Origin of the sequence: Streptomyces sp. NPDC007901 (assembly GCF_042959465.1) — a bacterium.
Lineage (GTDB): Bacteria > Actinomycetota > Actinomycetes > Streptomycetales > Streptomycetaceae > Streptomyces.
Genome location: NZ_JBIBKW010000013.1, coordinates 1 through 56301 on the forward strand (window position 1 = coordinate 1; position 56301 = coordinate 56301).

General features: G+C 70.1%; 50 protein-coding genes (1 of these 50 only partly in view). 17 read left to right on the top strand and 33 right to left on the bottom strand.

Going from position 1 to position 56301, the window contains the following annotated elements; genetic code table 11:
• Window positions 1-579: 579 nt before the first annotated feature.
• From ACFZDK_RS34760 to ACFZDK_RS34775, 4 genes are all read left to right on the top strand, one after another.
• The gene (locus ACFZDK_RS34760; protein WP_390978110.1) at window positions 580-1278 is read left to right on the top strand and encodes a trypsin-like peptidase domain-containing protein; all 699 of its coding nucleotides are present in this window, start codon (window positions 580-582) and stop codon (window positions 1276-1278) included.
• Between the two features lie 1074 nt (window positions 1279-2352).
• Window positions 2353-5007: a glycosyl hydrolase family 28-related protein gene (locus tag ACFZDK_RS34765; protein WP_390978112.1), complete on the top strand. Its 2655-nt coding sequence runs from the start codon at window positions 2353-2355 to the stop codon at window positions 5005-5007.
• A 115-nt stretch (window positions 5008-5122) separates the two neighbouring features.
• Window positions 5123-5695: a hypothetical protein gene (locus tag ACFZDK_RS34770; protein WP_390978114.1), complete on the top strand. Its 573-nt coding sequence runs from the start codon at window positions 5123-5125 to the stop codon at window positions 5693-5695.
• A gap of 419 nt (window positions 5696-6114) precedes the next feature.
• Complete coding sequence (locus tag ACFZDK_RS34775) at window positions 6115-7320, top strand: IS256 family transposase (RefSeq protein ID WP_390978713.1); 1206 nt, start codon at window positions 6115-6117, stop codon at window positions 7318-7320.
• Between the two features lie 60 nt (window positions 7321-7380).
• Here ACFZDK_RS34775 and ACFZDK_RS34780 read toward each other — a convergent pair whose 3' ends face one another.
• From ACFZDK_RS34780 to ACFZDK_RS34790, 3 genes are read right to left on the bottom strand one after another with little or no spacing between them, the layout of a single operon-like run.
• Entirely contained in the window at window positions 7381-7866 is a 486-nt protein-coding gene (locus tag ACFZDK_RS34780) for a tyrosine-type recombinase/integrase (RefSeq protein WP_390978116.1), read from the bottom strand.
• Window positions 7860-8210 (bottom strand): hypothetical protein, encoded by a 351-nt coding sequence (locus ACFZDK_RS34785; RefSeq protein ID WP_390978118.1) that lies wholly within the window; start codon window positions 8208-8210, stop codon window positions 7860-7862. The genes ACFZDK_RS34780 and ACFZDK_RS34785 overlap by 7 nt, the downstream gene beginning before the upstream one ends.
• A gap of 14 nt (window positions 8211-8224) precedes the next feature.
• A complete protein-coding gene (locus tag ACFZDK_RS34790) occupies window positions 8225-8593 on the bottom strand; it encodes a MarR family transcriptional regulator (protein WP_390978120.1) in 369 nt (122 codons plus the stop codon).
• A 379-nt stretch (window positions 8594-8972) separates the two neighbouring features.
• Between ACFZDK_RS34790 and ACFZDK_RS34795 the strand changes: the two genes are divergently transcribed.
• Window positions 8973-11780, top strand: a complete 2808-nt coding sequence (locus ACFZDK_RS34795) for a multifunctional oxoglutarate decarboxylase/oxoglutarate dehydrogenase thiamine pyrophosphate-binding subunit/dihydrolipoyllysine-residue succinyltransferase subunit (RefSeq protein WP_390978122.1) — start codon at window positions 8973-8975, stop codon at window positions 11778-11780.
• Between the two features lie 395 nt (window positions 11781-12175).
• Window positions 12176-13639, top strand: coding sequence for a DUF488 family protein (locus ACFZDK_RS34800; RefSeq protein WP_390978124.1), 1464 nt, complete (start codon window positions 12176-12178; stop codon window positions 13637-13639).
• 32 nt (window positions 13640-13671) lie between these two features.
• On the opposite strand, the gene ACFZDK_RS34805 is transcribed toward ACFZDK_RS34800, so the two are convergent.
• Window positions 13672-14172, bottom strand: a complete 501-nt coding sequence (locus ACFZDK_RS34805) for a hypothetical protein (RefSeq protein ID WP_390978715.1) — start codon at window positions 14170-14172, stop codon at window positions 13672-13674.
• Between the two features lie 19 nt (window positions 14173-14191).
• Between ACFZDK_RS34805 and ACFZDK_RS34810 the strand changes: the two genes are divergently transcribed.
• Window positions 14192-15196, top strand: a complete 1005-nt coding sequence (locus ACFZDK_RS34810) for a DJ-1/PfpI family protein (protein WP_390978126.1) — start codon at window positions 14192-14194, stop codon at window positions 15194-15196.
• A gap of 72 nt (window positions 15197-15268) precedes the next feature.
• Here ACFZDK_RS34810 and ACFZDK_RS34815 read toward each other — a convergent pair whose 3' ends face one another.
• The 4 genes from ACFZDK_RS34815 to ACFZDK_RS34830 form a co-directional block, all read right to left on the bottom strand.
• Window positions 15269-15400, bottom strand: a complete 132-nt coding sequence (locus tag ACFZDK_RS34815; protein ID WP_390978128.1) for a hypothetical protein — start codon at window positions 15398-15400, stop codon at window positions 15269-15271.
• Window positions 15397-15828: a hypothetical protein gene (locus tag ACFZDK_RS34820; RefSeq protein ID WP_390978130.1), complete on the bottom strand. Its 432-nt coding sequence runs from the start codon at window positions 15826-15828 to the stop codon at window positions 15397-15399. Before ACFZDK_RS34820 ends, ACFZDK_RS34815 begins: the two co-directional genes overlap by 4 nt.
• A gap of 76 nt (window positions 15829-15904) precedes the next feature.
• Complete coding sequence (locus ACFZDK_RS34825; RefSeq protein ID WP_390978717.1) at window positions 15905-16594, bottom strand: DUF4142 domain-containing protein; 690 nt, start codon at window positions 16592-16594, stop codon at window positions 15905-15907.
• Window positions 16595-17314: 720 nt separating this feature from the next.
• Window positions 17315-17791 carry an Lrp/AsnC ligand binding domain-containing protein gene (locus ACFZDK_RS34830; RefSeq protein WP_390978132.1) on the bottom strand — a complete coding sequence of 159 codons (477 nt, stop codon included), beginning with the start codon at window positions 17789-17791 and terminating at the stop codon, window positions 17315-17317.
• Window positions 17792-17870: 79 nt separating this feature from the next.
• On the opposite strand from ACFZDK_RS34830, the gene ACFZDK_RS34835 reads away from it, so the two are divergent.
• On the top strand, window positions 17871-18914 hold the full coding sequence (locus tag ACFZDK_RS34835; protein ID WP_390978134.1) for a Glu/Leu/Phe/Val dehydrogenase dimerization domain-containing protein: 1044 nt from the start codon (window positions 17871-17873) through the stop codon (window positions 18912-18914).
• A gap of 83 nt (window positions 18915-18997) precedes the next feature.
• Here ACFZDK_RS34835 and ACFZDK_RS34840 read toward each other — a convergent pair whose 3' ends face one another.
• The 4 genes from ACFZDK_RS34840 to ACFZDK_RS34855 are packed head-to-tail and all read right to left on the bottom strand — an operon-like array spanning window position 18998 to window position 23701.
• Complete coding sequence (locus ACFZDK_RS34840) at window positions 18998-20380, bottom strand: acyl-CoA reductase (protein ID WP_390978136.1); 1383 nt, start codon at window positions 20378-20380, stop codon at window positions 18998-19000.
• Window positions 20377-21720, bottom strand: a complete 1344-nt coding sequence (locus tag ACFZDK_RS34845) for a hypothetical protein (RefSeq protein WP_390978138.1) — start codon at window positions 21718-21720, stop codon at window positions 20377-20379. The genes ACFZDK_RS34840 and ACFZDK_RS34845 overlap by 4 nt, the downstream gene beginning before the upstream one ends.
• 18 nt (window positions 21721-21738) lie before the next feature.
• Entirely contained in the window at window positions 21739-22443 is a 705-nt protein-coding gene (locus ACFZDK_RS34850; protein WP_390978140.1) for an ATP-binding cassette domain-containing protein, read from the bottom strand.
• Between the two features lie 13 nt (window positions 22444-22456).
• Complete coding sequence (locus ACFZDK_RS34855; protein ID WP_390978143.1) at window positions 22457-23701, bottom strand: ABC transporter substrate-binding protein; 1245 nt, start codon at window positions 23699-23701, stop codon at window positions 22457-22459.
• 121 nt (window positions 23702-23822) lie between these two features.
• Here ACFZDK_RS34855 and ACFZDK_RS34860 point away from each other — a divergent pair, with 121 nt between their 5' ends.
• A complete protein-coding gene (locus tag ACFZDK_RS34860) occupies window positions 23823-26522 on the top strand; it encodes an ATP-binding cassette domain-containing protein (RefSeq protein ID WP_390978145.1) in 2700 nt (899 codons plus the stop codon).
• Window positions 26523-26529: 7 nt separating this feature from the next.
• Here the strand turns inward: ACFZDK_RS34860 and ACFZDK_RS34865 are convergent, their stop codons facing one another.
• The 5 genes from ACFZDK_RS34865 to fabG form a co-directional block, all read right to left on the bottom strand.
• Complete coding sequence (locus tag ACFZDK_RS34865; RefSeq protein ID WP_390978146.1) at window positions 26530-27324, bottom strand: glucose 1-dehydrogenase; 795 nt, start codon at window positions 27322-27324, stop codon at window positions 26530-26532.
• A 17-nt stretch (window positions 27325-27341) separates the two neighbouring features.
• Window positions 27342-28550 (bottom strand): acetyl-CoA acetyltransferase, encoded by a 1209-nt coding sequence (locus ACFZDK_RS34870; RefSeq protein WP_390978148.1) that lies wholly within the window; start codon window positions 28548-28550, stop codon window positions 27342-27344.
• Complete coding sequence (locus tag ACFZDK_RS34875) at window positions 28550-29998, bottom strand: OB-fold domain-containing protein (protein WP_390978150.1); 1449 nt, start codon at window positions 29996-29998, stop codon at window positions 28550-28552. The genes ACFZDK_RS34870 and ACFZDK_RS34875 overlap by 1 nt, the downstream gene beginning before the upstream one ends.
• Window position 29999: 1 nt before the next feature.
• Window positions 30000-31223: an acetyl-CoA C-acetyltransferase gene (locus tag ACFZDK_RS34880; RefSeq protein ID WP_390978153.1), complete on the bottom strand. Its 1224-nt coding sequence runs from the start codon at window positions 31221-31223 to the stop codon at window positions 30000-30002.
• 61 nt (window positions 31224-31284) lie between these two features.
• Window positions 31285-32031 carry a 3-oxoacyl-ACP reductase FabG gene (gene fabG, locus ACFZDK_RS34885; protein WP_390978155.1) on the bottom strand — a complete coding sequence of 249 codons (747 nt, stop codon included), beginning with the start codon at window positions 32029-32031 and terminating at the stop codon, window positions 31285-31287.
• Window positions 32032-32132: 101 nt separating this feature from the next.
• On the opposite strand from fabG, the gene ACFZDK_RS34890 reads away from it, so the two are divergent.
• The gene (locus tag ACFZDK_RS34890) at window positions 32133-33359 is read left to right on the top strand and encodes an acyl-CoA dehydrogenase family protein (RefSeq protein WP_390978157.1); all 1227 of its coding nucleotides are present in this window, start codon (window positions 32133-32135) and stop codon (window positions 33357-33359) included.
• 130 nt (window positions 33360-33489) lie between these two features.
• On the opposite strand, the gene ACFZDK_RS34895 is transcribed toward ACFZDK_RS34890, so the two are convergent.
• Together ACFZDK_RS34895 and ACFZDK_RS34900 are read right to left on the bottom strand one after the other, a co-directional pair.
• Entirely contained in the window at window positions 33490-34050 is a 561-nt protein-coding gene (locus ACFZDK_RS34895) for a DUF2889 domain-containing protein (protein ID WP_390978160.1), read from the bottom strand.
• Window positions 34047-34865, bottom strand: coding sequence for an enoyl-CoA hydratase-related protein (locus ACFZDK_RS34900; RefSeq protein ID WP_390978162.1), 819 nt, complete (start codon window positions 34863-34865; stop codon window positions 34047-34049). The genes ACFZDK_RS34895 and ACFZDK_RS34900 overlap by 4 nt, the downstream gene beginning before the upstream one ends.
• Window positions 34866-35062: 197 nt before the next feature.
• Between ACFZDK_RS34900 and ACFZDK_RS34905 the strand changes: the two genes are divergently transcribed.
• On the top strand, window positions 35063-35863 hold the full coding sequence (locus tag ACFZDK_RS34905; protein ID WP_390978164.1) for a GntR family transcriptional regulator: 801 nt from the start codon (window positions 35063-35065) through the stop codon (window positions 35861-35863).
• Window positions 35864-35967: 104 nt separating this feature from the next.
• Entirely contained in the window at window positions 35968-37149 is a 1182-nt protein-coding gene (locus tag ACFZDK_RS34910) for an amidohydrolase family protein (protein WP_390978166.1), read from the top strand.
• A 39-nt stretch (window positions 37150-37188) separates the two neighbouring features.
• Here ACFZDK_RS34910 and ACFZDK_RS34915 read toward each other — a convergent pair whose 3' ends face one another.
• Genes ACFZDK_RS34915 through ACFZDK_RS34940 form a run of 6 tightly spaced genes read right to left on the bottom strand, consistent with a single transcriptional unit; the run spans window position 37189 to window position 41971 of the window.
• Window positions 37189-38286 carry a serine hydrolase gene (locus tag ACFZDK_RS34915; protein ID WP_390978168.1) on the bottom strand — a complete coding sequence of 366 codons (1098 nt, stop codon included), beginning with the start codon at window positions 38284-38286 and terminating at the stop codon, window positions 37189-37191.
• Window positions 38279-39730 (bottom strand): AMP-binding protein, encoded by a 1452-nt coding sequence (locus ACFZDK_RS34920; RefSeq protein WP_390978170.1) that lies wholly within the window; start codon window positions 39728-39730, stop codon window positions 38279-38281. Before ACFZDK_RS34920 ends, ACFZDK_RS34915 begins: the two co-directional genes overlap by 8 nt.
• A gap of 4 nt (window positions 39731-39734) precedes the next feature.
• Window positions 39735-40160 (bottom strand): MaoC/PaaZ C-terminal domain-containing protein, encoded by a 426-nt coding sequence (locus ACFZDK_RS34925; protein WP_390978172.1) that lies wholly within the window; start codon window positions 40158-40160, stop codon window positions 39735-39737.
• Complete coding sequence (locus ACFZDK_RS34930; protein WP_390978174.1) at window positions 40157-40609, bottom strand: MaoC family dehydratase N-terminal domain-containing protein; 453 nt, start codon at window positions 40607-40609, stop codon at window positions 40157-40159. Before ACFZDK_RS34930 ends, ACFZDK_RS34925 begins: the two co-directional genes overlap by 4 nt.
• Before the next feature lie 17 nt (window positions 40610-40626).
• Window positions 40627-41475, bottom strand: a complete 849-nt coding sequence (locus tag ACFZDK_RS34935; RefSeq protein WP_390978176.1) for an enoyl-CoA hydratase-related protein — start codon at window positions 41473-41475, stop codon at window positions 40627-40629.
• A gap of 4 nt (window positions 41476-41479) precedes the next feature.
• A complete protein-coding gene (locus tag ACFZDK_RS34940) occupies window positions 41480-41971 on the bottom strand; it encodes a hotdog fold thioesterase (protein WP_390978178.1) in 492 nt (163 codons plus the stop codon).
• Between the two features lie 142 nt (window positions 41972-42113).
• Here ACFZDK_RS34940 and ACFZDK_RS34945 point away from each other — a divergent pair, with 142 nt between their 5' ends.
• From ACFZDK_RS34945 to ACFZDK_RS34955, 3 genes are all read left to right on the top strand, one after another.
• Window positions 42114-43295: a CoA transferase gene (locus ACFZDK_RS34945; protein WP_390978180.1), complete on the top strand. Its 1182-nt coding sequence runs from the start codon at window positions 42114-42116 to the stop codon at window positions 43293-43295.
• Window positions 43296-43422: 127 nt separating this feature from the next.
• Window positions 43423-43833: a hypothetical protein gene (locus tag ACFZDK_RS34950; RefSeq protein ID WP_390978182.1), complete on the top strand. Its 411-nt coding sequence runs from the start codon at window positions 43423-43425 to the stop codon at window positions 43831-43833.
• A gap of 6 nt (window positions 43834-43839) precedes the next feature.
• On the top strand, window positions 43840-44784 hold the full coding sequence (locus ACFZDK_RS34955) for a hypothetical protein (RefSeq protein ID WP_390978184.1): 945 nt from the start codon (window positions 43840-43842) through the stop codon (window positions 44782-44784).
• A gap of 13 nt (window positions 44785-44797) precedes the next feature.
• Here the strand turns inward: ACFZDK_RS34955 and ACFZDK_RS34960 are convergent, their stop codons facing one another.
• The 6 genes from ACFZDK_RS34960 to ACFZDK_RS34985 all read right to left on the bottom strand — a co-directional run bounded on the left by ACFZDK_RS34960 (window position 44798) and on the right by ACFZDK_RS34985 (window position 52473).
• Window positions 44798-48169, bottom strand: a complete 3372-nt coding sequence (locus tag ACFZDK_RS34960) for a CHAT domain-containing protein (RefSeq protein WP_390978186.1) — start codon at window positions 48167-48169, stop codon at window positions 44798-44800.
• A 5-nt stretch (window positions 48170-48174) separates the two neighbouring features.
• Window positions 48175-48735 carry a hypothetical protein gene (locus tag ACFZDK_RS34965; RefSeq protein WP_390978188.1) on the bottom strand — a complete coding sequence of 187 codons (561 nt, stop codon included), beginning with the start codon at window positions 48733-48735 and terminating at the stop codon, window positions 48175-48177.
• A gap of 100 nt (window positions 48736-48835) precedes the next feature.
• Window positions 48836-49591 carry an SDR family oxidoreductase gene (locus tag ACFZDK_RS34970; RefSeq protein ID WP_390978190.1) on the bottom strand — a complete coding sequence of 252 codons (756 nt, stop codon included), beginning with the start codon at window positions 49589-49591 and terminating at the stop codon, window positions 48836-48838.
• Entirely contained in the window at window positions 49591-50103 is a 513-nt protein-coding gene (locus tag ACFZDK_RS34975) for a nuclear transport factor 2 family protein (RefSeq protein ID WP_390978192.1), read from the bottom strand. The genes ACFZDK_RS34970 and ACFZDK_RS34975 overlap by 1 nt, the downstream gene beginning before the upstream one ends.
• Window positions 50100-51278: an acyl-CoA dehydrogenase family protein gene (locus ACFZDK_RS34980; RefSeq protein ID WP_390978194.1), complete on the bottom strand. Its 1179-nt coding sequence runs from the start codon at window positions 51276-51278 to the stop codon at window positions 50100-50102. The genes ACFZDK_RS34975 and ACFZDK_RS34980 overlap by 4 nt, the downstream gene beginning before the upstream one ends.
• Before the next feature lie 76 nt (window positions 51279-51354).
• Complete coding sequence (locus ACFZDK_RS34985) at window positions 51355-52473, bottom strand: acyl-CoA dehydrogenase family protein (RefSeq protein ID WP_390978196.1); 1119 nt, start codon at window positions 52471-52473, stop codon at window positions 51355-51357.
• A 69-nt stretch (window positions 52474-52542) separates the two neighbouring features.
• Between ACFZDK_RS34985 and ACFZDK_RS34990 the strand changes: the two genes are divergently transcribed.
• Both ACFZDK_RS34990 and ACFZDK_RS34995 read left to right on the top strand, forming a co-directional pair.
• Window positions 52543-53364 carry an enoyl-CoA hydratase/isomerase family protein gene (locus tag ACFZDK_RS34990; RefSeq protein WP_390978198.1) on the top strand — a complete coding sequence of 274 codons (822 nt, stop codon included), beginning with the start codon at window positions 52543-52545 and terminating at the stop codon, window positions 53362-53364.
• A gap of 43 nt (window positions 53365-53407) precedes the next feature.
• Window positions 53408-53914 carry a MaoC/PaaZ C-terminal domain-containing protein gene (locus tag ACFZDK_RS34995; RefSeq protein WP_390978200.1) on the top strand — a complete coding sequence of 169 codons (507 nt, stop codon included), beginning with the start codon at window positions 53408-53410 and terminating at the stop codon, window positions 53912-53914.
• On the opposite strand, the gene ACFZDK_RS35000 is transcribed toward ACFZDK_RS34995, so the two are convergent.
• The gene (locus ACFZDK_RS35000) at window positions 53902-55314 is read right to left on the bottom strand and encodes a family 1 glycosylhydrolase (RefSeq protein WP_390978202.1); all 1413 of its coding nucleotides are present in this window, start codon (window positions 55312-55314) and stop codon (window positions 53902-53904) included. The two genes, ACFZDK_RS34995 and ACFZDK_RS35000, sit on opposite strands and share 13 nt — an antisense overlap.
• A gap of 235 nt (window positions 55315-55549) precedes the next feature.
• On the bottom strand, window positions 55550-56301 hold the 3' portion of the coding sequence (locus tag ACFZDK_RS35005; RefSeq protein ID WP_390978204.1) for an enoyl-CoA hydratase-related protein. 115 nt of this gene lie beyond the right edge of the window; the window shows 752 of its 867 coding nt (coding positions 116-867); its start codon lies beyond the right edge, outside the window; the stop codon is at window positions 55550-55552.

The window sequence follows — 56301 nt, forward strand, 5'->3', positions numbered from 1 at the left end:
GCACACACCCCGCAAGACACAACCCGCGAAACAGCGAACGAAGACGTCAACCGCCCCACGACCACGCCGCACAGGTTAAAGATCAAGCTAGGGCGCCAAAGCTCCCATGAACCCGAGAAGCACACGCCTGGCGTTCGTCGCTGTCGCCGCCACTCTCATCTTCGGATCGCTTGTAGCGGTGTTTCTTAGTGCCTCCTCTGATCGTGTGGATCCGAGTCGTGAGTCGGCGATCGCGCGCCCCGCAAGCCCGTCTCCGACATCGAGGCCGGAAGATCTTGCTCAAATTCGCCGCGACTTGGAGAACCTGAAGGGAGAACTAAAGGGTGACAAGAAGGACAACTGGGATCGCTTTTCTGCTTTTGCTCCATTGTTCTCTGGACTCATGATCGCATCGATTGGAGGTTGGGCCACATTTACGGTATCGAAGCACCAAAGGGGGAGCGAGGCTGCGCGCGCCGAGCGGGAACTCACCGTGCAGCGCAGCTCTGCAATCCCCCGCTAATTCCATACCTCGGCTCTAACAATGAGAGAGAAAAGAGAGCGGCGCTTCTCGCTATTGACGCACTAGGTGATCCCGATTTGGCGGCCAAGCTTGCGGAGATCTATGGCGGTGAGGGAAGTGCAGCTGCACTTTCTCATATTGCCGCACGGTCATCACGCGAAACAGCAGTTGCCGCAGAGAAGACGCTAGATTCTCTATTCTCTTCCTTGAAGGTGTCCATTGTGCGGTTGATCATCGAAGGACGACCATCCGCTTCGGGCTTTTTCGTAGCACCGGGGCGCGTTCTCACAACGGCACACGCACTGCGAGGTGAAGAGGTGCGGGCGACTCTTCAGCTTCATACCGGAGAAGAGTTGGATGCCACCGTGCTGGCCTGGGATTACGATGCTGATTTGGCATTGCTCGCAACCGACCGCCAGGATTTCCCCGCGCTCACGTTTCAAGAGTCAGCTGGCTACCCAGATATTGTGGCGATCTTCAGAGAGGAAATCACTGCCATTGGATACACGGGCTCGTCACCCGAGCCGCAAGTCCGTGTGGGACCTGTCACGGGAATTGAGATGCATCTTGCAGGGTTTTCAGGTGCCCCCATGATCGAGACGCGACTCCACACGGCTTATGGTTTTAGCGGTGCGCCCGGAGTGAACCCCAAGGGTCACGTAATCGGCATTGTTCGGGCGGCTCGCAAGGAGGGCGGATACAGCTACCTGATCCCATCCGATTCAGTGCTTAATTTCTTGCATCAGCATGAAGTCGCCGCGAGCCTGGCGGATTGATCCAGAGTGCTGGCGGAGAGCAATACTCGATTCTGCTCAAGGCGCCCACAGCGTGCATACGGACAGTGACCGCGTTCGGAACAGCCATCGGGTCTTGCCCGATCTGCGCAGGCTGACGGTCTGGCGTAGCGTGAATGTATAGCGGATAACGCAAGCTACCGGTATCTGATGGACCCGACTTTCGATGGAGCTGCTGGCCGCGTTGGCCGACGGTGTGGGTGGTGAAGTGGCCAAACAGGCATTCGGCGATCTCCTCTGGGGAAGCAGAGCTTGACGCCTTGAGCAGGCGCCGACGGACGTCGACCGTGCTCAGGCCCTCAGCACCACACTCGCGCATCGGGCGGCCACGAATCCCGATTTCCGGACTGAGCTGAAGCGGTGGCACCAACGGGTCCAGGTGAGAAACCGGGGCCGGGTATGTCCACAGCGAGATTACCGGTGGTTCCCAGCGGGGTCCGCTGCTTCGGGGGCCGGGACTTCTCCGCGGGAGTCTGCCTCTTGAGAAGGACATGCTACTGCTCGGGCATCGCACTGCAAGTTCTGCCGGTGCAACATCGCGAGGGATGGACGGTAGACGTGTGTAGAACCAGTGATATGCCAAGGTCACCGGTGTGCTTGTGAAAGCCGCTGGTCCGGAGTGCTTCTCTTGTCCGCTCACATCGACCCCTTTCACATCGACTTGTTTCGCGTTCTACAGAGGAAGAGATGGTCATGGCTACGTCGAAGGACCCTGTCAGGCTGGCTACCACGACGCATATACCGGACCTGCAAGCGGTCACGTTGATCGACGGTCTCCCCGTGGCGCCACAGGATCGTGTCCTGGTGAAGGACCAGAATGACCCCGCAGCCAATGGGATCTACGTCGCCAGCGCGCTGCCAACAGGGGTTCGAGCCAGGCTGAATCGGGCCCCTGACATGCCCCCCGGGCCCGCGCCATCGGACATGCACGAGGCAACGGTTCGTGTCTCGGAAGGCAACACCAACGCACACACGCAGTGGTCCCTTCGAACGCAGAGCACGATCACGGTGGGGACGACTCCCCTGCCTTGGATCGAAGAGAACAGGAACTACTCAGTGGCTTCCATCGCCGAGCTGAAACGGCTTGTAACCGCGCCTCAGGGCGGGACGGCTGCAGTCGCCGGCTACGCAAAGGCGGGTGACAACGGCGGGGGTGACTTCACCTTCATCGGTGTTCCTGCGACATCGCGCGTCACCAAGGCGACGGTCGTCACCATCGACATCACCGCGATGAGCGTGTCATCCGACCACGTCGCGACCTTCACCACGGCCCAGCCGCACAACTTCGTCTCGGGACAGAGCGTCTTTCTAAGCGATGTCGGTACTGCGACTGGTGCCTGGATCATCACACTCGACCCCAGCGCCCCAACGACACGCTTTTTGGTACAGGGGGCTCCTGCGACTGCAGCGATCGATGCACATACACATCCCCGCGCAAGTTGCGTACAACTCACAGTACCGGACCACGGCTTGCCTCCGGGCGCGCAACGGATCGCCGTCTCGGGTGTTTTGCCCGAGGGAACGGTAAAGGCGGCTCCGATCAATCAGATCTGGGACAAAAGTGCCGTCTACGACAGCAATACGCTCACGCTGCCAGTGCCGACGAATGGCGGGACGTACAAGCCAGGTTTGCGCGCGGTGGTCGGCGACGAAGCATTGCGCGTGACAGCTACTGACGAAGCGGGCACAACGGGCGGCCTGTGGCAGAGAACGGTAACGCAGCCGTTCAATGTGGCTTGGTGGGGTGCCACAGGAGATAGTTCGAACGACGAGAGTGCGGCGATCAACGCTGCGATCAATGCCGCCAAGCGTTTCCGCGACTACAGCGAAAAGGCCAATACGGGAACGATCCTCCATTTCGGACCCGGCGTGTACCGCTGCGCGTCGAAGATCCTGATCGATGGCTCTGTGTCGCTTCACGGAGCCAGTGGTATCGGTGACCAGGCCTCCACCATTCTCTTCTTCGCCAAGGATATGGGCGATGGCGACGCCCTCGTAGATATCCAACAAATAGCCACGGACGGGTCAGGGACGAGCGCGCAATTTTTGCGAATCTATAACCTTGCCGTCGTCCAGGACGATACGGCCCCGCTTGACGAGACGGTCCGTACGGTGGGAATCCGCGTGCGTAGTCATGGAGTTATTCTCGAGGACATTTTTGTCCACTCTATTCAGGGGTGCGGCATTCTCATTGAAGGAGATCCGGGTCGATACAACGCCGACAACTGGTGCTTGAAGGGAAGTATTCGCATCACCAATTGCCGTGAAAGCGGGGTCGTCACCCAAGGAGGCGACGCGAATGCGGGAGCACAGAGCGGAACCTTGAGCGTTTCCGGGTGCGGAGAATGGGGCGTGCATGAACATTCCTTCCTGGGTAATCGGTGGGATGCAATCCATGCTGAAGGCAATGGGTATGCAATCAATTCCGACGGGCTGTGGACTGGTCAGGGAAATTTGCTTGATCCTAAGTTCACATGGTCCCAAGGTGCGCACATAAGCCCCGGGCAGCTGATGCTGCCCACGGCGAAAAAGAGGACCGGATTCATATATCGAGCCACAGATATCGGAGCTTCACCACATCAGACTGCTTCAAGCCCGGACAGCCATGAGCCAAACTGGCCAACGAAGCTAGGTCTCGCAGTCCCGGACGGTGACATTACTTGGACCTGTTGGGCCCATGAAGGCGGAGCGCTATGGCATGAAGGGACTGAAAACTGCTCAACGTACGGATATATCTACGCCGAGCAGGGGCAAAACGCGCCCCACTTCGATAACGGCACGGCGAGCGTCGAATCAGTAACCGACCGGATGACCGCCGCATCGGAGGTAGCCACGGCAACGGTGCACACTATTCCCGTCCCCTTCCAGGTGTGGACACGCCGCTCCGAGGCGTGGGATCCGGGCCATCAGTCCAGCGGAAGTGTCAGGAATCCCGTTATTGTCGGCGTGGGTGACCAAAGAGAGTCGACGGTCGCGTGGCTCAAGCGCGCCGACTCCAACGATGACTGGGGGTATCCGCCAGCGGAGAATCCAGGCAAGACTGCTCCGAATGTTCCTGATCATTGGACGCATGATGTCGGCATCCTGTGGGACCGCTGGGACGGCGTTACCGGGCGAGAGCACCCAAATTTGCATTTTCCTCTCGACCTCGAACCCCCAACCCATCGGTGGCGCGTCGAATGGTGGGCACGGAGAACCGCGGTGTACCCGTTCCACTCGTATTCCCAGGTTGGAGGCCAGACTCTTCCGCAACCTGCCGCAATCTGCTTCCCTTCTCTCTGGCTTGGAAATAAGACGGGGTGTGAGCGGCGGCTCGGAGCTGTTCCAGCGCGTACCGATGCGCCGTACCTTCCCGACCTCTCAGACGTCGATGTGTCCGGAGGGAACGCGTTCGAGCAAGGCGATGTTCTCTTCAATGCACCGAAGGACGGGCAATTGAATTGGCCAGCGGCCTGGCGTGCGAAGGGCCGCAATGCAATAAAGACCAAATACTTCAATCCGCCTGGGTGGTTCCCTCAGATCTACCTCCCTGCCGGATACGTGTTCCGCGTCCCCGACGGCCATCCCAGCGGGGCCGGCGGTTCAATGTGGCGTGCTCGCAACTCGGGATACACGACCGCCACAACGCCCCCACCAACCCCACAGACTGAGCCAGCCTGGGTGGACAGGCCTGGCACACAGGTAAGCGACGGGGACATCATCTGGGACTGAAACGCAGACGCTAATCAACGTCGACGTCTCGGTGGGGGGAGAGATCGTTCTCACCAGCGAGCAGGCAGCACACGCCCGAGTTCGATTCACGGGCACGCTGGCACGGAACGCAACGGTGATCGTGGAGCCCGGCCCCGGGGCATCCTGGACGAAAACCTTCACAAACGCAACGAGCGGCCCGTTCAGTCTGAGGGTCCAGGCAGCCCCCGCGGGATCGGGGGTCTGGCTCCCCCAAGGAGGCTCCGCAAGCCTCTTCACGACAGGAACGACGGACGGGATGCCGGCAAGCGTCGAATCCCTGTCGTCTCCCCAGAGACACGGGGGACGAACCGTATCGGTAGACACGGCGTTCGGTACGACGACCACGACGAACGCCGAGCCAGTGACCACGAAGCTCTTCGATCTCGCCGCCCCGGAGGTAAGACGCGTCGACATCGTCCTCACGGTCACGAACAACACGTGCACGACGCGGGGGACATGGAAGTTCACCGCGCTCGTGACTCGCCGCGGCAACATAACGCAGCTCGAAGGCAGCGGAACGGACGCCTCTGCGATCAAAAACCCGCCCAGCCTCGACGCTCAAATCGGCGTCTCCGGAGGCGGCGTCCAACTGCAATGTACGGGCTTGGCAGCCACTGACCTCACCTGGGGCTGGGAAGTACGCAGCCAACAGCAAAGGACCGGGTAACCGCCGAGCCCTTCGCCCGCGAAGGCAGCAAGGCGCCGGAACGATCGATTCACCGCCCACGATGTCGGCTGAAGGCCAAGCCAAACCGAGCAGACGATCCCAGAGGCCTACGACCCTGCGGCCTCCCCACTCCCACGGGAGTTGCAGTTCGTGATCTCCGCGTTCCATGGTGTTCCTGCCGGAGGCGCGGGGATTCGGGTACGCCGCCAAGGCGTGCACAGCGGCACTCAACTGGTTCGCCGGCGTGCTTCCCAGCGAGCCGGGGGTGCTCTGCGGGAGTGTAAATCTAACGGCGGATCCGACGATCATGGGAGAGACGTCAAGTGACTGACACCGCCGTGGAGTTGGAAACCGTGGAGCCTGTCGAGAGTCCCCAGCCCGGGCAGCCTGCGCCCGTGTCAGACGAGCAACTGGTCGCGATGCTCGTGGAGCGGGCTCGGTCGGAGGGGCTGCAGTTGACCGGGCAGGGTGGGCTGCTGCAGCAGCTGACCAAGCGGGTCTTGGAATCGGCCCTGGAAGGTGAGATCACCGACCACGTCGGCTACGAGAAGCACGATCCGGCTGGGAAGAACAACGGCAACAGCCGCCATGGCACGCGGTCCAAGACTGTGCTCACCGATGTCGGGCCGGTCGAGGTGAAGGTGCCGCGTGATACCGCCGGCAGCTTCGAGCCGCAGATCGTCAAGAAGCGGCAGCGGCGGCTGACCGGAGTGGACGAGATGGTGCTTTCCTTGTCCGCGAAGGGACTCACACACGGCGAGATATCGGCTCATCTCGCCGAGGTGTATGGCGCCGAGGTGTCCAAGCAGACCATCTCCACCATCACCGACAAGGTGATGGACGGCATGGCCGAATGGCAGAACCGTCCCCTCGACCGCGTCTATCCGGTCCTGTTCGTGGACGCCATCAATGTCAAGATCAGGGACGGGCAGGTCGCGAACCGTCCGGTCTACGTCGTGATGGCGGTGACCGTGGACGGCACCCGCGACATACTCGGCATCTGGGCCGGGGACGGCGGCGAGGGGGCGAAGTACTGGCTGCACGTGTTCACCGAGCTCAAGAACCGCGGCCTGGACGACGTGCTCATGCCGGTCTGTGACGGCCTCAAAGGCCTTCCCGAGGCCGTGGAGACCGTCTGGCCTCGCACGATTGTCCAGGCGTGCGTGGTTCACCTGCTGCGGAACTCGTTCCGTTACGCCGCCCGTCAGGACTGGGACAAGGTCGCAAAGGCACTCAAGCCCGTCTACACCGCAGCCGGCGAGGACGCGGCGACGGAGCGGTTCCTGGAGTTCCAGGAGTCCTGGGGCCGGAAGTATCCGGCGATCGTGAAGCTGTGGTCCGACGCCTGGGCCGAGTTCGTGCCCTTCCTCTCCTTCGACGTCGAGATACGCAAGGTCATCTGCAGCACAAACGCGATCGAGAGCGTCAACGCCCGCATCCGCAGGGCCGTCCGCGCCCGCGGACACTTTCCCAACGAGGTCGCCGCCCTCAAGTGCATCTACATGGCACTGATGAGCCTGGACCCGACCGGCAAGGGCCGCAAGAGGTGGACCATGCGCTGGAAGGCACCCCTCAACGCCTTCCAGATCGCCTTCGAGGGCCGCCTGACGCCGAGCAACAACTGACCACTCAACAACCAAGATCAGCCGTTAAATTGACACACCCGCCAGCGGGAACCGCGGTCATCACATCTCCTTCGACCGACCAGCGCCGACAAGCTCGCCAGTTGCCTGATCACTGAAGTCGTCGTCCATCTCCGCCTCGGCATCCGCCCTGGCGAACGCGACCGCCAGCTGAGCCTCCTCGGCCGCGTCCAGGAACTCGCGGACCTTGAGGTTCTTGAAGTCGCTGCTGAGCGCGGTGTAGATCGCGGTGGTCGCCGCGTGGGAGTGGCCGACCTGCTCGGTCACGAACTGGCCGTCGTAGCCCGCCTCGATCAGCCGGGTCACATAGGTGTGCCGCAGGCAGTGCGGGCTCAGGCACTCCGGCAGCTCGGCGAGCTTGCGCCAGTGCTGGAACCGCTGGTTGAACGCACGCTCGGAGATCATCTCCGCGCGTTCGGTCGGGAACATCACCCCGTCATCCGGGCGGTCGAGGTAGAACTGCGGGCGGATGTGTTCCATGTAGAGCCGGACGGTCTGCACCGCCCAGGGCCAAACCGAGATCACCATCCGCCGCTTCGGCGGCTGCCCCGGACCAGCCGGTTTGCCCCAGCGGACAGCCAGCCCGCGTAGTCGCCGAACTCCGGCAACTTGGCCTGACGCCGCCAGTCGTGCGTCTCCAGCCGGGCAGCCTCCCGCCGTCGCAGACCCCAGCCATACGTCGTGGTGAACATCGCCAGGTCACGGGCCGCGGCCAAGGCGCCCTTGGCCACCAGTGGCGGGCCGGTGGGATCACCGGCGGAGACTCGTGTCCGGGGGGCGGCGTCCGCGTGGGAAGAGCCGGAGTGCGGCGAAGGAATGGAATCGCCGAGCCCTGGGGTGCCCACGACGACCGGATTCCGGCTGACGACCATTGGGGGTGAATCAGTCAGGGGACGACGTGCCGGCACAGCCGCATGTGCGCCGTCCTCTCGGCGTCGGCGAACCTGGCACGTCCTGCCTCGGTCAGTGTGACCTCGACCGTTCTGCGGTCTCTGCCTCGGCGATCGCGTTCGATCAGTCCGGCGGCCTGCAGGTTCTTCAGGAGGTAGGACATCCGGGTCCCTGATTCCTGGAGGAAGGCCGTCAGGTGGGTCACGGGCACGGGCCGGCCCTCGGCTCCGGCGAGGGCACCGAGAACGAGGTAGTCGTGGAGCGACAGGCCGTGCCGCGCCCGCAACTCGCCGTGCAGGAGGCCAAGGCTCCACAGGATCGGTGGCGGCTGCCGTGCGGTGTCCGCCGGATCGCAGTCGGTCATGTTCGTTCCCCGGGTGGGTTCACCGGCCGCGGGCTCGCGGCCACACGGTCACAACCAGGTTCCCCGCGTGGCCGATCGCGGGTCGGTGGGACGTGAAGCCCTCGGATCAGGACACCGCATCGTCCGCACCGGCTCCGCCATCCGGCGGCGGCACCCGCGGCCGGCCGTCTGCCGATGTCCCGATATGAGGCTGATGTGGCCCGGAGGACCGTCCGTCCCCGTTCTCTCACGGATTTACCGTCGTCAATGCGACGTGCTCGCAGAGATCGGTCTGTGCAGCGGGTGCCGGATCCGGGGGTACGGAACACGCGGGGCAGACGGATGCCGGGGCTGCGTCGGGATCGTAGGGCTTCACACAGGGAAGAAGGCGTTCTACGCCATGGCCTCGCAATCAGACACCGCTCGAACCGTGCTTCACGGACTGGATTTCGGACTCAACGCATGGGTCGTGGACGAGCAGCGGCAACGTTTCCTGCGCGACCCGGACTCGGTCGAGGAGACGTGGAGGGACTTCTTCGCGAACCCGGGAGCCCCGGCCGCCGCGGCGTCCTCGCCCACTGCGGCTGCGCAGGACACATCGCCGACCCGGCCGGTGGGCGCCCTCTTCGCCCCGGACCATGAGGACGGCGACGAGGCGGCGCTCAGGGCCGTCCGGGTCGCGGCACTCATCCACGCCTATCGCGTGCGCGGACATCTGACAGCCGGCACGGACCCGCTCGCGGCGCAGCCCGTCGCCGCCCATCCGGAACTGGACCCCGCCGCGTTCGGACTGCACGGCGTGGACCCGGCACAGGATGTCGTCGTGGACGGGTTCGCCGGGCGCGCCGCGACAACGCTCGATGAAGTGCTGGGCGCCCTGCGGGAGTTCTACTGCGGCAGTGTCGGGTTCGAGTACATGCATATCCAGGACTCCCGCCAACGCCGCTGGATCCAGCAGCGCGTCGAGAGCCCGCAGCATCGGCCGGACCGTGCCCGGCAGCTGCGGATCCTGTACCGGCTGGGGGCGGCGGAGGCCTTCGAGACGTTCCTGCAGACCAAGTACGTGGGCCACAAGCGGTACTCGCTGGAAGGCGGCGAGTCGGCCGTCGTGCTGCTGGACGCCCTGCTGCACAGTGCCATCGAGGACGGTGTCGCGGAGGCCGTCATCGGCATGGCGCACCGCGGCCGGCTGAACGTCCTGGCCAACATCATCGGCAAGTCCTACGCCCAGATCTTCGGCGAGTTCGAGGACGCGGTGGACCTCGAGTCCGTGCAGGGTTCGGGGGACGTGAAGTACCACCTCGGCGCGGAGGGCACCTACCGCGCTCTGCAGGGCGGAACGATCGCCGTCTCGGTCGTGGCGAACCCCTCCCATCTGGAGATCGTGGGGCCGGTCACGCAGGGAGTGGTGCGCGCCAAGCAGGATCTGGCGGCAGAACACAGCGGGGCCGCGCGTGTCCTGCCGGTCGCCGTCCATGGAGATGCGGCGTTCGCCGGCCAGGGGGTGGTCGCCGAGACGCTGAACATGTCGCAGCTGCCCGGCTACCGCACGGGCGGGACGGTTCACGTCGTGGTCAACAACCAGGTGGGCTTCACGACTTCGCCTGCCAGCGGCCGCTCCAGCAATTACGCCACCGATGTGGCACGGATGGTGGAGGCCCCGATCTTCCACGTCAACGGCGACGATCCGGAGGCGGTCGACCGCGTCGGGCGGCTGGCTTTCGAGTACCGCCAGACCTTCCACAAGGACGTCGTGGTCGATCTGGTGTGCTACCGGCGTCACGGCCACAGCGAGGTCGACGACCCGTCCATCACACAGCCCGTGATGTACGACCGCATCGATGCCAGGGCGTCGGTGCGCACGCTGTACGCCGAGGCCCTGGTGGCACGCGGCGACATCAGCGAACGGCAGGTCGAGGGTGCCCGCCGCGACTACCAGGACCACCTGGAGAGGGCCTTCGCCGAGACCCGTATGCTGCCCGCTGCCCACCCCGCCCAGAACGTGCCCGGCTCCGGCACCGGTGCCGGACAGGGCACCGCGCCGCGCGCACCACGCCGGGCGGTGACCGCGATCGGCGAGGCGGCGATGCGACAGGTGATCGCCTCGCAGGCCGACCTGCCGCAGGGCTTCACCGTGCACCCACGCGTCCTGCCGCAGCTCCACCGGCGTACGCGGACACTCGACACCGGCACGGTCGACTGGGCCACCGCGGAGATGCTGGCGATCGGTTCGCTGCTGCTGGACGGCGTCCCGGTCCGGCTGGCCGGGCAGGACTCCCGGCGCGGCACCTTCGGCCAGCGCCACGCCGTCCTGACCGACCGTCGTACGGGTGCGGAGCACACGCCGTTGCACTCCCTCGGCCCGCGGGCCGCAGGTTTCGCGCCGTACGACTCGATGTTGTCCGAACTTGCGGCGCTGGCCTTCGAGTACGGCTACGCGCTGGCCCGCCCCGAAGCCCTGGTGCTGTGGGAGGCCCAGTTCGGGGACTTCGCCAACGGCGCGCAGACGGTCGTCGACGAGTACATCGCCTCGTCCGAGCAGAAGTGGGGCCAGCGCTCAGCAGTGACGCTGCTGCTGCCCCATGGTCTGGAGGGCCAGGGCCCGGACCACTCCTCCGCCCGGATCGAGCGCTTCCTTCAGCTGTGCGCGCAGGACAACATGACCGTGGCCATGCCCTCCCTGCCCGGCAACTATTTCCATCTGCTCAGGCAGCAGGCACTGGACGGCCGCAGGCCGCTGGTGGTCTTCACTCCGAAATCGATGCTGCGGTCGAAGGCGGCGACCTCCGCCCCGGCCGAGTTCACCCAGGGCGGCTTCCGCCCGGTCCTGCCGGACGACACCGCGGACCCGGCCCAGGTCACACGCGTGCTGCTGTGCTCGGGCAAGGTCTACTACGACCTCGACGCCCACCGGCACACCTCGGGCTCGACCGACACGGCGATCGTGCGCGTGGAGCGCCTCTACCCGTTCCCCGACGAGGAGCTCGAAGCGGAACTCGCCCGCTTCCCTTCGGCCGCGGACGTGCGGTGGGTGCAGGAGGAGCCGGAGAACCAGGGTGCGTGGTCATTCGTCGCGGCGCGTCTGCACCGGCCGGCCCGGCGCGCTGTGGAGTGTGTGAGCAGGCCCGAGGCGCCCGCGCCCGCGGTCGGCTCGGCCCGCCGGCACGGTGTGGAGCAGCAGGCTCTGGTGGCGTCGGCCTTCGAGTGACCAGCGGCTCGCGCGGTGGGTATCGGCTGCCCACCGCGTATCCGTCGACACCACGGCAGTATCGAGGAGGAGCGGCGGCACGAGCCTGCTGGCACACATCAACCAGCCGGCGGACCTGAGGGGTCTGAGCCTGTGGGACGTCGGGCACCGGCCTACGTCCACGAGTTCGTGACGGGGCGGCCGGTGAGCTCTCCGGCCCGCGGCGGCGGGCTCTCCAGGTACCCCAGCCGGGGCCCGACCGCAGAGGCAATCGCGGACACCGTCACCCGGGCCCTGGCCCGGGCGGTCGTCACCCCGGTACCCGCCGCCCCTCACACCGTCCCCACACCCAAAAGGCAATGCAATTCTCAAACTAGTAAAATGCTGGCACCGCGAGAGCGGCCGGAGGACGCGTCATGGCCAAGGTCATCTGCCGCAGTATCGATGAGCAAACGCCGAACCAGGCCGGCGAACGCGTGCTGGTCGACCGGGTCTGGCCGGAAGGCGTGCCCCGGCAGGGCGCACCGCTCGCCGAGTGGCTGCCGGACGTGGCACCCTCCGTCGAGCTGCAGCGCTGGTACGGCCGCCACCCCCAGCAGTTCGGCGAGTTCCGCCGCCGCTATCTCACCGAACTGAGCGATCAACGGCACCGGAACGCGGTTGCCCGACTTCGGGACCTGGCCGGACACCGCACCCTCACCCTGCTGACCGCCGCCCAGGACATGGACCACAGCCATACCGCGGTCTTGGCCGAATGGCTCACCGATCCCGGCTCCCGGCCGCCCGGATACCGCGCGGCCGTCTCCGCCGCGGTGGCCGACCTCAACCCGGGCGCGCTCGCCTTCGTGATGGGCACCGGCATCGTCTCCACGGCCCTGTACGTCAACGGCGCCCACACCGCCTCCGCCGTACTGTTGTGGGTGGCCCTGGCAGGTTTCGCGGTACTGGTACCGGCCTACGGCTGGCGGTTGCTGCGCCGGCGCGAGCGGTTCGTCGCGGATCTCCTCGGGCCGCGTGCTTTCGCGCTCCTCACCCTCGCGATCTCCTCGAACGTGCTGGCCGCGCGCTTTGTGCCGGACGGCCACACCGTGGTCGCCGGGGTATTCCTGGCGTTCGGGACGCTGGGGTGGGTGGTGCTGGACTACGGCATCCCGTTCGCGCTCATCACCTCCCTGAAGCGGGGCCCCTCGCTCGACCAGGTGAACGGCACCTGGTTCCTGTGGGCGGTGGGATCGGAGTCGGTGGCGGTCGCGGCGGCCTCGCTGGCCCGGGTGACCCCGGGACACGTACTGGCCGTGCTGGCGATGGCGTGCTGGGGCGTCGGACTGATGCAGTACCTGCTGACCGCCGCACTGGTCCTGGCCCGGCTGCTGGCCCGGCCGGTGCAGCCGGAAGGCCTCATGACGTCCGTATGGATCTTCATGGGGGCGGCGGCGATCACCGTGCTCGCCGGAGTGCGGCTGATCGCACTACCGCCCGGCAGCACGATGTTGTCGCGTCCACTCGTCATCGGGGTGTCCGTCGTCCTGTGGGCGTTCTCCAGCTGGCTGATCCCGCTCCTGCTGGCTCTGGGCGTGTGGCGGCACGCGCTGCGCCGCGTCCCGCTGCGCTACGAGCTCGGCTGGTGGAACCTCGTCTTCCCGGTCGGCATGTATGCGGTCACCACGCACGAGCTGGGACGCGCGACCGCAACCTCGTGGATGACGAGCGTGGGCCGCGGGGAAGTCTGGATCGCCGCAGTGTTCTGGGCTGTCGTGTTCGCCGCCATGGTGGCCGGCAAGCTCCGGGCCCGCCCCACGACCGCGCACGGATCCGCCGGAGGGGGGCAAACGGCTCGCCCGCAGAGCACGGCCTCGACGGCGCCCGGGGCGCTGCCATAGGCACGGGTGCCGGTGCTGGCACAGGGGCCCTGTCATCGGGGGGCGCGCTCACGCTGTCGGAACGCATGGCGCAGGGAGTACCACGCGACCACTGCCCAAGCGGCTAGAAGCAGGGCATACAGGACGACAGCGATCCAGACGAACAGCCGCGAGCCGGTACGTGCGGCGAGCGCGCTGGTGCCGGTGACGCAGGCACCCAGGGGGAAGATGAAGGACCACCAGGTGGGTGCGAAGGGCAGCCCTCTGCGGATCTCCCGTACGGTCAGCGCCGTGGCCGGCACGAGCACCGTGCAAACCCGCTGCCGAGTGCCGGCCGGATGCCCCGATGTCCTTGTCGGAGCGTGTTGTGGCCGCATGTGCGGGCATGACGAGACGGCGGGCGATCGCTGAACACGAGTGAGGCGCCGAATCCCGACGCCTCGATCCACACAACGGAACACAGCATCATCCCGCAGGGACACGTACGACACTCGGCACGGGCACGGGCGGGGCGTCGCCGGGCGGATGATGGTGTCTTCCGATAGGGGCCCCATTCCGTCCGGGAGGCGCACGATGAAGGACACGCAGTCGGGCAGGAAGCCTCTCCTGGTGACCGTGCTGGTTTTCCCCGGCGTACGCCTGCTCGACGTCACCGGCCCGATCGAGGTGTTCGCGACGGCCAACGAATTCGGCGGCCGTTACCGCGTGCGCACGGTCTCCCCCGACGGCGCCGACGTGATCACCGCGGCCGGCACCGGACTACGCGTCGACCTGGCTGCCGCGCAGGTACAGGAGGCCGGCGACGTCGTCGTCATTCCCGGCGGCCCGGAGTGGCCCTCCCTCATCAAGGACGACGCCCTGCTCGACGCCATTGGAGCGCTCGACGCGCGCAGCAGCCGCACCGCGTCCATCTGCACCGGAGCCTTCCTCCTCGCCGCCGCCGGACTGCTCGACGGACGCAGGGCGACCACGCACTGGCGCTTCGCCGACCAGCTCGCTCTGCGCTACCCGCAGGTGACCGTGGAGGCGGACGCCCTGTTCGTGCGCGATGGTCACATCATGACTTCTGCGGGCGTGAGCTCGGGCATCGATCTCGCGCTCGCCCTGGTCGAGGAGCACCTCGGCGCCGATGCCGCCCGCGCTGTGGCCAAGGACATGGTCGTGTTCATGCAGCGGCCGGGAGGCCAGTCCCAGTTCAGTGTCCGTACCCACACCCCGCGCGCGAGACAGGAGATGCTGCGCCGGATCCTGGACACGGTCGCCGAGGACCCGTCCGCCCCGCACACCCTTGCCACCATGGCGCGCCGCGCAGGGGTGAGTACCCGCCACATGACACGCCTGTTCCACGACGAGATGACCACGACGCCGGCCCGCTACGTCGAGCAGGTCCGCATGGAAGCCGCCCAGGCGATGCTGGAGGACAGCGACGACCCCATGGCCACGGTGGCCCGGCGCACCGGCTTCGGGTCACCCGAGTCGCTGCGCCGGGCCTTCACGCGCAACCTCGGCATCACGCCGGGGACCTACCGGGCTCGCTTCCGTACCACGCACACCACAGGCGACGGCAAGCGCGCCTGATGCCCCTGAGGTATCCGGCGAGCCCAGGCATTCGCCGAACTCCGACAGGCCGGCGTTGCTCGACGAGGCCGATCAGGCCTCCTCGATGGTCCGCCCCGGCATCGGCTCGGCGAGCGCGACCCGCCACGCGGGCGTGCCGAAGGAACCGGCGAAGTACTGTGTCTCGTGCACGACCTGCTGGTCGGCGCATTCCATGACGCTCACCGGTACGAAGGCACGCCGTCGTAGGTGATGACACATTCGCTCACCCATACATTCGCGTCGCCTGTGATGCGCAGGATGGTGAAGTGCCGGTCGGCCGGGTGCCCGCCACGTTGCGCCGCGATCGTCTCACGGCCCCGGAAACGTTCGCCCGATTGCGGATCCGTCGGCGGTTGGTTGCCCCACCCCGCCAGCGGGGCCATCGGCGCCGGGGGCCCCTCGCCGAGCGTGAGCCGTCCCGGGCCGTCCCCGCCCAGCGCTCCCTTCGGCAGCGGTGCGCCGAGCGCCGCGGCGGCCCGCGCGGTGGACGCGTAGCCGAGCCAGCCCGGGAGGAGCTGGTAGTGGTTGAGGACGGTCGGATCATCACGGAGTTTTACGATCTGGACGACGACGTGGTGCGTTCGTCGCACCACGCCTGTTGCGAGTGGCATGGAAGGCCACTGTTACGAGCAGTGCCAGGAGTGATCCGGCCGCCTCGAGGAGACCGTGACGTATCAGTGCGGGTCCTCACCCCGTTGTCGGACTCGGTGACACCGTGCTGTTCGCCGGCGGGGTGAGGACGACCTGCGGCTGGCCCGCGACTGCGGGCGGTGGGGTCAGGTCCTGGGCAGGAAGATTGGGTGCGGTGGTTTCCTGGACGAGGACCTGGTCGAAGTCGACCAGCCCGGTCTTCTCCACGGCTGTGATGTGGTCCAGCACGATGCTGTTGGCCTGGTCGGCCAGAGCGCGGACCAGCGAGTTCCTCGTGGTGGTGAGGACGCCGGCGATCGTGGTGAGGAACTGGCCGTTCGTCGCGCGCACGGTGGTGGCCATGTCGGTGTCGAACTGTTTGCCGTGCTCCGTGTTCAGCCGGGTCGTGAAGCTCTGCTGTTGAGGCGAGGGCTGGTTGGGCAGTGCGATGCCCAACTGATCGGCCGCGGTGCGGCAGGCGGCGTCCAACGCGGCGTCTCCGTCGACCAGGTGCTCCCCAGCGCTCCTGACCGCCTTCGTCGTCCCCTTCTGCAACGCCTTCTGACCGACGGGGTACTCCCACAGTCCGGCCGAGCGCACCTTGACCACGAAACCCCGGTCGGCCGCCGTCAGCGGCCCGGTCGCCGGAGTGGCGACGACCCGCTCGGGTGCGCTGCTGACCTTCTGGACTCCGAGCATGGAGGGGTAGAGGAGCGAGCCGAGGGTGATGCTGAGCGCACCGCCCAGAAAGAGAGTTCCCGCCGCCGTCCGTGAAACGAGCACCGTGTCTCCTGATCCGGTTTATCGGATCCCGCACACAGAGACGTACGGATGCGAGGGTTCCACAGATCCTTTTGGGCTCGTCATGGATTGGTAAAAGGATCGGTGATCGGCGAGCGTCTGACGAACCGCCAGTTCACTTATGTCCGCTCAGCGGCGCGAAGAAGGGCCGTTCGGCCCTATCCACGGCCGGGGTAGGGAATGTTGGGCCCTATCGGGGCCGGGCGCCTCGTGGTCGATCATGGAGCGACGGTCGGAAAGGGCCAGGCCCATTCCCGCACTTCTGGTCCTTCCCGACTCGCCGACGACACCAACTGACGGGAGGACGCCGTTCGGTCGACGAGACATCGCAGTCTCCGAGGGGATCTGCGAGCGGACGAAGACCGGCTGACCGAGCTCCGCCGCGGCGGTGAAGAATGCGTCGTAGGCAGGGTCGAGAGCGCCCGGAACCGCGTCGGGTTCTTGTCGACGGCCGCGATGTCCGGCAGTGGGCGGGGGCCAAGACGGTGAGGCGCCCGCGAGAGGCAGGCACAGGGCCTCGTTTGTCCTGCCCCGTTCGGCGGGTCGTTGAGCGCTCGTGGTCGTGCAGGCCGCTCGCGCCGGGGTGAACTCCTTCGGCAAGGAGTACGGCTCGACCGCTCGGACCGCACATGTGCGGGGACGTCCGGCCCGGGCGAGCGGGAAGGCTCAGGTGCGTTGCTCCGGCGTCGGGGGCAGCGGGTCCAGGACCGGGTTGGTGAGGTGCTGGTAGATGATCGAGGTGCGGAAGCCGACGATCTCGCGGCGGTTGGTGAACTGGTCCAGGAGGAAGGCATGCAGGTGGTCGATGTCCTGGGCGGTGACGTGGACGAGGAAGTCGTCGCTGCCGGCCATCGTGTACACGGAGACGACTTCCGGGAGTTCGGTAACCGACTTCTCGAAGGCGGCGACGACGTCCCGGCGGAGGGGCCGGATCTGAGTGGCCACCATCGCCTGGACCGGGCGGTTGAGTGCGCGCAGGGAGACCTGGGCCTTGTACCCCTGGATGATGCCGCGCTTGTGCAGCAGCCTGGTGCGTTCGAGACAGGTGGACGGTGCGATGCCGAGCTTCTCGGCGAGGGCACGGTTGGAGAGCCGACCGTCTAGCTGCAGATGGTGCACGATCGCCGAATCAACTTCGTCCATGGCTGCCCCCACTCCCCTGGGACCGAATTTAATTCGGCCGAGCGTCCGGTGTTCCGTGCGCCACTCTAGCTTCTGAGTCGTGAGCCAAGCATTTGCACATGAAGAGGTCATCGTCCGCCGTGGCGTCCGATCCGGGCTGCCGCTGATCATCGCGATCCACTCCCGTGCGCTGGGACCGGCGGTGGGCGGCTGCCGACTGCGCCGCTACGACACCTGGCAGGACGGACTGGCGGACGCGCTGCGTCTGTCCGAGGCCATGACCTTCAAGGCCGCGGTGGCCGGTCTGGACTTCGGCGGCGGCAAGACCGTGATCGCCCTCGGCAAGGACACCGAACTGACCGCGCAGCTGCGCCAGGCCGCGCTTGAGGACCTGGGCGAGCTGATCGCTTCCTTGGAGGGCTCGTACCGGACCGGTCCTGACATCGGCACCGGCCCGCAGGACATGGTGGTTCTGAAGCGGTTCTCGCCGTACGCGTACTGCGCGCCCGAGGAGCACGGCGGGACCGGCGACTCCGGCGGCCCCACCGCCACCGGTGTGTTGGCCGCCCTGCGCGCCGGTGCCCGGCATGTGTTCGGCGACGCCTCGTGTGCCGGGCGCACCGTGGTCGTCAGCGGATTCGGGTCGGTCGGCGGCGGGATCGCGGCCGGTCTGGCCGCCGAGGGCGCGCGGGTCGTGGTGTCGGATGTGGAGCCGTCGCGCAAGGACGCGGCCCTGGCCCGCGGGTACGGATGGGTCGAGCCCGATCAGGCCCTGTCCGCGCCGGCCGACATCTTCGTCCCGGCGGCCGTCGGCGGTGTCCTCGGCGAGGCGACCGTGCCCCGGCTTGCCGCGCGCCTGGTCGTGGGCCCGGCCAACAACCAGCTCACCGACGACTCCGTCGCCGATGACCTGGCCGGGCGCGGCGTCGTCTGGATCCCGGACTACGTCGCCAGTGCCGGCGGCATCGTCTACACGCTCAGCCGGGAGTCGGAGGGCTACGGCCACGGGGCGGCGCACAAGCGCGTGGAAGGGATCGGTGACACCGTCAGCCGCCTTCTCGATCTGGCCCGTTCGTCGGCGGTCACGCCGCTGCGAGCCGCCCAGCAGATCGCCGGGACACGGCTCGCTTCCTCCGCCCGGTAGACACGGGACCCCCGTCGGCCGAGGCAACGGCGCCCCCGGCCGCCCCTGCCGGGCACCGGGCACCCGGGACCGGGTCCCTGGGGTCACTCGTCGTTGACCCAGCGCATCAGCCGGCGCAGCGGGTGGAAGCCGTCGTGGGAGAGGCCCGGCGGCATGCCGCCCGCTCCGCCGAGGGAGACCACGCGCTGTACGCCGGCGCAGGCGAGGGCGTCGCGCAGGTCGGCCTTGCGGCTGCCGGGGTACACGCCGACCGTCTGGGTGGCGACCCCGGCGTGAGCGACGGCGTCGGACAGTGCGGCGACCGGGACGACGTTGACGATCTTTCCGTCGGGATGGAAGTCCACCGGTTCCGGAGAGCGTACGACCAGGCCGTGACCGTCGTATCCGCCCCACACCCGGTACTCGGGGGCCAGGAATCGCAGGACGTCGATCTCCTCGCGGAGCCCCGCCGGGACCCGGGGACCCTCGGCGGAGCTGAACTCCCTGGCCACGCCGAGGCGTTCGCACAGCAGGGCGGCGTAGCGGTCGGCCTCCTCCTCGGTGCCCTCGACGAACTGGAAGCGGCTGGCCACGCACGCCTGCTGGTTGAAGAAGGTGGCGTCGGCGGCGCCCGCGTCGGCGGCCTGCGCCAGAGTCTCGGCGGATGCGAAGGCCTCCCGGCCGATGAGGGAGATGGACGTCTTGGGGTCGAAGGAGACGAGTTCGAACCCGGGTCCTACGTACTTCAGGGCGCCTCTGATGGTGGCCTCGCCGCCCCAGGCGACCAGTTTGTCGAAGAACTGCGGGCGGAACAGCACGCTCTCCACCGATTCGTCGCCGCCGCGCCAGTACACGGCGGAGAACGAGCGCACCACGGGATGTCCGGGGGCCACGGCGGCCATGGTGCGCAGGATCGCGGTCGCGGTGAACAGGTCGTTGGAGGGGAGTTTGAGGAGGTTGACGGCCTTGGTGAGGGCCCCGCGCACGACGGTCTGGGCGGCGACGCCGGGGGCGTTGCCGGCGATGATGTGCACCAGGCGCGGCGGGAACGCGCGGGTCGCCGCGATCCGGCCCTCGGGCAGTCGCACCTCGCGCCAGCCGTCCAGGACCTCCGTGCCGCCGAGTTCGTGGTCGATCTGGGCCTGGAGGGCGGGCTTGCGGAAGCCGCGCCACAGGGCGGCGTAGGCCCGTTCGAGCACCTCCTCGGGGAGGGTGCTGACGTGGACCATGCGGTCGAGCGCCTCGGCGAGCAGGCCCTGCCGGTCCGACCTGAGCGCCTCGCCGGTCTCCACCAGCAGGTCGACGATCTCGGCGGCGGGGACGTGGAAGGCGAGGCCGGGTTCCGTGCGGGGCCACACCAGGCGGTCGAGGTCGAGGGTGGGTGCGGTGAAGGCGCCCCGGCCGTGCGGGGTGTGCGGGCTCTGGTCGACCTCGCCGCGGATCACATGGACGACGGCCACGGCGCCGTCGAGTGCCGTGCCGCTCATCCGTGGATCATCCCCCGTACGTAGGAGTCGAGTGTCGCGGCGCAGGTGATCTTGTCGTCGCCGCCGAGTTCGCCGTAGCGCTGGATGTCGGGCAGTACGGCCGGTCCCGGCCGGCCGCAGTCGCAGGGTGAGAAGTCCACGGAGACCTTGTCGCCGCTGATGAGTCCGCCCCAGCGGCCGGAGAGGGAGACGTCGAGGAAGGCGAACCGCCCTTCCCTGACACCATGTTCGGTGTTCAGGAGCGTCTCGCCGGACTGGTCGAGGACGAGGGGGATCACCCACGGGGGCACGTGGTAGCGGCCGTTCTCGCAGGCGAGGCAGGATCCCTGGAGTTCGGTCATGCCGTAGCTGCGCACCCGGCGTACGCCGTCGTAGAACGCGGCGAACTGCTGCTGGTAGTCGTCGGGCAGCGCGCGGCCCTTGTTGCCGCCGCCGCTGAGCACCAGGGTGTCGGGGTGCAGGCTGCCGTCGGCGACGCCCCGCGCCCGCAGGGCCTGGATCAGGGTGAACTGCTGGTTGTTCATGCCCGCGATCAGCAGCGGTTCGTCGCGGTGCGCGAGGATGTCGTCGACGATCGCGGTCAGCGCGGCGTCCAGCTCCTGCTCACGGGAGGCCGATGCCGTCTCGAAGGAGCTGATCTCCCGCGGGGTGGCGGTGCCCTCGGCCATCCGCCGGCGCAGCAGGGCGCTGCCCATCAGCTCGGACACCTTCAGCGGTGCATCGGTGAGCAGCCGGGTCTCCCCAGGCCGCGCGAAGACGTCCGCGTGCCAGCGGAAGCCGTCGATGGAGCGCATCGGGCCGCTCGCCGGGGCCAGCAGGTAGCCGCGGCGGGTGGGTTTCGGGGGCAGGGGGTCTGGCCAGCAGGTGAGGTTCTCCAGGACGGTGTGCAGGAAGTCGAGGTCGTCGGTGTCGCAGTTGAGGAAGGAGACCTTTCCCGAGGTGCCGCTGGTGATGTACGGGCGGTGGCCGACCGCGGTGATGCGGTCGGTCCACTCGTCGATGTCCGTGACGCCCTCGACGTCGACGTCGACGGGTTCGACCACGGAGACGGTCGAGTACCAGCGCAGGAGCCGGTCCCATCGGCCGCTCTCGATGAGGGAGACGGGGTACGACTTGTAGCTCGTGTGGGAGAACAGCAGCGGTACGAGGTCGGCGAGAGCGGTGATCTCGCGGACGCCGGTCTCCTCCGCGCGGGTGCGCAGCAGCGGGATCCGCTCGCGGTGGGCGGTGAAGGCCTCCCGCGCGGCTTCCAGTTGCAACTCCCGCACTTCCTCGGCGGGTTGACGGAATGTGTCGCCGGACCGGACCAGGGCCCGGATCTGTTCGCGTGCGCTGGGCACGGCTACCACCTCATTCGGTCATGACGCGGGGTTCTTGGTCAGATAGGAGGACTCGAGCGCATCGAGGTTCGCGCGCAGTTCGGCCGGGGTGCCGGCCAACTCGACGCGCCCTCGGCGCAGGACGTAGACGCGGTCGGCGATGCCGAGCACCTTGCGCACGTGCTGTTCGACCAGGAGCGCGCCAAGACCCTGGTCGGCCGCCTCGCGGACCACCCGCAGGAGGCGGTCGACGACGAGCGGCGCCAGGCCGAGGGAGAGTTCGTCGGCGAGCAGCAACTTGGGCGCGCGGCCCAGGGCGCGTGCCAGGGCGAGCATCTGCTGCTCTCCACCGGAGAGCATGCCCGCGCCGATCCTGAGCCGCTTTTCGAGTTCCGGGAACAGGGACAGGGCCTGGTCGGTCCGTACCCGGCCGACGCGCAGGTTGTCCGTGGTGTCGAGCCTGCTGAAGACGGCCCGCTCGCCGACGTAGGCGAGGCCTTCGCGGGCGCGGCGGTGCAGCGGTGCCCGGCCGGGGGCGCCGAGCCAGCGCAGTTCGCCGCTCATGGGGGCTAGTTCGCCCGCCAGGACGCGCAGGGTGGTGGTCTTGCCCGCGCCGTTGGGTCCGAGCAGGGCGACGACCTCGCCGGGGCGGACCTCCAGGTCGAGGTCGCGCAACACGGGCCGGGTGCCGTATCCGGCGGACACGGCACGGGTCTCGATCAGGGGATGTCCGTTGTCGTGCACGGGCGTTCTCCCGTCAGCCGGCCGACGCGGCCGTCAGGATCTTGCGGACGTCGACGAAGGTGGAGCCGGACTTCGCCCACTCGATCTTGCCGTCGCGGATGGTGAGTTCGGTGGCGGTGGTGTTGTGGATGCGGTTGAGTCCCTTGATCGGGAGTGCTGTCGACGCCTTCCAGTTCAGTGGCGGGGTGAGGCCGCCGGTGCTGATGCCCTGTGCGGTGTTCAGCTCCTTGACGAGGGCCGTCGGGGAGATGGTCGGCAGCTTCTTGACGGCCTCGGTGAAGACGGTGAACGCCACCCAGGTCGTCTCGTTGGCGCCGTTGGAGGTGTCGATGTCCTTGTCGCCGGAGGCGGCCTCGGTGAAGCCCTTCCATGCCTTGTCGGAGACCGGCGGGTAGTAGCCGGTGATCACGGCGCCCTCCAGCGGGCTGCCGCTGCCGCCGGTGCTCGCGGCCAGGTCGGGGGTGAGGTTGCCGACGACGCTGCCGAGTTTCGTCTTCGCCCCGGACTGCACGTATGCCTTGACGAACAGGTCGGAGTGGGTGCCCAGGATGACGCTCACGCAGTCGCTGCCCTTGGTGGCGGCGGCGACCTGCGGCGCGAGGTCGGTGGCCGTGACCGGCACCTTGAGGTCCTTGGGCGCGGTCCCGCCGGCGGAGGTCACGCCCAGGGTGAGGAACTGCGAGACGATGGCGGCCGCCGCCAGGTCGTAGCGCACGCCGGAGACCTTCTTGCAGCCCGACTGCACCAGTTGCCGGCCGTGCGCGGCGAACACCGCCGGGGTGCCGCCGTTGACCGGGTACGACAGGGGGTTGGAGAACTCGGCGGCCGAGACGCCGGTCCCGCCGAGGTAGGGGATGCCGGCCTTCTGCAGGATCGGCATGTAGCGATCTCCGGCCAGGCTGTAGGAGCCGACGACCGCCACGACCTTGTCGGCGACGGCCTGTTGGGCGCACTTCTCCGCCTCGTCGGGGTCGTTCTTCTCGTTGCAGGTGATGACCTTCAGCGGAGCTCCCTTGATGCCGCCGTTGGCGTTGATCCACTTCTCGTAGGCCTGTGCGGTGAGCCGGACGCCGGGCTGGGCGCTGCCCTGGGTGTCCTCCGGGTTCCAGACCATCACCTTGACGGGTGCGCCCTTCAGCGAGGAGGTCTCGGCGGAGCTGTCGGACGCCGCCCCTCCCCCGCAGCCGGCGGCGAGCAGGGCTCCGGTGACGGCGAGTGCGCCCGCAGCGGCGGTTCTGTGTCGGCGTGGCTGGTTCATGGTTCCTCCGCGAGGATGCTGGGCCGAGATGCCGAACAGCATGGAGGCGTCGGATTGTTTAGTGAAGTACTCTGGACACAATTATTTAAATAATTAGTCTGTCTGTCTGGAGGTGCCACAGATGGACGACATCCTGCGTTTCGCACTGCTGGGACTGGGCCTCGGAGCCCTGTACGCGCTCACCGCGCACGGCATCGTGCTGGTCTACCGGGGTTCGGGTGTACTGAACCTCGCCCACGGGGCGATCGGTATGGCCGGGGCCTACCTGCAGTGGGAACTGGCCACCCGGCACGGCATGCCGTACTGGCCGGCCGCCGCCTGCGGGGTCGCCGGCTCCGCGCTGCTCGGACTGCTGACCCACCTGCTGGTGATCCGGCCCCTGCGCCGGGCCTCCACGCTGGCCCGGCTGGTGGGCACGCTGGCGGTGTTCATCGTGCTCACCGCCGTCGCCGTCAAACGGTACGGCGACAGCCTGCAACTGGTGCCGGGCAGGCTGCCGACCCGGCTGCTGACGCTCGCCGGGGCGACGGTCTCCGAGGACCGGCTCTGGCTGCTGGGCATCGCGGTCGCCGTGACCGTGGTCCTCCATCTCGTCTACCGGCACACGCTGTTCGGTCTCGGTACCACCGCCGTCGCCGAGCACGAGGGTGCCGCCGCCGCGCTCGGCTGGTCCCCCGGTCTGGTCGCCGCCGCCAACTGGGCACTGGGCTCGGGACTCGCCGGGCTGACGGGCATTCTGATCGTGCCGGTCATCGGCCTGTCGGTGACCGGGCTGACCACCCTGCTGCTGAGCGCGCTGGCCGCCGCCCTGGTCGGCCGGTTCACCTCGTTCCCCATCACGCTCGCGGGCGGCCTGGGCATCGGAGTCGTGCAGTCGGAGCTGACCCGGTTCGGCTCCGGCGTCACCGGGCTCGCCTCCTCCGTACCCTTCCTCTGCATCGCCCTCGTGCTGGTGGTCCGCGGCAGGGCACTCCCGCTGCGGGGCACCTTCCTCGACCGGTTGCCCGCACTGGGCACGGGCCGGGTGCGTCCGGTGCCGCTGGCCGCCGCCGTCGTGGTGGGGCTGGTCCTGGTGGCGGTCTCCTCGCCGCTGTGGGCCGACGCGATCACCAACACGCTGGTGCTCTGTCTGATCATCCTGTCGATCGTCGTGGTGACCGGCTACGCGGGGCAGGTCTCGCTCGCCGCCTACGCCCTCGCCGGGACCGGCGCCTTCATCGCCGGGCATGCGGCGGCCGACTGGGGCTGGCCCTTCGAACCAGCCCTTCTGGCTGGTGTGTTGGGGACCGTGCCGATCGGTCTGCTGTTCGCGCTCCCGGCGGTCCGCACCCGTGGGGTGAACCTGGCCATCATCACCCTCGGGCTCGGCACCACGCTGGAGGCGATGGTCTTCCAGAACACCGATCTGTCCACGACACCGGGCAGCGACGGCATCGCGGTCGGCAAGCAGACCCTCTTCGGCATCGCCGTCTCCGGCATCGACCATCCGCAGCGCTACGCCGCCGTGGTCCTGGTGGCCTTCGTCGTCACCGCGCTGGCGGTCGCCAACGTCCGGCGCGGCCGCACGGGCCGCCGGCTCGTCGCCGTACGGGCCAACGAGCGGGCCGCGGCGGCCCTCGGCATCGACGTCCGCGCGGTCAAGCTCTACGCCTTCGGCCTCTCGGCGGCGATCGCCGCGCTCGCGGGTGTGCTCATCGGCTTCCGGTCGACGTCCGTGGTCTTCGCCGACTTCGCGAGCTTCGACTCGATCACCGCGCTCGGACTGGCCGTCATCGGCGGGGTCGGCTACCTCGTCGGCCCGCTGTTCGGTGCCACGTTCGCCGCGGGCACGGTCGGTGCCCGCTTCGGGGATCTGCTGCTGCCGGGGCTGAGCGACTGGATGCCGCTGATCGGCGGGATCGTGCTGGTGCTGACGCTGGTGAGGAACCAGGACGGCATCGGGCAGGAAGTCGGCAGGCAGGCCAAGGGACTTGAGCGCAGGCTGCGCCGGGGGCGCACGGCCGTCACGCCAGAGCCGAGCGAACAAGAGGGGGAGATCCACGTGACCCGTGCCGCGCCGCTCCCCCTTCGGGTGCGGGAGCTGACCGTGCGATACGGCGGTGTCGTCGCGGTCGACGGGCTCTCCTTCGACGTCGAGCCCGGCCGGGTCGTCGGCCTGATCGGTCCGAACGGCGCCGGGAAGACCTCCGCCATCGACGCCGTCACCGGCTTCACCCGGGCCGCGTCCGGCAGCGTGTGCCTCGGCGACCGGGACGTGACGCGGATGCCGGTGCACCGGCGGGCCGGCGCCGGGCTGAGCCGGTCCTTCCAGTCGCTGGAGCTGTTCGAGGACATGACCGTCCTGGACAACCTCTACGCCGCCTGCGACCGGCCCGGGCCGTGGGCCGGCCTCACCGACCTGGTGCGTCCCGGCCGCCGGCCGCTGCCCGCCCATGTGCTGGTCGCCGTACGGGAGTTCGGGCTGCAGGACAGTCTGGACCGGCCGGTGGGCGACCTGTCGTACGGGGAGCGGAGGCTGCTGGCCATCGCCCGCTCGGTGGCGGCCTCGCCGTCCGTGCTGCTCCTCGACGAGCCGGCCGCCGCCCTGTCGGACGACGAGACCCGGGAGCTGGCGCGTCTGGTACGGCGGCTCGCCGACGAGTGGGGCATGGGGGTGCTGCTCGTCGAACACGACGTCGACATGGTGATGAGTGTCTGCGACGAGATCGTCGTGCTCGACTTCGGCCGCCGGATCTGTGCGGGCACCCCTCAGGAGGTGCGCCGGGACCCGGCTGTACGGGCGGCCTACCTGGGCGATCTGGAGCCGGAGGCACTGTCCTGAGGGCGGCTCACGCGTCGCGCAGGTCGGCGACGTAGGGCTGGTGGGCCAGGAGGCCGCCGTCGACGCGCAGGGTGTGGCCGGTGATGAACGCGGACTCGTCGGAGGCGAGGAAGACCACCGCCGCGGCGACGTCCTCCGGCCGCCCCAGGCGCGGGGTGAGGTGGTGGCGCAGCATGGCGTCGCGGATGCCCGCGTGGGCCGAGCCGGAGCTCGCCGGGGTGACGATGAACCCGGGCGCGACGGCGTTGCAGCGGACGCCCTGCTTGCCGTACTGGGTCGCGACGTACTGGGTGAGGTTGATCAGCGCGGCCTTGGACGCCCCGTACGCCGGATTGCGCAGGTCGCCCGCGAGTCCGGCGCCGGAGGAGGTGTTGATGATCGAGCCGCCGCCGCGAGCGATCAGGTGCGGTACGGCGGCCTGGATCGCGACCATCGTCCCGCGCAGGTTGATCCGCATGGTGTCGTCCCAGACGACCGGGTCGGCCTCGGTGACGGCGAGGTCCTGACGGGCCGCCAGCCGGGTGGCCGCCGCGTTGTTGTGCAGGACGTCGAGGCCGCCGTATGTCTCGACGGCCGCCGCCACCATGGCCCGTACGCTGTCGATGTCACCGAGGTCGACGGCGACCGCCGTCGCGGAGCCGCCGGCGGCCCGGATCTCCTCGGTGACCGCCTTCGCGCCGTCCGGGTCCAGGTCGGCCACGACCGTGTGGGCGCCCTCGGCGGCGACGCGGCGGGCGGTGGCCGCACCGATGCCGGAGGCGGCCCCGGTGACGATCGCGATCTTCTCGTCGAGTCGCCCCATGGCACGAACCGCCTTTCTCAGTCGGAGAGTTGACTGCCGACGACGGACACGAAGGACACGCATTCGCCGGGTCCGCCGCCGAGGTTGTGGGTGAGGGCGAGCGAGCGGCCCTCGGCCACCGTCCGCACGGTGCGCTCGGCGGGGGCCTCGCCCCGCAGTTGGAGCCAGGCCTCGAACATCATGCGCAGACCCGAGGCGCCGATGGGATGGCCGAAGGCCTTCAGGCCGCCGTCCGGGTTGACCGGCAGCGAGCCGTCCAGGTCGAAGGCTCCGCTGGTGACGTCCTTCCAGGCCTGGCCGCGCTCGGCGAAGCCGAGGTCCTCCATCAGCACCAGTTCGGTGGGCGTGAAGCAGTCGTGGACCTCGGCGAGGGCCAGTTCGGCGCGCGGGTCGGTGACGCCCGCCTGCCGGTAGGCCTCCTGGGCGGAGGCGACGACCTCCGGGAAGGTGGTGAAGTCGTACTCCGGGTCGAGCAGGCCGTCCGCCGGGCCGGCCACGAAGGACAGGGCCTTCACGAAGATCGGCTTGTCGGTGTACCGGTGGGCGTCCTCGGCCCGGACCACGATCGCGGCGGCCGAACCGTCCGAGACGCCCGAGCAGTCGAAGACGCCGAGCATGCCGGCCACGATCGGCGCCGACCGGATGCGCTCCAGCGGCACCTCCTTGCGGAACTGGGCGCGGGGGTTGCGGGCGCCGTTGACGTGGTTCTTCCAGGCGATGCGGGTGATGACGTCCTTCAACTCGTCCTCGGGCAGGCCGTACTTGGCGGCGTAGGCGGGGGCGAGGAGGGAGAAGTTGGCGGGGGCGGTGATCTCGCCGCGGCTGTCGTCGCCCGCGCCGGGGATCGCGGTGCCGGAGAGACCGGACATCCCGGAGTCCTTGAGCTTCTCCACGCCGACCGCCATCGCCATGTCGTAGGCGCCGGAGGCGACCGCGTAGCAGGCGTTGCGCAGGGCCTCGGAACCGGTCGCGCACATGTTCTCGACGCGGGTCACCGGCTTGTTGGGCAGCCGCAGGGCCCGGCTCAGGGTCAGCCCGGACACGCCGGAGGCCTGGGTGCCGAACCAGAACGCGTCGATGTCGTCGAGGGTGACGCCGGCCGAGGAGACGGCGGCGCCGACCGAGTCGACCAGCAGGTCGTCGGCGGACTTGCCCCAGTGCTCGCCGAACGGCGTGCAGCCCATGCCGACGATCGCGACCCGGTCGCGGATTCCGTGCGAGCCCATCAGTCTGTCCCCTCGTCCTCGTTCTCGTCCTCGCCCAGGCGCACCGGGCGGGCCTTCCAGAAGTAGTTGTGGATGCCGGACGCGGTGACCGTGCGCCGGAAGGTCATCTCCACCCGGGCACCGATGACCGCGTCCGCCTCGGTGGCGTCGGTCAGCTGGCAGCGGAACCGGCCGCCGCCGTCGTAGTCGACGACCACGACCAGCATCGGCGGGCTCGGCGTGTACGCCAGCCGGTCCACGGTGAAGGTCGCCACCGTGCCCCGTACGGCGTGCATGGGTTCGTCGGTCATGGCGTCGACGGCGTGGCAGGAGGCGCACACCCGGTCCGGCGGCAGCTGGCGGGTGCCGCACTTCTCGCACCGGGCCGCGACGAAGCCGTACTTCCATCCGGTACGGCGGTGCGCGGGCGGGGCGTAGGGCGGCTCGGGGTCGGGTCGGCGCGGTGGTTCGCGGTCGAGGAGGCCGCGCCAGGAGAGGTAGGTGGCGTACGGCATCGGAGGGCTGCCCGCGGCGATCTGCGCGGCGACCGGGCGGCCGCTGCGGTGGGCCGGGAGGGCGTCGGTGGTGCGCAGCAGCAGCACTCCGACGCCGTCGCCGAGGACGAGGAGCGCGATCAGCTCGCCGGGGCGGGCGCGGTCGAGGACGTCGGCGAGGAGCAGGCCGGGCTGGGCGGTGCCGGCGTTGCCGATGGTGCCGGTGAGGTCCGCCGTGACCACCTCGGGCCGTACGCCTGCCGTCCGCCGTACCGTCGTGCAGGCGCGCGCGTGCAGGCCGGAGACGACGAGGTGGTCGATCGCGGTGCGGTCCAGGCCGGCGTGGTCGAGGGCGGCGGTGAGCGCCTGGTCCGCGAGGGAGACGTAGATCTCCTCGGCGAAGCGCTCCTCCCAGACCCGGGAGGCGGGGGCGCCGGGCAGCCGCCAGCGGTCGAGGATCTCGTCGCTGACGGTGTCGTGGGCGAGCAGTTCGGCGAGGACGGGGGTGCCGTTGCGGTGGCCGCCGAAGACGAACGCCGCCGCGCCGTCACCGCCGGCCACCTCCTCGGCGCCACCGGGCAGGCCGGTGCGCAGGTCGGAGAGGACCGCCAGGGTGGGGACCGGGGAGCGGGCGGCGGTGACCAGCGCGCCGAGGCCGGAGCGTACGGAGCCGGCCATGTCGGCGGCGAGGACGTGCGGGTCCAGGCCGAGGGCCGCGTGCACGGCGGTCGCGTTGGTCTTGTCGAGATAGGCGGGCGTCGCGGTGGCCAGGAACAGCTGGCCGATGCGCGGGCGCAGGTCGCCGCGGGCCAGGGCCGTGCGGGCGGCCTCCACGGCCATCGACGTGGTGTCCTCGTCGTAGCCGGCCACAGCGCGGGTGCCCTTCGCCGCGGGCGTGCCGAGGGCGGCGGCGACGTCGGCCCGGGCGAGGCGGTGGTACGGCACATGGGCGCCGTATGCGATCAGTCCGGCCATGTCAGCGTCCTCCCTTGGCTGAGTGTTCGAAGACCGCTGCGAGACCCTGGCCGCCGCCGAGGCACATGGTCTCCAGGCCGTAGCGGACCTGGCGGCGGTCCAGCTCGCGCAGCAGGGTGGCGAGGATGCGGCCGCCGGTGGCGCCCACGGGGTGGCCGAGCGAGATCCCGGAACCGTTGACATTGAACCGGTCGAAGTCGGCCTCGCTCAGCGCCCATTCGCGGGTGCAGGCCAGCACCTGGGCGGCGAAGGCCTCGTTGAGTTCGATCAGGTCGATGTCGGCGAGCTTCAGTCCCGCCCGTTCGAGGGCCTTGGCGGTGGCGGGCACCGGGCCGATGCCCATCGTCTCGGGCGGCACACCGACGACGGCCCAGGAGACCAGGCGGCCCAGCGGGCGCAGGCCGAGTTCGGCGGCGCGCTCGGGGTGGGTGACGACGCAGATCGCGGCGCCGTCGTTCTGGCCGCTCGCGTTGCCGGCGGTGACGGTGGCCTCGGGGTCCTGGCGGCCCAGTACCGGGCGCAGCCGCGCGAGCTTCTCCAACGACGAGTCCGGGCGCGGGTGTTCGTCGGTGTCGACGACCGTCTCACCCTTCCGGGTGCGTACGGTGACCGGCACGATCTCGTCGGTGAAGCGGCCCTGTTGCTGGGCGGCGACTGCCTTCTGGTGGGAGCGCAGGGCCAGTTGGTCCTGTTCCTCGCGCGGGATGCCGTACGCGCGCCGCAGGTTCTCGGCGGTCTCCAGCATGCCGCCGGGGACGGGGTGGTTGACGCCGCCGGAGGTGACCCGGCCGCGGGCGAGCCGGTCGTGCAGCATGGTGCCGGCGCCGCGCACGCCCCAGCGGGCGTCGGTGGTGTAGAACTCGGCCTGGCTCATGGACTCCACGCCCCCGGCCAGGACCAGGTCGCTGGCGCCGGTCTGCACCTGCATCGCGGCCGTGATGACGGCCTGGAGGCCGGAGCCGCAGCGGCGGTCGAGCTGGAGTCCGGGCACTTCCACGGGCAGTCCGGCGTCCAGGGCGGCGACCCGGCCGATGGCCGGGGCCTCGCCGTTGGGGTAGCACTGGCCGAGGATCACGTCGTCCACGGCCGTGGCGGGGACGCCGGTGCGGTCCAGGACGGCCCGGACGACTGTGGCGGCCAGCTCGGTCGCGGTGACGTCCCGGAACACTCCCCCATAGCCCCCGACCGGGGTACGTATCGGTTCACAGATGACCGCGTCACGCATCCGTCATGCCTTTCGTCAGCTCGTCGTCGGCTCGTCGGCTCGTCGCCTCGCCAGCGGGGAATCACATGTACCGGCCGCCGGTCACCTCGACCACGGCTCCGGTGACGTAGCTCGCCATGTCGGAGGCGAGGAAGAGGACGGTCTGGGCGACCTCGGCGGGTTCGCCCGCGCGGCCCAGCGGGATCTCGGCGAGCTTCGCGTCCCAGGCCGCCCTGGGCATCGCCTCGGTCATGGCGGTACGGATCAGACCGGGCTGTACGGCGTTCACCCGGATCCCCGCCTTCGCCAGTTCCTTGGCGGCGGCCTTGGTCAGGCCGACGAGTCCGGCCTTGGCGGCGCTGTAGTTGGTCTGCCCGAAGTTGCCGACCTTGCCGGCGATCGAGGAGATGTTGACGATGCTGCCGCCCCGTCCGTGCGCGCGCATCGCCTCGGCCGCGTACCGGGTGCCGTTCCAGGCGCCGGTGAGGTGCACGTCGAGGACGGCCCGGAAGTCGGCGACGGGCATCTTGCGCAGGGTCGCGTCCCTGGTGAACCCGGCGTTGTTGACCATCACGCCGACCGGCCCGAAGGCGTCGGCGCAGTGGGCGACCAGCGCGGCCACCTCGTCCTCGTCGGTGACGTCGCAGCGGATCGAGGTGGCCGTCACGCCGTCCTTGCCGAGCCGTTCGGCGGCCTGTGCCGCGGCGGCCCCGTCGATGTCACCGATGACGACGCGAGCGCCCGCGGCGCCGAGGACGCCGGCGATCTCGTAGCCGATGCCCTGTGCGCCGCCCGTGACCACGGCGTTCCGGCCCTCCAGCAATTGCATGCGGCCCGCCCCTGACTCGTCGCTATTCCTCTTAAATAGATAACCTATTATGCTGAAACTATCAACCGTGCGACGGGCCGGCCGGACAGGGAGGCAGACAGGTGGACATCAGCTATCCGCCGCAGACCGAGGCGTTCCGCACCGAGGTCAGGAGCTTCCTGGCCGAGGAGCTGCCACCGGACTGGAAGGGCATCGGAGCCCTGGACGAGGAACCGGCCCGGGCCTTCGCCCGGGACTGGCGCCGACGGCTCGCCCGGCGCGGCTACCTCTCGCTGACCTGGCCCGAGGAGTACGGCGGCCGCGGCCTGTCCAAGCTCCACCAAGTGGTGCTGATGGAGGAACTGGCGCTGGCGGGCGTGCCGTTCGGGCTGCCCCAGGACACCTTCGGCGTGAAGATGCTGGCGAACACGCTGCTGCGCTGGGGCACGGACGGCCAGAAGCGCCACTTCCTGCCGCGCATCCTCAGCGGCGCGGACACCTGGTGCCAGGGCTACTCGGAGCCGGACGCGGGCTCGGACCTGGCCTCCCTGACCACGCGTGCCGTACGGGACGGCGACGCGTGGGTGATCGACGGCCAGAAGGTGTGGACCTCGGGCGCCCACCACAGCGACTGGATCTTCGTCCTGGCCCGCACGAACCGGGACGCCCCCAAGCACCGGGGCATCTCCTTCCTGCTCGTGCCGCTGGACCAGCCCGGTGTGGAAGTGCGCCCGTTCCGCATGATGAGCGGGCAGCTGCACTTCAACGAGGTCTTCTTCAACGGCGCCCGTACCCGTGCCGATCTGGTCGTCGGCGGCGTCGACAACGGGTGGGCGGTCGCGCAGAGCCTGCTGGGCGTGGAGCGCGGGGAGGAGGCGGCCACCAACCCCGTGCTGTTCCGGGCGGAGGTGGAGCGCCTGGTCGAGCTGGCCCGCCAGTACGGCAAGGACCGGGATCCGGTGATCCGGCAGCGCATCGCCTGGTGCTGGTCGAAGGTCGAGATCATGCGCTACCTCGGCTACCGGATCCTCACCGGCTGGCTCAAGGGCGCCGAACCGGGTCCCGAGACGTCGATCGCCAAGCTGTACTGGAGCGAGTACCACACCGAGGTCACCGACCTCGCCATGGACATCATGAGCCTGCACGGGCAGGTACCGGCGGGGCGGCCACCGCTGCGGACCTATCGCGCCGACGATCCGGGCGCCGCCAACTCCTCGGCGTCCTGGTCGACGACGTATCTGATCGCGCGTTCCGGGACGATCTACGCCGGCACCTCGCAGATCCAGCGGAATATTCTGGCGGAGAAGGTGCTGGGGCTGCCGCGGGAGCCGAGGACAAGTCTGGGTTAGGACTGTTCCGCGGGATGTGCGGCCGTGTGCCGTCAGTCGTCTGCTGCATCGTCGTGACTGGTCGCGCCCACACGGCGGTAGCCGCATATCGACACCGCCCCGCGCCCTTTATGGGGTGCTGCACTGCGCGCTACTCGAAGGTGCCGAGCTCGGGCACCGGGCGGGGACCGGTGCCCGGGCGCCAGCCCGCGTCGAGTTTGCGGAGGCCTACGCCGTCCGGGGCCCAGATGTGGCAGCTGTTCATGACCCACGCGCTGGAGCGCGGGTCGTTGGCCGACGGGTCGGGGGCGTGGCGGTTGCGGGCGGAGATGGCCGCCTGCACGACGGCCGGGCCGAGGGCGCGCGCCAGTTCGTGCAGGTGTGTGCAGCCGGAGACCCCTCGGAAGCGTTCCTGGACGGCCCGGTTGTAGCCGGCGGCGACACTCAGCCCGACCAGGCCGCCGAAGGCGGGAGCGATCAGCGGACACTCGGCGTGCGGGAAGTCCCGCATGCCCGCCGAGGCGGCCGTGATCACCATGTCGGCGAGGCGCACCCGCACCGACAGCACCATCCGGTGGACGACTCCACCCGGCGGCTCCTCCCACGGTCGCTCGTCGCGCAGTTCCGCCTCGACCGAGATCTCGCCGCGGTCCTCCTCGTAGGCGCAGAAGGCGATCGTACGGCGGTGCAGGGGGATTGCCGCGCGGGTCACGACGCGACCTCCGGAACGGCTTCTCCCAAGGCCGCGAACTCGGGCCTGCGGCGCTCGATGAAGCTGCGTACGCCCTCCCGGTAGTCCGGAGCGCGCTTGGCGGTGGCCAGCAGCGCGGCGGCGCTGTCCCGGCTCTCGGTGAAGGTGCGGGCCTGGTCGTCGGCGAGCTGGCGCTTGATGAGGGACATCGCGTACGGGCTGGCGGTGCGGGCCAGTTCCGTCGCGTAGGCGAGCGCCGAGGGGAGCAGGTCCTCCGGTGCGGACAGGCGGTTGACCAGGCCCATGGCGAGGGCCTCCGTCCCGGTGATCCGGCGCGAGGACAGCAGCAGGTCGGCGGCGTTGCCGTAGCCGACGAGCCGGGGCAGGAGCCAGGACACCCCGTCCTCGGCCACCAGACCGCGGGCACTGAATGCGGCGGCGAGCTTCGCCTCGGGCACGGTGAACCGCACGTCGCACATGACCGCCTGGTTGAAGCCGATGCCCGCGCATGCGCCGTTGATCGCCGCCACCAGGGGCTTGGGGAAGGTCATGGGCCGGGTGCGCGGCGGCAGCCGGTCCGTGGGCCAGGGGCGGGCTCCGGAGGACGCGCCGTCCAGCACGCTCATGTCCATGCCCGGGCAGAAGCTGCGGCCCGCGCCCGTGAGCACCACGGCCCGCACCGCGGGGTCCGTCTCGGCCCGGTCGAACAGCTCGTTGTAGAGCAGTTCCATCTCCAGGGTCCAGGCGTTGTGCCGCTCCGGCCGGTTCAGGGTGAGCAGCAGGACCCCGTCGTCGGTGAGCTCGGTGAGGATCACCGGGGTCGGTTTCTCGGCCATGGGGGCACTCCCGTGACATCCGTCGAGTGAACAGCGAAGCTGTAATAGCTAGATGAATCATCTATATCTCACAGAGGCCTGAAGAGGCCAGACCGCTCCCGCCGACCATCGGTCGATCCACCCTTGACCTGGTACCCTCGATGCACTAAGCAGATTCATTTTGCTATTTACCTGGCTACATACGAGGAGAGTCCACCGTGGCCGAGGCAGCCGCAGCAGAGACGCCGACCACGCCCGTCCGCGCCCCCGGCCGCATCGGACGCCAGGTACGGGTCCCGAAGACCGCCGAGCTGGTCGCCGGCCACCTGCGCCGGCAGATCGTGCGGGGCGAGCTGAAGCCGGGCGACGCGCTGCCTCCGGAGTCGGGCCTGATGGAGCAGTTCGGCATCTCGCGGCCGACCCTGCGCGAGGCGTTCCGGGTCCTGGAGTCGGAGTCGCTGATCACCGTGCGCCGTGGCGCCCACGGCGGCGCCCGGGTGAGCGCCCCGGACGCGGACGTCGCCGCCCGGTTCGCCGGACTGATCCTGGAGTACCGCGGCGCCACCCTGGGCGACCTCTACCGCGCGGCCGCCCTCATCGAGCCGCAGTGCGTCCGGCAGCTCGCCGGCAAGCACACGGCGGAGGACATCAAGCGGCTGCGGGACGCGGTCGCCGCCGAGAAGAACGTCCTGGAGGACCCGCTGGGCCTGGTCCACGCCCAGGACGCCTTCCACGCCCTGCTGGTGGACCTCACCGGCAACCAGACCCTGATCCTGCTGTGCGGCATGCTGCGCAACATCATCGACCGGGCGAACGCCTCGTACACGGCGGGCGCCGCCGACGCCGAGGCCCAGAAGGCCCAGGCCCTCAAGGGCCACCGGGCCCATGTGCGCCTGGTCGGCCTGATCGAGGCCGGCAAGACGGACGAGGCCGAGAAGCTCTGGCAGCGCCACATCACCGCCGCGGACGACGTGGTGAACGGGGCGGGCCCCAAGACCGTGCTGGAACTCATCGACTGACGCTCCCCGCGGAGTCACACCACGACACCCCCCTTGCCTACTCGAAACAGTTAGATAATTATAGGAGGCGTACCGATTAGCTCTGGGGTCCGGAGGCGACGGGCATGGCCGAACAGCGCAAGCGCATCTTCGACTGCGACCAGCACATGTACGAGGAGCGGGACTCCTTCACCCGCTACCTCCCCAAGGAGTTCCTCGGTGCGGCCGTCGCGCCGGTGACGCTGCCGGACGGGCGCGAGGTGATCCTCGCCGGGGACCGGATCGTCGTCTGCCTGGAACCGGAGTTCGGGCAGGTGTACCGGCCCGGCTCGCTCAAGGAGATGCTCAAGGCCATGTCCTCGGGCAACCCCGAGGAGACCTACCAGTTCGAGCCGATGCACGAGTCGTACCAGCACCGCGAGGCCCGGCTGCGGGTCATGGACGAGCAGGGCCTGGACCAGTCGATCATGTACCCGGGCGGCTGGGCCCTGGTCGCCGAGGAGTACGTGAAGGGCGTCGAGCCGCTCTACGCCAACTACCACTCGTTCAACCGCTACATGAACGAGGTGTGGGGCTTCGACCACCAGAGCCGCATCTACGCCCCTGCCCTGCTCTCCCTGCGCGACCTCGACCACGCGGTCAAGGAGCTGGAGTACGTCCTGGAGCAGGGCGCCCGCTTCATCCTGCTGCCCACCGGTCCGGTGTACGGCCGCTCCCCCGGCGACCCCTACTTCGATCCGTTCTGGAAGCTGGTCAACGACGCCAAGGCGAGCGTCTGCTACCACATCAGCGAGTTCTACTACAACTCGCAGGTGGCGCCCGCCTGGGGCTACGACCCGAACCCGATCCACTTCCGGATGTCGGCCTGGCAGTGGCAGAACACCTACGGCCAGCGCCCGATCGAGGAGACGCTGTCCGCGCTGATCTTCGACAACCTCTTCGGCCGCTTCCCCGACATCAACGTCCTGGTCTCCGAGTTCGGCTCCGAGTGGGTGCCGCACTTCGTCCGGCACATGGACAAGAGCCGGGGCATGGGCCGCAACGGCCCGTGGATCGGCGGCCAGTTGGACGAGCGGCCCAGCCAGGTCTTCCGCAAGCACGTGCGCGTGGTGCCCTACCCGGAGGACGACATCGTGAACGTCGTCAGGCGGCTCGGCTACCACGAGTCCATCGTGATGGGCTCCGACTTCCCGCACGCGGAGGGCCTGGCCGAGCCGGCCGACTTCCGCAAGCTCATCGCCGAGCTCGACGAGTCCGCTCAGGACGACATCATGTTCCACAACGCCCAGCAGCTCATTACCCGCTGAGCCCCGGCCACGAGAGAACCCGCCTGGCGGCGGGCCCGGTCATCGGACCAGGCCCGCCGCCAGGTTCGCGATGTCGGCGATCAGGGCGGTGCCACGCGGGGTGTGGTCGTAACCGGCCAGCGGATAGCCGTTGCTCAGACACGCGAAGGACAGGCCGGACTCCGGGTCCATGAAGCCCAGTTGGTAAGCGGCCCCGGCGCTGCCGAACAGCGCCGGCGAACCGGTGGACGGCAGGTTGCTGCCCGCGTCGGGTCCGGTCACGGTCACGAAAAGCCCCATGCTGGTACGGCGTTCGCCGCCGCCTCCGTAGATCTGCTCACCGTACGGATGCTCCGTCAGCCGGACGCGGGTGCCCTCCGCCACCGCCTCCGGCTTCCACAGGCCCGAGTGCGTGAACGCCTGGAAGAACAGAGCGACGTCGGCGGCGGTGGCGACGAGGGCGTGACTGGGCTCGCCGGCCGCCAGGACCTGCGGGTCGGACAGGTACCAGGGACCCCAGGGGTCGGGTTCCTGGTCCTCGGCCGTGCGGTCGGTGGCGAGCATCGGGGCGACGCTGCCCGGCTGCCGGTCCACCGGCACCCCGAGTTCGATCGAGGACAGGCCGAGCGGCTCCGTGATCCGTTCGCGCAGGTAGTCGGCGAAGGCCAGGCCGGTGCGCCGTTCGACGATCTCGGCGATCAGCCAGGCCGACGAGGTGAGGTGGAACTGGAAGCGGCTTCCCGGCGGGTAGTCCAGCCGCCAGCGCCCGAAGGCGGCGAGCCGCTGCGCCCGGTCGAGCATCTTGGGGTGGCCCAGCGGCGCGAAGGGGAAGCCCGCGGTATGGGTGAGCACCTGCTCGACGGTCACCGCCTCCTTCCCGTTCGGCGCGAACTCCGGGATGATCGCGGCCACTTGTTCGCCGGTGTCCAGCAGTCCGTCGCCGATCAGCTTCCAGACGGCGCCCGCGACGATCGACCGTCCGACGGACTGGAGGATGTACCGGGTGCCGGGGTCCGCGTCGCCGTAGGTCTCGAAAGCGACCAGCCGGCCGTCGTGGGCGACGGCGACCTGGGCGGAGGGCAGAGGACCGTCCTCGGCCTCCCGGCGGATCCGGCTCAGCAGGACGTCGAGTCGCTGCGGGTCGACGGCGTCAGGCACGTGATTCTCCTTCTTCGTACGGCTCCCGCAGCCGGTGGCGCAGCACCTTGCCGTTCGGGTTGCGGGGCAGCTCGGACACGAACCACCAGCGCACGGGGACCTTGTAACCGGACAGCCGGGCGCGGGTATGGGCCCTCAATTCCGCCGTGTCCGGCGGGACTTCTGGGTCGGACGGCACGACGAAGGCGACGACGGTCTGGCCGAGACGCTCGTCCGACGCGCCCGTGACGGCAGCGTCCGCGACGCCGGGATGGGCGGTCAGGACCGTCTCGACCTCCAGCGGGTGGACGTTCTCACCGCCGCGGATGATCATGTCGCTGCCCCGGCCGGACAGGTAGACGTACCCGTCGTCCGCCACCCGGCCCAGGTCGCCGCTGTGCAGCCAGCCCTCCGGGTCGACGTGGAAGAAGTGGTCGGCGCGCGCATGGATCTCGCCGATCCCGTCGGGCCCCGCGCCGTGCACCCGCAGCTCCGTGCCGGGCGCGGCCCGTCCGACGGAACGCAGGAGCTCGGTGCGTCCGGCGACGGCCTCGCGATGGTCCTCCGGCGTGAGGACGGTGATCGGCGAACCCTCGGTCTGCCCGAACATGTTGAGCATGCGGACGCCGGGCATGGCCTCGTACGTCCGCCGCAGCGTGTCGGGGCGTACGGGCGCGCCGCCGTACTGCAGGGTCCGCAGGGTCTCGTGGCGGGCCTGTCCGGCCGTGTGCAGGGTCTCCAGCATCGCCGGGACCATGCTGGTGTGGGTGATGCCGAGGTCTCGGAGCAGGGTCCAGCCCGCGACGGTGAAGCGGGGCAGGCCGGTGATCAGGGCGCCGGCGGCGAGGGCGACGGCGATGTTGCCGAGGCCGGCGATGTGGTGGAAGGGCGCGCTGCCGCCGTAGAAGCAGTCGGGGTCGAGCGCGCACAGCCGGCCGTTGACCCGTGCCCGGGCGGCAAGGCGGCGCTGCGTCATGGGGACGGGCTTGGGCCTGCCCGTCGTGCCGGAGGTGTGCAGGACGGTGGCGAGTTGCTGCGGTTCGGCGGTCAGGTCCCGTCCGCGCGGGGGCAGTTCACCGACCAGGTACAGCCGGGAACCGGAGAGACCGACCACCTGCTGGGCGAGTTCGACGAACTCGGTTTGGGCGATGAGCACTTGGGATCCCAGGGCGTCGAGTACCGCCGCGATCTCCGGCGCGGTCATGCGGACGCCGAGCGGGGCGAGCGGGTGGCCGGAGCCCGCGCCGCCGATCACCAGCGCGAGGGCGTCGGCGGAGGTGGCGACGAGCGCGGGTACCGGGGTGCCGGGGGCCAGGCCGAGCGTGTCCAGCCAGTCGGCCGCGCCGCCCGCCCGGTCGAGGAGTTCCCGGCCGCTCCAGGTGAGGTCGCCGAAGCGGACGGCGGGGCGGGCATGGTCGTAGGCGCGGCTCACCAGCCCGGTCCAGGTGTCCTGGGTGCCGGTCACCGGCTCAGGGCTCCAGGCGGGCCGCCGCGGTGCCGGTGACCACCTCGACGCCGTTCTGGTTGACGGTGCGCAGGGTGAAGTGGGCGACCGGGCCGGCCTCGGTCTCCTCGACCGACTCGACGGTGGCCGTGGCGGTCAGGGTGTCGCCGGGCCAGACCTGGGCCTTGAACCGGACGCCGTAGCGCAGCAGGGCCTCGGCGCCGACCCAGTCGGTGAGGACCCGGCCGGTCATGCCCATCGTCAGCATCCCGTGGGCGAACACGCCCGGGTAGCCCGCCGTCTCGACGGCGAACCGCTCGTCGGTGTGCAGCGGGTTGAAGTCGCCGGAGGCGCCGGCGTACTGCACGATCCGGGTGCGCTTGAGGTCGGTGACGAGGACGCTCTCGCGGATCTCGCCGACCTTGACGTCGGTGACGCTCAGGCCGGTCATCGGGCGTCCTTCCGGGTGGCGGGGCCCTCGGGCACGACGGCCACGGTGACGGCGCTGACGACGGGTTCGCCGTCGGCGTCCCGGTACTCGGTGATGCGTTCGCTGAACAGCAGCCGGCCGGTGCGGCCCTGCTTCTCCCACTCCCGGCCCAGGGCCGTGTGGGCGTAGAGGGTCTCACCGGCACGCACCGGGCGGTGGTACTCGAAGTGCTGTTCGGCGTGCAGTCCGCCCCCGCCCTCGGGCATCGTCCCGGGGCCGCCGCCCGACCCGAACCACTCCTGGTCCGGCTTGGGCCGCAGGTGGTAGTCGGGGTCGTAGTGGGCGCTCGCCATGGTGAAGGTGGGCGGCGCGAGGGCTCCCTCGCCCTGGTAGGCCGGGTTCTCGTCGCCGATGGCGCGGGCGAACATCATGATGTGCCCGGCCTCGACGGGGAACGGCTGACCTGACATCTTCGTTCTCTCCTCGGTCAGTACGGCAGGAACGCGTCGCGGGTCGCGTCCTCGGGGTCGAAGTCCGGCGGCAGCCCCTCGAACTTGGGCTCCCGCTTCTCCGTGAAGCTCGCCACGCCCTCACGGAAGTCCGGCGAGCCCGCGAAGAACTCCATGGCGGAGTAGGAGCGGGCGAGGGCGTCGGCGAAGGTGCGGTCGAGGTCGCCGTACACCTGGTGGCGTACGACGGCCATCGCGCGCGGGGAGCAGTTGCGGGCGATGTCGCGGGCGTAGGCGCGGGCGGCGTCGAGCAGGTCGTCGGGTTCGACGACGCGGCTGACCAGGCCGAGGGCCTTCGCCTCGTCGGCGTCGAAGACGCGGCCGGACAGCAGCAGGTCGAGCGCGTTCTCCACGCCGACCACGCGCGGCAGGACGTACGGCAGGTTGTACTCGCCGGCCAGGCCGCGGCGGGTGAAGGCGGTGGTGAAGCGGGCGCCCCGGGCGGCGAAGCGGACGTCGCAGATCAGGGCCTGCACCAGGCCGATGCCGGCGCAGGCGCCGTTGATCGCGGCGATCAGGGGCTTGGGCATGTCCCGTTTCACGTACATGGGCACGCGGGCGTGCAGGCCCAGGGACTGGCCGGGCCGGGAGTTCTGCTCCAGGCGCCGCATGTCCATCCCGGGACAGAAGGCCCGGCCCGCCCCCGTGATGATCACGACGCGGACGGCCGGGTTGCGTGCGGCCTCGTCCAGGAGCGCGAAGAAGCGGTTCTCCATGGGGATGCTCCACGCGTTCTTGCGCTCGGGCCGGTTGAGGGTGAGGGTGGCGACGCCGTCCTCGTCGACCTCGTACAGCACCGGATCGTTCTCGGCGAACTCGTCGGACATCGCGTCACTCCTCCGTGAGCGGTTCGATGGGGTCGCCGACGCCCGGCCGTTCCCCGGAGATGGTCACCACCACCTGGCCCCGGGCGCAGACGCGGCCGTCGGTGATCACGTCGACGTCGGCGAAGTGCACCCGCCCGCCGCGCCGGACGCAGCGGGCGTGGGCGACGGCCTCCGCGCCCCGGGCGGGCGCGAGGTACTGCACGGACATCGACACGGTGCTGAGCCGGCTCCCCTTGCTGAAGTCGTGCCCGGCGATGACGGCGCCCGCTCCGGCGGTGTCGATGAGCGCGGAGATCACCCCGCCGTGGAAGACGCCCTCGTGGGCGGAGAGTTCCTCGGCGTAGGGCAGCAGCATCTCGACGCCGTCCGGGTCCCAGCGCACGATGCGCATCCGGCAGCGCCGGTTGAAGGCGACCCCGCGCTCCCAGCGGACGCGGAACCACTCCCGGCGTTCCCGCTGTTCCTGGTCGGTGAGGGCCCTCGCAGCGACGGTCATGCGCTCGCCTCCGGTCTCGACCCGACGATCGGTCGATATAGTTACATGATTTGGCTAGTTAGGCAATCACAGTGACACCACACCCAGGCACTCGTATGTATTATTTATATAACTCATTCATCTGTGTCGAGGAGGCCCCGCGATGCCGTCGACCGCCCTGGCCGGAATCCGCGTGCTCGACCTGTCCCGCATCCTCGCCGCTCCCCTCGCCACCCAGCTCCTCGCCGACCTGGGCGCCGAGGTCATCAAGGTCGAGCGGCCCGGCACGGGCGACGACTCACGCACGTACGGGCCGCCGTTCGCCCCCGGGACGGACACCGCGGCCTTCTACCTCTCCTGCAACCGCAACAAGCGGTCGGTCACCGTCAATCACGCCGCCTCCGAAGGACAGGCGATCCTCCGCACGCTCGCGGCCCGCTCCGACGTCCTCGTGGAGAACTTCCGCGCCGGGACCCTCGCCAAGTACGGCCTCGACCACGAGAGCCTGCGCGAGATGAACCCGCGGCTGGTCTACCTGTCCGTCACCGGCTTCGGCCAGAGCGGGCCCTACGCCGAGCGGCCCGGATACGACGGCATCTTCCAGGCCATGTCCGGCCTGATGAGCGTCTCCGGGCACCCCGACGAACCGATGAAGGTCGGCATCAGCATGGTCGACATCCTCACCGGGCTCTACGCCGCCACGGCGGTCCTGGCGGCCCTGCGGCACCGGGACCTCACCGGGGAGGGCCAGTTCATCGACCTCTCCCTGCTGGACTGCGGGCTGGCCTCGCTGTCGCACTTCGCGATGAACTACCTGGTCTCCGGCGAGGTCCCGGAGCGGCGCGGCAACGGCGGCTACGGTGGGATCCCGTCCCAGGCGTTCATGTGCCAGGACCGGCCGCTGTTCCTCGTCGCGGGCAACGACAAGCAGTTCGCCGCCTTCTGCGCGGCGGCCGACCGCACCGACCTCCTCCAGGACCCCCGGTTCGCCACGACCTCCGCCCGGATCGAGTACCGCAAGGAGATCCTCCCGGTGCTCCAGGACATCCTGCGCACCCGGCCCCGCGACGAGTGGCTGGCCGTACTCGACGCCCACGACGTGCCCGCGGGCCCCTACAACGAACTGCCCGAGGTCTTCGCCGACCCACAGATCCGACACCGAGGCATGCTGGCCGAGGCGGCAGGACTCCCTGTCCTCGCCAACCCGATCCGGCTCTCGGCGACCCCGGTGGAGGTCTACACCCCGCCGCCGGAGCTGGGCGAGCACACCGCCGAAGTCCTGGGCGAGCTGGCGGGGGTGACGGAGAGCCAACTCCACGGTCTGCGGGCCCGGGGAGTCGTCTGAGGTCACCGCGGGTGTGCGCCGCCGTTTCCCGCGTGCCCGGGGAACCGGCGATCGCCCCACACGGCACGACGGCAACTGCCACACTTGCGTCGGGCACGTAGACGGTTCCGACCGGGGGAGGCGGAGCATGGACCACGACCGCTCATGGGCGGCACTCGCCAGGGACGTACTCGGGATGCTGCCGGCGCTCGTCGGCGCGGACGCTCCCCGGATCACGGCGGACATCCATCGCCTGCTCGCCGCCTCGTCCCGCCCCGGCGGAGCCGAGGAACTGCGCCGGGCCCTGTACGCCGACGTCCGGGTCCGCACCTGGATCCAGTCGCGTCCCGGCCGGGACCAGGAACGGAACACATCTCCGGGCAACAGCGGGTACCAAGGGCTCGCGGGTTCAGGGTTCGCCGCCGCCGTGCCGGCCCCGCGGTACGTGTGCAAGACCCCCGGGTGCACGAGCACCGACTCCTGGATACGCGGGTTCATGGGCGACCCGGTGCCCCGCTGTTCCGTGTGCACCCGCGTGCTCAGCCGTGAGACACCGTGAGGCGAGGTGCCGACCTTCTGGAGCGCGGCCGCCGGCAAACTCGTCGAACGCTGGCTGGTCACGGGGCTGGCCGCGGCGGTGTACTGGCTGCTCATGCTGCTCGCGTGGGCCGGTGGACAGTCGCACCCGAGACAGGCCCTCGCGGACCGGCTCGACACCGTGGGAACGATGCACCCCGGCGAACAGATCACGCTGCTGCTGGTGGCACTGATCGCGCTCGCCGGATCCGGTGCGCTCATGCGGCAGCTGACGCTTCCCGCCCTGCGCCTCATGGAGGGGTACTGGCCCGGGTTCCTGTCCGGGGTGAGCGGGTGGCTGCGACAGCGGCACAACAGGCGCCGTGCCGCCGATGCCGCCGCGTGGAGGCCGCTCCAGACGCGTCTTGAGGGAGGTCCGTCGGCCGCCGGCCAGCCTCCGCTCAGCGCCCAGGAACGCGCCGACCACGCCAGGCTGGAGGCCCGGCTGCGCTGGAGCCCGCGCGACCCGGCGCTGGCCATGCCGACGCGCGTCGGCAACATTCTGCGCTCCGCGGAGGCCGAGCCGCAGCACAAGTACGGCCTGGACGCGGTGATCCTGTGGCCGCATCTGTGGACCCTGCTCCCCGAGACCCTCCAACGGGATCTCGCCGTCGCCCGGAACCGGCTGGACGCCACGGTCGCGGCCGGACTGTGGGCGGTGCTCGTCCTGCCCGCGGTGTACTGGACGCCGTGGGCGCTGTCCGCCCTGCTCTTCGTCGTCGGTGCCTGGGGATGGTGGCTCCCGCGTGCCTGCCAGGACTACGCGGTCCTGTTGCAGGTTGCCTTCGACCTGCACCGTCAGCAGCTGTACCGCGTGCTGCGTCATCCGCTCCCCGCGAACGCGGCGGACGAACCGCTCGCCGGCCTACGGCTGACGGCCCACGTGTACCGCGGCTCCGACGACCCCACGCTGGTGTTCGACCCGGGCAGCTGAGCCGGACACGGGCCTATGGCCCGAAGTGCACGAAGGGCGCCCACGCGTACGGCTGGGGATGGGATCGGCGTGTCTCCCGGACCGCGAGGTGCAGACCGAGCGCGGGGTCGAAGGCACTGCCGTGCAGGGCCGCCAGCCGGTGGAACTCCGTCGCCACGGCCGCGGAGACGCCGTCGCGTACGGTCCACCGGGTGCCGACGACGTGCGGGAAACCCACGGCCTGCAGCAGCCCGGCCAGATGCGTGTGCTCGTCCGCCAGCGCGAGGTGGCCCACCGCGGTCTGGCAGGCCGACAGGAAGGCGAGCTGCGCCTTGTCCAGGGACAGATCTCCCAGGTCGGACAGTCCGAGGCGGCGGCCGCTGGACGCGTAGTCGTGGGGCACCAGACTCGCGCTGTCGGCGATCTCGATGTTCTGGGTGCCGTGTCCGGCGAAGTGGAACCATGCGTGCCGCGGGATCTCCCGGAGGATCCGCTCCTTCGTGGCCTGGGCGCCGAACAGCACGGTGCAGCCGGGGCGGTGTCCTTTGATCCCGGCGACCTCGCCCGGTACCTGGGGCAGGGCGGCGGTGCCAGGGGTTTGCGGTGCCACCACGAGAAGGCCCCCGGCGCCCCCTCGCACGGCGTCGGCCCGCCGGGCGGCCGTGGCCAGAGCGCGCAGGGTGGGAGCGTACGAGGAGACCACGCGGTCGATGGCGCCCGCGCCCGTCGACCCGTCGTACATCGAGCGGTGCTCGCCCGCCGCGTGCAGCGGCAGGAAGGACATCAGGCCGGTCGGGCACCACCAGATCCTCGGCCAGGGCGTGCCCGCGGCCGGCGGCCCGGTCAGACCGAGGGCGTCGAGCACCGGACGTACGGTGGTGTTCCACAGCCAGCGCAGAACGCCCGGAACCGCGACATGCTGGGCCTTGTACAGATCCTCGGGCGGGCACGCGGGATCCTGGGCGCGCTGGACGCCCCAGAGGAAGGTGCCGGTCTGGCGGACGAGCGTGGCGTGGTCGAGTCTCGGCAGCGGGACGACCGTGACCGCCCCGTCCCGCACGAGCAGCGCGTCGCACCGGAGTCTGCCGGTGTTCACGACGACCACGGTGCGGCCGTCCGCGGCGGCGGCCCACGAGGCGGGCGACGGGTCGTCGGGCGGGGCGGGGAGCAGGAGGCCGCGGCCCTTCTCCAGCAGTTCGAGCGCGCGTAAGGGGTCGCCGGCGCCCAGGGCGCCGGCGGCGGCGTCCGCGGCAAGACCGAAGAAGGCACCGATGTGGCGTTCCCGCGCGTCCCGGCCGCTCCGCGGCGCCGCGGCGCCGGCCAGCAGCTCGATTCCCCATGCGTATGCGCGCTCGGCGGCGGCCCAGTCACCGGTAGTGGCGTGCAGGCGCCCCAGCTGCGCGGCGGCGGAGGCCCGGCTGATGGGCGTGTGGCCGTCGGCGGCCTCGACGACCGAGCGCAGTAAGGCGACGGCCTCCGCGTGCGGGCCGGGCCGGCCGTCGGCGGCGGCCCGCAGGGCGAGGCAACGTGCCAACGCGCAGGCGACGGTCGCATAGGTATGCCGACCGGGGGACTCCCGGCCGTACGCGGCCCGTAGCAGGTCCTCCGCCTCAGCGAGGTGGTCGTCCGTGCCCGGCTCGTTCCCGCCAGGCTGCTCGTGCTCCTGCAGCAGGGTCAACGCCAGGTTGAACGAAGCGAGTTCGTCGGTCTGGCTGTTCGCCGGCGCCGAGGCCATGATCTCCCTGAAGATGCGGCGCGCCTTGCGAAGGGCCTGCGGGCGGTCGCCGCCGTCGTGGCCGCGGACGACCAGGGCGAGGTTGTTGAGCGCGAGTTGCTGGTCCGGCCCGGGCGGCAGGGCTTCGACTGCCGCGTCCAGCACGGCCATGGTCTCGGCGTACGCCCGGCTCCGGCGGTCGGTTCCGATGACGAGGGCGGCCTGGAGCATCAGCCCGTTGCCGAGGTGGAGCAGGGTGATACCGCGCATTCTGCTGCCCGGCGGTGACATTTCCTCCGCCTGCCGGAGCTGTTCGACGGCCTCGGTCAGGTCGGTGGGGTCGCCGGTCAGCTCGTAGCGTGCGATCAGGATGCGTCCCAGGCTGTTCAGCAGATCGGGGACGACCGTGCCGGTCACGGACGCGCCGTCGATGGCCTGGCGGGCGTGTTCGAGGGCCTGTTGCAGGACGGACTCGTCGCCGGTGGCGAGGTGGCGCTCGTAGAGCGTGTCCGCGAGGTCGCTCTGGTGGGCGGTGCGACCGGAGTGGCCCGCCGGCAACGTCCCGACGGCGGCGGCGAGGGCGTCCTGCGCGGCGTCGAGGTCGGCGGTGGTCCCGGTGTGCCGGGCACGCAGCATGAGCAGTCTGCCGTAGGCCGCGAGGACCGCCTCGCGGCCGTCCTGCTCGGGGATCCCGGTGACCGCGATGCGTGCGCTGTCGATCGCCTCGTCGAGCACGTCGAGGTCGTGCCCGTACACGTAGTGGTCGGCGAGGACGTTCGCCGCGGTCGAGTGGACATAGGGCGCCGCGGCACTCCACGGCAGCAGCGCACGGATCGCCTCCCGGCATGCGGCCGCCGCCTCCGGCAGGCGGTTGTCCACCCCGGCGGAGGTACGGGTACGGAGGATGTCCGCGCGCTGGGTCAGCAGCCGGGTGCGCTGCGGATCGCCGGCCACGACCCTGCGCAGCGCCTCCGCGTTCGCCTCCTCCGCTGCCTCCAGGTCCCGGAGGTCGCCCGTCGCGTCGTAACGGTCGAGGTGGGCGGTGCAGAGGTTGTGGGCATGCGTGTGGCCGAACAGGTCCTCGGCGGGAGCGGTCGCCACGGCCTCCGTGAGGACCGCGACCGCCTTGTCCAGGCGCCACAGCTCCCCGGGATCGAAGGCGTACCTGCGCCGAAGCGCGGTGCCGAGCAGACCGAGGGCGTCGTGTCGTCGCGTCCCGTTCCGGGGCCACTCTTCGAGCGCCCGGGTGAGCAGCTCGGCCGCCTGGTCGAGCGGGACGGGGCCGGCGGACGCCCCGCTCTCCATCAGTTGCTCGGCGTCGGCCACTGTCCGCGACACGCGGAGGATGGCGTCGTGCGCGGGGGCGTCCAGCATGGCGAGTAGGTGCGCGACGTGCGTGGGAACCTCTCGCGGCAGCACGCGGGCGACCTTGCCGAACAGAGTGAGGGCCAACTGTGCGTCCTCGCCGGCGACTTCCTCGACGGCGAGGGCTCGGTACTCGTAGAGCCAGGCGACCGCGACGACGCCCTCGGGGGTGGGTCGCTCGGAAACGGCCCGTGCGGCCTCCGCTGTCGCCTCCTCGGTGAGGACGGCTGCCGTCTCCCCCGCACGGAACCGCACCAGCCGCTCGTGTACCCGGGCGAGCGCCGTGACGGGATCGAGCACCCCGTCGTGCCCGGAAGGATCGGACATGGCGTTCAGTCCTTCATCTCCCAGATTCCGAAGGGCAGTTCGTCCCCGAACCGCCATAACCTGCTGTCCGGTCCGGTCAGCTTCTGCTCCAGTTCGGGCATCCAGTCGCGCAGCGCCTGATGCGTCGACGGGCGCCACGCCCACAGGAAGTCGATCATGTCGTCGGTGACCAGCTCCAGCTTCTGGTCGTCACCGCCGCCCCCGCGGAAGCGGTTCATGAAGCGTTCCTGCGCCGCCGCGTCACCCGTCTGCTGGAACCACATGACGGCGTTCAAGGACAGCATCTGGCTCACGTACTCGACCAGTGCGAGCAGGTTCTGCGGAGTCGGCTCCTTCCCCACCGCGAACAGCACCCCGTGGTAGAAGTCGGGGAACAGCGGAGGGATGTCGCGGGGCGCGGTCCCGCGCGGCGCGACGGCGGGCTCGAACTCCTCTTCGTCGATGTCCGGGTAGTAGTGCCCCGCGGTCTGCCGATGGTGTCCCGGTGCCGACGACACCATCTTGCGCACGACGGTCACCACGAGCCACACCAGACCGATGACAACGAGCAGCACAAGGAAATCCATCGCCTGTCCCCCTGATGCGACGAATACGGTTCACTCACTATGAGGCACTACGTCCCCATGACGTACACCACTTCGACGTAATTGCCCCCACTCTCGGGAATCACCCGAGCAGCGTGCGCCCGCCCTCCAGCATCAGGGTCGCCCCGGTCAGATATGCCATGTCATCACTGGCCAGTGCGGCCACCGCGCGGCCGATGTCCTGCTCCGGGTCGCCCATACGTCCCAGCGGGATGCCGGCCAGTACGCGTTCGGCCTTGTCGGGGTGCGCGGCGAGGAAGTCCTGCGCCGCCGGGCTCAGGGCGGCAGGGCAGACGACGTTCACCCGGATTCCGTAGGGGCCCCACTCCCGGGCGGCCACCCGGCTCAGCCCTCGGATCGCCTCCTTGGCCATCGCGTAGGCGGCGAAGGTCGCCTCGCCCTGCACCGCGGCCGAGGAGCCCAGGTTCACCACGCTGCCCCGGCTGACCTTCAGGTGGGGCAGCGCGGCCTGCATGGCGTGGAAGGTGGCCAACGGGCCGCTGCGGTAGGTCAGTTCCAGATCGTCGTACGAGGTCTCGGCCAGGGGGCGTTGTACGGAGCTCTGCGCGTTGTTGACGAGTACGTGCAGGCCGCCGAACTCCCGTACCGTCTCGGCGACCATGTGCTCGACGTCGTCGCGCTCGCCGACGTCCCCGACCACGGTACGGACCCGCCCGCCGCGCTCGGCGATCTCCCCGGCGGTGCCCTTCAGTGTGCTCTCGGTGCGACCGCTGATCACCACCGCCGCGCCCTCCGCGGCCAGTGCCAGCGCGATGCCCCGGCCGACCCCCTGCCCGCCGCCGGTGACCAGCGCGGTCCTGCCTGCCAGCCGTGCCATCACGTCTCCTTCCAGAAGGCCGCCCAGGAGGGGAAGGCCTCCGGCAGAGCCGGACGTCCGGCGCCCTGCCAGCCCTCGAAGCCGACCGCCTGCGGGCGCTCGGTCACGTCCGCCGCGTACCAGTGCTGCTCGCGGCGCCGGGAGAAGTACCACTCGCCGTCCACGCGCGCGTAGTCGTCGAGGTAACGGATGGCCATGACGATCCACCGCTTCCCCACCTCGTGCTCGGCCCGGCAGTACACGGAGCCGGTGGCGGTGTCCCGGCCGGTGAACTCGACGCGGTGACCGCAGATCTGGTGGACCGAGCGGTGGAAGCCCCGGACCAGCGGCTCGATGTACGACCGCAGGGCGTCCCGCCCCCGGCCGTGGCGCCCCATGTCGACGTCGGGGCGGAAGCAGCCCACCCAGGCGTCGAGGTCGCGTCCGTCCACGGCGAGGGCGTAGCGGACGGGGAGTTGCTGGATCGCGAGGTGGGACTCGATGCGGTCGAGGCGGTCCTCCGGGGTGCTCATGGGCGTGGTTCCTTCGGCAGACCGAGCACCTGTTCACCGATGATGTTGCGCTGGATCTCGCTCGACCCGCCGTAGATCGTCTCCGCGAGCGAGAGCAGGAAGGAGCGCTGGCGCGCGTCCAGGCCGTAGTCCGCGCCGACGATCTGGCCGGCCGGACCGGCCAACTCCATGGCCAGGTGGCCGAGTTCCTGGTGGCGGGTGGAGGCGTAGAGCTTGGCGGTGGTGGCCTGGGCGCCCGGGGTGCGGCCCGCGACGAGTTCGGCGACGGTGCGCAGGTTGGTGGTGCGCATGATGCGGACCGAGATCCAGGCGTCCACGATCCGGCGGCGCAGCATGGGGTCGTCCAGCGCGCCCCGCTCACGGGCCAGGTCGATCAGCGCCTCGGCCTCCCGCTCGAAGGTGAGCTGCTGGGGCAGCAGGGTGGCGCCGCGCTCGATGCCGAGCGTGGCCATGGCGGTGCGCCAGCCCTGGCCGACCTCGCCGACGACCAGGTCCGCGCCGGTGCGCGCGCCGGACAGGAACACCTCGGCGAACTCCTCCTGGCCGGCCAGGTTGCGGATGGGCCGGATCTCCACGCCCGGCTGGTCGGCCGGGACGAGCAGCATGGTCAGGCCCTTGTGGCGGCGGGAGTCCGGGTCGGTGCGGGTGAGGACGTACAGCCAGTCGGCGTGCACGCCGAAGGACGTCCACACCTTCTGCCCGTCGACCACCCACTCCTCGCCGTCACGCTCGGCCCGGGTGCGCACGGACGCCAGATCGGAACCAGCGCCGGGTTCGCTGAAGCCCTGGCCCCACAGTTCCTCGACGGCGAGGATCGGGGGCAGGAAGCGCTTCTTCTGGTCCTCGGTGCCGGCCTGGAGCAGCATCGGGCCGAGCAGGTCGAGGGCGTTGCCGGTGGCCCGGTAGGGGGCGTCGGCGCGCGCGTACTCGTACTCGAAGACGATCTCCTCGAGGAGGCCGAGCCCTCGGCCGCCGTACTCCCGCGGCCAGCCGACGCCCAGCCAGTTGCCGGCGGACAGCTCGCGGTCCCAGGCGAGCCGGACCTCCCAGGCCGCGCCGTCCACGGGGCCGCCCACGCCCCGGTGTGCGGCGAACTCCCCCACGAGGTGGTCCGCCAGCCAGTCCCGCAGTTCGTCGCGGAAGTCGCGCACGGCGGGCCCGAAGTCCATCTCCATGCCAGCTCCTTTGCCGGTGATCGGATGCCAGTGATCAGGTGCCGACCATCAGATGCCAGTGATCGGGTGTCGGTGCTCAGATGCCGAGGCGGCTGGCGAGCAGTTCCCGGTGGTAGGACGGCGGGCCGAGCAGCGTCTCGGAGCTCTTGGCCCGCTTGAAGTACAGGTGGGCGGGGTGCTCCCAGGTGAAGCCGATGCCGCCGTGGACCTGGATCGCGTCGCCGGCGACCCGGGTGAACGCCTCCGAGCAGAAGGCCTGGGCCAGGGCCGCCGAGACGGCGGTCCCGGTCTCGTCCCCGGCGTCCAGCGCCCACAGTCCGGCGTAGCAGGCCGAGCGGGCCGCCTCGATCTCCACGAGCATGTCGGCGCACTTGTGCTTGATCCCCTGGAAGGTTCCGATGGGCCGCCCGTACTGCTCGCGGATCTTCGCGTAGGCCACGGCCGAGTCCAGCGCGGCGGCGGCTCCCCCGACCTGTTCGGCGGCCAGCAGTACGGCGGCGGTGGCGAGGGTGCGCTCCAGGACCGGCCACGCGGTGCCCTCGGCGCCGAGCAGCCGGGCGGGGGTGTCGGCGAGCTCCACGCGGGCCTGTTTTCGGGTCTCGTCGAGAGTGGCGAGGGGGGTGCGGGTCAGGCCCGGCGCGCCCGCGTCGACGGCGAAGAGGCTGATGCCGCCGGGGGTGCGGGCGGCGACCAGCAGCAGGTCGGCGCTGTGGCCGTCGGGGACGTAGGTCTTCGTCCCGGTCAGTCGCCAGCCGGTGGCGGTCTCCTGGGCGGGGAGGCGGATGCCGGGAGCGTCCCAGCGGCCGTTCTCCTCGGTGAGCGCCAGGGTGGCCACGGTGTCGCCGCCGGCGATGCCGGGCAGCAGGTCGCGCCGGGCCCGTTCGTCGGGGCAGCGCAGGAGTGCCTCGGCGGCGAGGGCGACGGTGGCGTACAGGGGCGCGCAGAGCAGCGCGCGGCCCGCTTCCTCGAAGACGACGCCAAGGTCGACGTAGCCGAAGCCGGAGCCGCCGTACTCCTCGGGGACGGCGAGGCCCTGCACGCCGAGTTCGCCGGCCAGTCGCCGCCAGACGGCCGGGTCGTGGCCGTGCGGGTCGGCGGCCAGCCGGCGCACGGCCGCCTCGTCGGAGTGCCTGGCCAGGAACGAGCGGACGACCGTGCGCAGTTCGTTCTGTTCGTCGCTGAAGGTGAGATCCATGCTTGTCGCGCACCTCTCGATACAGTTAGATAATTATAGTATCCGCACTGATTGCACCAGGAGGGTGACGTGACCGATCCCTACGCGCCGTTCACGGCTCTGACCTTCGAGCGGCCCGCACCCGGCGTGCTGCGCGTCGTGCTCGACGCTCCGCCGGTCAATGCCGTGGACTCGCGGATGCACGGTGAACTGGCCGACGTCTGGCGGGTGATCGACCGCGACGAGCAGACCCGCGCGGTGCTGGTCCAGGGAGCGGGCCGGGCCTTCTCGGCCGGCGGCACCTTCGACTCCATCGAGGCGATGACCGAGGACTACGCGGTGCGGGCCCGGGTGATGCGCGAGGCCCGGGACATGGTGTACGGGGTGATCAACTGCTCCAAGCCGGTGGTCTCCGCGATCCACGGTCCGGCCGTCGGCGCGGGCCTGGTCGTCGGCATGCTGGCGGACGTCTCCGTCGCCGCCCGCAGCGCGAAGATCGTCGACGGGCACACCCGCCTCGGGGTCGCGGCCGGGGACCACGCCGCGATCTGCTGGCCGCTGCTGTGCGGGATGGCCAAGGCCAAGTACTACCTGCTGACCTGCGAGACGCTCACCGGCGAGGAGGCCGAGCGCATCGGCCTGGTCTCCAAGTGCGTGGCCGACGAGGACGTGCACACCGAGGGCCTGCGGGTGGCGACCGCCCTCGCCGCCGGTCCGGCCGGTGCCATCAGCTGGACCAAGCGGTCCCTCAACCACTGGTACCGCACGGCTCAGCCGATCTTCGAGGCGTCCCTGGGCCTGGAGTTCTTCGGGTTCGGCGGGTACGAGGTGGTCGAGGGTCTGGCCGCCCACCGCGAGAAGCGCGCCCCGGACTTCGAGGCCGTGGCCGCCAAGCACCCGCTCGATCTGTGAACCCGCCCGCCGCCGCGTATCGCGTATGGAGAGGAATCCCGGCATGACACCGCAACGCGCTGACGTCGACCCGCTGGTCCGTGGGCTGACGTACGAGGAGATGCCCGTGGGGCAGGTCTTCCGGACCGCCCGGCGCACCGTCACCGAGACCGACCTGGTCAACTTCGTCACCTGGGGCGGCTTCACCGAGCCGCTGTTCTGGGACGCCTCGCACGCCGCGGACGGCGGCTACACCGGGCGCCTGGTGCCCGGCGCGCTCACCTACTGTCTCGCCGAGGGACTGGTGCTGCAGACGAACGTGCTGCACGGCACGGGGCTGGCCTTCCTGCACATGGAACTGGACGTGCTGGGCCCGGTGTATGTCGGCGACACGCTGCACGCCGTCGTGGAGACCACCGCGTGCCGACCGTCCGCCAAGCCCGGCCGGGGCGTGGTGACCAGCCGCGTCACCGTCCGCAACCAGCGCGACGAGGACGTGCTCGTCTACACGCCGGTGCGGCTGATCCGGGGCAAGGACTACGAGGCCTACTACGGGGCTCAGAGCGGCTGAGGCCGGAAGGGGGCCGGCACCAGGGTCAGCCCGGGTGTCCGGCCGGTTTCCGGGATTGGGTGCGCGCCGCCTCCGAACGCTTCGCCGTGCACCCAGTCGGACGGCATCTCGGGGCACGGCGGCCGCTCGTGGTCCGGGACCGCCATCGCGTACAACCGGGTGTAGCGGAACTTGGCCTCCACGTTGTCCAGCACCGACCAGTACTCGTAGCCGCACACCTCCACGCCCTGGGCGACGACTCCGGCGAGCCAGGTCAGCCGGGCGCGGAGCAGGGCGCGGCGGCGGGCGTCGTCGGCGTGGCCGGTCTCGTCGACCAGGTCGAGGTCGCCCATGCCATTGTCGACGACCGCCAGCGGTGGCAGCAGGTCGCCGTAGAGGTCGTGGAGTCCGGCGACGGCGTCGGCGAGCCCCTCGGGGAGGATGGGCCAGCCGTACGCGGTCGTCTCGACGTCGTCGAAGGGGATGACCGCGAAACCGAGGCCCATCAGCAGGCTGTTCACCTCGTTCAGCGGGCCCAGGCACTTTCCGGCGGGCAGGGCGCGGGGCAGGTTCTCCGGAGCGGTGACGCGGAAGGGCGTGTGCCAGGACAGGCCGAGGATGTCCTGCGCGGTGGCGATGGTCTCCAGGTCGCCGGGGTGGACACAGCCGGTGGCCTCGACGGGGGCGAGGTCGTCCTCGGTCACCATGTGCTCGCCGAGCAGCAGCGGGTCGAGGAAGAGGCGGTTGGCCCAGTTCTCCAACCGGGCCAGGGCGATCCGGTCGAAGGGGTCGTCGGTGGCCGCGTAGCCGCCGGCGAGGGTGACCGTCGTACCGATCCGGCCGTGCGCGCCGGCCGCGCGCAGCGCCTGCGTCGCCAGTCCGTTGCCGAGCAGAAGGTGGTGGACGGAGCGCAGTCCCGCCCGGCCGATGGCGCGGTTCGGCGGGTACAGTCCGGCCACGTGGTCGGCGAGCGTGGGGCTCGCCAGGTCGGTGGAGGTGATCCAGCCGTCCACCCGGTCGCCGAAGCGGCGCCCCATCTCGGCGGCGTAGGCGGCGAAGTGCTGGGCGGTGTCCCTGGCGAGCCAGCCGCCGGCCTCCTCCAGCCAGGGTGGCAGTGTCAGGTGCAGCAGGGTGAGACGGGGCCGCAGGCCCCGTGCGAGCAGGCTGTCGAGGGCCCGGTCGCAGCGGTCCAGGGCGTCCCGGTCCCAGCGGCCGGGACCGTCGGGCTGGAGCAGCGGCCAGCCGGCGACCAGCCGGTGGGTGCCCGGGGCGGAGCCGACCAGTCGGTGGATGTCGTCGGTCCACCGCCCGAAGTGCCCGCCCCGTTCCGGCTCGGGCGGCGGCGGGGCCGCGAGGATGTCGGCGGTGGCGACGCCCCAGTCGACACCGCGCAAGGACTCGTGCAGCAGACCACCGCTCATCGTGACCGTCCAAGCGATGAATGGTTTAACGCATTCAGCTGAATGCTCGCCGTCCGGACGCTAACACCTCACGCGGGGCACGACAATGTTTCAGCCGGATTTCGTCTTGTCGCGAGGAGGGCGGCCGCCGGTCCGGGACAGGGCTACCTGGGCTCCCAGCGGGCCCGGCTCGAACGGCGGGTCGCGCCGCCCTTCTTCGACACGCGTTCCGCACACGCGTGACCCGGCTGCCGCCCTACTCTCCGAGCGGACGGAACTCCTCGTCCCGCCACCACGGGTAGACGGGCGGCAGGTCCGCGCTCACCCGGCCCGGGAACTGCGGCGGGCGCTTGGCGAGGAAGGACTCCACGCCCTCTCTCGGGTCGGGGCCGCCGCCGATCTGGCTCATGATCCGCGAGTCGAGCCGGTGGGCGGTCATCGGATGCGGCTCGCCGAGCATCCGCCACATCATCTGCCGGGACAGCGCGACCGAGACCGGTGCGGTGTTCTCGGCGATCTCCCGCGCCAGCGCGTACGCCGCAGGCAGCAGTTCCTCGGGCGGGTGCACCGAGCGGACCAACCCGGCGGCCAGCGCCTCGTCGGGGCCGAAGAGCCGCCCGGTGGCCACCCACTCCATGGCCCGCTGCATGCCGACCGCGCGTGGCAGGAACCAGCTCGCGGCGGATTCCGGCACAATGCCGCGCCGGGCGAAGACGAAGCCGAACTTCGCGGTGGTCGAGGCCAGCCGGATGTCCATGGGCAGCGTCATGCTGGCCCCGACCCCGGCCGCCGGCCCGTTGACCGCCGCGATCACCGGCTTGGTGCTGGCGAAGATCCGCAGTGCCACCCGGCCGCCGCTGTCCCGGTGCCAGGCGCCGGCCTTGCGGTGGTCGAAGGAGGAGCCTCCGGTACTGACGTCGGCGCCCGCGCAGAACCCCCGGCCGGCGCCGGTCACGACGATCACACGGACGTCGTCGTCGGTGTCGGCCGCGTCGAGGACGTCGAGCA

What these genes read in the sequence shown, in the direction of transcription:
- ACFZDK_RS34775 (WP_390978713.1), top strand. Translation starts at nt 6,115, where the DNA reads ATGCTCGTGGAGCGGGCTCGGTCGGAGGGGCTGCAGTTGACCGGGCAG.
- ACFZDK_RS34780 (WP_390978116.1), bottom strand. Translation starts at nt 7,866, where the DNA reads ATGGTGATCTCGGTTTGGCCCTGGGCGGTGCAGACCGTCCGGCTCTAC.
- ACFZDK_RS34785 (WP_390978118.1), bottom strand. Translation starts at nt 8,210, where the DNA reads ATGGTCGTCAGCCGGAATCCGGTCGTCGTGGGCACCCCAGGGCTCGGC.
- ACFZDK_RS34790 (WP_390978120.1), bottom strand. Translation starts at nt 8,593, where the DNA reads ATGACCGACTGCGATCCGGCGGACACCGCACGGCAGCCGCCACCGATC.
- ACFZDK_RS34795 (WP_390978122.1), top strand. Translation starts at nt 8,973, where the DNA reads ATGGCCTCGCAATCAGACACCGCTCGAACCGTGCTTCACGGACTGGAT.
- ACFZDK_RS34800 (WP_390978124.1), top strand. Translation starts at nt 12,176, where the DNA reads ATGGCCAAGGTCATCTGCCGCAGTATCGATGAGCAAACGCCGAACCAG.
- ACFZDK_RS34805 (WP_390978715.1), bottom strand. Translation starts at nt 14,172, where the DNA reads ATGGGGCCCCTATCGGAAGACACCATCATCCGCCCGGCGACGCCCCGC.
- ACFZDK_RS34810 (WP_390978126.1), top strand. Translation starts at nt 14,192, where the DNA reads ATGAAGGACACGCAGTCGGGCAGGAAGCCTCTCCTGGTGACCGTGCTG.
- ACFZDK_RS34820 (WP_390978130.1), bottom strand. Translation starts at nt 15,828, where the DNA reads ATGCCACTCGCAACAGGCGTGGTGCGACGAACGCACCACGTCGTCGTC.
- ACFZDK_RS34830 (WP_390978132.1), bottom strand. Translation starts at nt 17,791, where the DNA reads ATGGACGAAGTTGATTCGGCGATCGTGCACCATCTGCAGCTAGACGGT.
- ACFZDK_RS34840 (WP_390978136.1), bottom strand. Translation starts at nt 20,380, where the DNA reads ATGAGCGGCACGGCACTCGACGGCGCCGTGGCCGTCGTCCATGTGATC.
- ACFZDK_RS34855 (WP_390978143.1), bottom strand. Translation starts at nt 23,701, where the DNA reads ATGAACCAGCCACGCCGACACAGAACCGCCGCTGCGGGCGCACTCGCC.
- ACFZDK_RS34860 (WP_390978145.1), top strand. Translation starts at nt 23,823, where the DNA reads ATGGACGACATCCTGCGTTTCGCACTGCTGGGACTGGGCCTCGGAGCC.
- ACFZDK_RS34865 (WP_390978146.1), bottom strand. Translation starts at nt 27,324, where the DNA reads ATGGGGCGACTCGACGAGAAGATCGCGATCGTCACCGGGGCCGCCTCC.
- ACFZDK_RS34870 (WP_390978148.1), bottom strand. Translation starts at nt 28,550, where the DNA reads ATGGGCTCGCACGGAATCCGCGACCGGGTCGCGATCGTCGGCATGGGC.
- ACFZDK_RS34875 (WP_390978150.1), bottom strand. Translation starts at nt 29,998, where the DNA reads ATGGCCGGACTGATCGCATACGGCGCCCATGTGCCGTACCACCGCCTC.
- ACFZDK_RS34880 (WP_390978153.1), bottom strand. Translation starts at nt 31,223, where the DNA reads ATGCGTGACGCGGTCATCTGTGAACCGATACGTACCCCGGTCGGGGGC.
- fabG (WP_390978155.1), bottom strand. Translation starts at nt 32,031, where the DNA reads ATGCAATTGCTGGAGGGCCGGAACGCCGTGGTCACGGGCGGCGCACAG.
- ACFZDK_RS34900 (WP_390978162.1), bottom strand. Translation starts at nt 34,865, where the DNA reads ATGGCCGAGAAACCGACCCCGGTGATCCTCACCGAGCTCACCGACGAC.
- ACFZDK_RS34910 (WP_390978166.1), top strand. Translation starts at nt 35,968, where the DNA reads ATGGCCGAACAGCGCAAGCGCATCTTCGACTGCGACCAGCACATGTAC.
- ACFZDK_RS34925 (WP_390978172.1), bottom strand. Translation starts at nt 40,160, where the DNA reads ATGACCGGCCTGAGCGTCACCGACGTCAAGGTCGGCGAGATCCGCGAG.
- ACFZDK_RS34930 (WP_390978174.1), bottom strand. Translation starts at nt 40,609, where the DNA reads ATGTCAGGTCAGCCGTTCCCCGTCGAGGCCGGGCACATCATGATGTTC.
- ACFZDK_RS34935 (WP_390978176.1), bottom strand. Translation starts at nt 41,475, where the DNA reads ATGTCCGACGAGTTCGCCGAGAACGATCCGGTGCTGTACGAGGTCGAC.
- ACFZDK_RS34940 (WP_390978178.1), bottom strand. Translation starts at nt 41,971, where the DNA reads ATGACCGTCGCTGCGAGGGCCCTCACCGACCAGGAACAGCGGGAACGC.
- ACFZDK_RS34945 (WP_390978180.1), top strand. Translation starts at nt 42,114, where the DNA reads ATGCCGTCGACCGCCCTGGCCGGAATCCGCGTGCTCGACCTGTCCCGC.
- ACFZDK_RS34950 (WP_390978182.1), top strand. Translation starts at nt 43,423, where the DNA reads ATGGACCACGACCGCTCATGGGCGGCACTCGCCAGGGACGTACTCGGG.
- ACFZDK_RS34960 (WP_390978186.1), bottom strand. Translation starts at nt 48,169, where the DNA reads ATGTCCGATCCTTCCGGGCACGACGGGGTGCTCGATCCCGTCACGGCG.
- ACFZDK_RS34965 (WP_390978188.1), bottom strand. Translation starts at nt 48,735, where the DNA reads ATGGATTTCCTTGTGCTGCTCGTTGTCATCGGTCTGGTGTGGCTCGTG.
- ACFZDK_RS34970 (WP_390978190.1), bottom strand. Translation starts at nt 49,591, where the DNA reads ATGGCACGGCTGGCAGGCAGGACCGCGCTGGTCACCGGCGGCGGGCAG.
- ACFZDK_RS34975 (WP_390978192.1), bottom strand. Translation starts at nt 50,103, where the DNA reads ATGAGCACCCCGGAGGACCGCCTCGACCGCATCGAGTCCCACCTCGCG.
- ACFZDK_RS34980 (WP_390978194.1), bottom strand. Translation starts at nt 51,278, where the DNA reads ATGGAGATGGACTTCGGGCCCGCCGTGCGCGACTTCCGCGACGAACTG.
- ACFZDK_RS34985 (WP_390978196.1), bottom strand. Translation starts at nt 52,473, where the DNA reads ATGGATCTCACCTTCAGCGACGAACAGAACGAACTGCGCACGGTCGTC.
- ACFZDK_RS34995 (WP_390978200.1), top strand. Translation starts at nt 53,408, where the DNA reads ATGACACCGCAACGCGCTGACGTCGACCCGCTGGTCCGTGGGCTGACG.
- ACFZDK_RS35000 (WP_390978202.1), bottom strand. Translation starts at nt 55,314, where the DNA reads ATGAGCGGTGGTCTGCTGCACGAGTCCTTGCGCGGTGTCGACTGGGGC.